49 protein-coding genes, 4 pseudogenes and 1 riboswitch (1 of these 54 only partly in view) are annotated in these 57,671 nt (G+C 54.5%); of the genes and pseudogenes, 31 read left to right on the top strand and 22 right to left on the bottom strand.

Translation table 11 applies throughout. From position 1 onward, the window contains the following. Nucleotides 1-29: 29 nt before the first annotated feature. Nucleotides 30-581, top strand: coding sequence for a TetR/AcrR family transcriptional regulator (locus PLU01S_RS17070; protein WP_074829108.1), 552 nt, complete (start codon nt 30-32; stop codon nt 579-581). A 142-nt stretch (nt 582-723) separates the two neighbouring features. Beyond that, on the top strand, nt 724-2,436 hold the full coding sequence (locus tag PLU01S_RS17065) for a tannase/feruloyl esterase family alpha/beta hydrolase (RefSeq protein WP_074829104.1): 1,713 nt from the start codon (nt 724-726) through the stop codon (nt 2,434-2,436). Nucleotides 2,437-2,480: 44 nt separating this feature from the next. Here PLU01S_RS17065 and PLU01S_RS17060 read toward each other — a convergent pair whose 3' ends face one another. Further along, nucleotides 2,481-3,836, bottom strand: coding sequence for an esterase-like activity of phytase family protein (locus PLU01S_RS17060; RefSeq protein WP_074829101.1), 1,356 nt, complete (start codon nt 3,834-3,836; stop codon nt 2,481-2,483). 293 nt (nt 3,837-4,129) lie between these two features. Next, a riboswitch (yybP-ykoY riboswitch) is annotated at nt 4,130-4,294 on the top strand. 9 nt (nt 4,295-4,303) lie between these two features. Here PLU01S_RS17060 and mntP point away from each other — a divergent pair. Next, complete coding sequence (gene mntP / locus PLU01S_RS17055; protein WP_074829148.1) at nt 4,304-4,876, top strand: manganese efflux pump MntP; 573 nt, start codon at nt 4,304-4,306, stop codon at nt 4,874-4,876. Nucleotides 4,877-5,020: 144 nt separating this feature from the next. Here the strand turns inward: mntP and PLU01S_RS17050 are convergent, their stop codons facing one another. From PLU01S_RS17050 to pdxR, 3 genes are all read right to left on the bottom strand, one after another. After that, on the bottom strand, nt 5,021-5,350 hold the full coding sequence (locus tag PLU01S_RS17050; RefSeq protein ID WP_010798807.1) for a hypothetical protein: 330 nt from the start codon (nt 5,348-5,350) through the stop codon (nt 5,021-5,023). A gap of 431 nt (nt 5,351-5,781) precedes the next feature. Beyond that, complete coding sequence (locus PLU01S_RS17045) at nt 5,782-7,428, bottom strand: acetolactate synthase large subunit (protein ID WP_010798806.1); 1,647 nt, start codon at nt 7,426-7,428, stop codon at nt 5,782-5,784. Between the two features lie 352 nt (nt 7,429-7,780). Continuing rightward, a complete protein-coding gene (gene pdxR, locus PLU01S_RS17040) occupies nt 7,781-9,238 on the bottom strand; it encodes a MocR-like pyridoxine biosynthesis transcription factor PdxR (RefSeq protein ID WP_074829099.1) in 1,458 nt (485 codons plus the stop codon). A gap of 127 nt (nt 9,239-9,365) precedes the next feature. On the opposite strand from pdxR, the gene PLU01S_RS17035 reads away from it, so the two are divergent. Further along, nucleotides 9,366-10,082 (top strand): GNAT family N-acetyltransferase, encoded by a 717-nt coding sequence (locus tag PLU01S_RS17035; protein ID WP_233432229.1) that lies wholly within the window; start codon nt 9,366-9,368, stop codon nt 10,080-10,082. A 59-nt stretch (nt 10,083-10,141) separates the two neighbouring features. Here the strand turns inward: PLU01S_RS17035 and PLU01S_RS17030 are convergent, their stop codons facing one another. Together PLU01S_RS17030 and PLU01S_RS17025 are read right to left on the bottom strand one after the other, a co-directional pair. Further along, nucleotides 10,142-10,873 (bottom strand): SDR family NAD(P)-dependent oxidoreductase, encoded by a 732-nt coding sequence (locus PLU01S_RS17030; protein ID WP_074829093.1) that lies wholly within the window; start codon nt 10,871-10,873, stop codon nt 10,142-10,144. Nucleotides 10,874-11,049: 176 nt separating this feature from the next. After that, nucleotides 11,050-11,307, bottom strand: a complete 258-nt coding sequence (locus tag PLU01S_RS17025; protein ID WP_010798802.1) for a PepSY domain-containing protein — start codon at nt 11,305-11,307, stop codon at nt 11,050-11,052. A 295-nt stretch (nt 11,308-11,602) separates the two neighbouring features. Between PLU01S_RS17025 and PLU01S_RS17020 the strand changes: the two genes are divergently transcribed. From PLU01S_RS17020 to PLU01S_RS26005, 8 genes are all read left to right on the top strand, one after another. After that, nucleotides 11,603-12,259: a YjfI family protein gene (locus PLU01S_RS17020; RefSeq protein WP_074829145.1), complete on the top strand. Its 657-nt coding sequence runs from the start codon at nt 11,603-11,605 to the stop codon at nt 12,257-12,259. A gap of 26 nt (nt 12,260-12,285) precedes the next feature. Beyond that, nucleotides 12,286-12,990: a PspA/IM30 family protein gene (locus tag PLU01S_RS17015; protein WP_010798800.1), complete on the top strand. Its 705-nt coding sequence runs from the start codon at nt 12,286-12,288 to the stop codon at nt 12,988-12,990. Nucleotides 12,991-13,049: 59 nt separating this feature from the next. Further along, entirely contained in the window at nt 13,050-13,607 is a 558-nt protein-coding gene (locus tag PLU01S_RS17010) for a rhomboid family intramembrane serine protease (RefSeq protein ID WP_010798799.1), read from the top strand. Between the two features lie 30 nt (nt 13,608-13,637). Next, entirely contained in the window at nt 13,638-14,303 is a 666-nt protein-coding gene (locus PLU01S_RS17005; RefSeq protein WP_010798798.1) for a DUF2491 family protein, read from the top strand. Between the two features lie 13 nt (nt 14,304-14,316). Next, a complete protein-coding gene (locus tag PLU01S_RS17000) occupies nt 14,317-14,742 on the top strand; it encodes a DUF350 domain-containing protein (protein WP_019364662.1) in 426 nt (141 codons plus the stop codon). Between the two features lie 17 nt (nt 14,743-14,759). Continuing rightward, on the top strand, nt 14,760-15,500 hold the full coding sequence (locus PLU01S_RS16995; RefSeq protein WP_010798796.1) for a DUF1190 domain-containing protein: 741 nt from the start codon (nt 14,760-14,762) through the stop codon (nt 15,498-15,500). A gap of 12 nt (nt 15,501-15,512) precedes the next feature. After that, a complete protein-coding gene (locus PLU01S_RS16990; RefSeq protein WP_074829090.1) occupies nt 15,513-16,670 on the top strand; it encodes a glutathionylspermidine synthase family protein in 1,158 nt (385 codons plus the stop codon). Between the two features lie 465 nt (nt 16,671-17,135). Further along, on the top strand, nt 17,136-20,417 hold the full coding sequence (locus tag PLU01S_RS26005) for a hypothetical protein (RefSeq protein WP_074829088.1): 3,282 nt from the start codon (nt 17,136-17,138) through the stop codon (nt 20,415-20,417). 324 nt (nt 20,418-20,741) lie between these two features. On the opposite strand, the gene PLU01S_RS16980 is transcribed toward PLU01S_RS26005, so the two are convergent. Then, on the bottom strand, nt 20,742-22,577 hold the full coding sequence (locus tag PLU01S_RS16980) for an NAD(P)/FAD-dependent oxidoreductase (RefSeq protein ID WP_074829085.1): 1,836 nt from the start codon (nt 22,575-22,577) through the stop codon (nt 20,742-20,744). Between the two features lie 524 nt (nt 22,578-23,101). On the opposite strand from PLU01S_RS16980, the gene PLU01S_RS16975 reads away from it, so the two are divergent. After that, nucleotides 23,102-24,979 carry a sigma-54-dependent Fis family transcriptional regulator gene (locus PLU01S_RS16975; RefSeq protein ID WP_139208910.1) on the top strand — a complete coding sequence of 626 codons (1,878 nt, stop codon included), beginning with the start codon at nt 23,102-23,104 and terminating at the stop codon, nt 24,977-24,979. A 155-nt stretch (nt 24,980-25,134) separates the two neighbouring features. Here PLU01S_RS16975 and PLU01S_RS16970 read toward each other — a convergent pair whose 3' ends face one another. After that, a complete protein-coding gene (locus tag PLU01S_RS16970) occupies nt 25,135-25,560 on the bottom strand; it encodes a hypothetical protein (RefSeq protein ID WP_139208908.1) in 426 nt (141 codons plus the stop codon). A gap of 287 nt (nt 25,561-25,847) precedes the next feature. Here PLU01S_RS16970 and PLU01S_RS16965 point away from each other — a divergent pair, with 287 nt between their 5' ends. The 5 genes from PLU01S_RS16965 to PLU01S_RS25760 all read left to right on the top strand — a co-directional run bounded on the left by PLU01S_RS16965 (nt 25,848) and on the right by PLU01S_RS25760 (nt 30,075). Next, nucleotides 25,848-27,806 carry a methyl-accepting chemotaxis protein gene (locus PLU01S_RS16965; protein ID WP_074829135.1) on the top strand — a complete coding sequence of 653 codons (1,959 nt, stop codon included), beginning with the start codon at nt 25,848-25,850 and terminating at the stop codon, nt 27,804-27,806. A gap of 555 nt (nt 27,807-28,361) precedes the next feature. Next, on the top strand, nt 28,362-28,730 hold the full coding sequence (locus tag PLU01S_RS16955; protein WP_074829079.1) for a MerR family transcriptional regulator: 369 nt from the start codon (nt 28,362-28,364) through the stop codon (nt 28,728-28,730). A gap of 32 nt (nt 28,731-28,762) precedes the next feature. Next, nucleotides 28,763-29,173, top strand: a complete 411-nt coding sequence (locus PLU01S_RS16950; protein ID WP_074829076.1) for a carboxymuconolactone decarboxylase family protein — start codon at nt 28,763-28,765, stop codon at nt 29,171-29,173. Between the two features lie 119 nt (nt 29,174-29,292). Then, nucleotides 29,293-29,439: a hypothetical protein gene (locus tag PLU01S_RS25765; protein ID WP_010798786.1), complete on the top strand. Its 147-nt coding sequence runs from the start codon at nt 29,293-29,295 to the stop codon at nt 29,437-29,439. Between the two features lie 492 nt (nt 29,440-29,931). Then, nucleotides 29,932-30,075 carry a hypothetical protein gene (locus PLU01S_RS25760; protein WP_010798784.1) on the top strand — a complete coding sequence of 48 codons (144 nt, stop codon included), beginning with the start codon at nt 29,932-29,934 and terminating at the stop codon, nt 30,073-30,075. 44 nt (nt 30,076-30,119) lie between these two features. Here PLU01S_RS25760 and PLU01S_RS16940 read toward each other — a convergent pair whose 3' ends face one another. Further along, the gene (locus PLU01S_RS16940) at nt 30,120-30,389 is read right to left on the bottom strand and encodes a hypothetical protein (protein WP_083397977.1); all 270 of its coding nucleotides are present in this window, start codon (nt 30,387-30,389) and stop codon (nt 30,120-30,122) included. 366 nt (nt 30,390-30,755) lie between these two features. Here PLU01S_RS16940 and PLU01S_RS26670 point away from each other — a divergent pair. The 3 genes and pseudogenes from PLU01S_RS26670 to PLU01S_RS16930 all read left to right on the top strand — a co-directional run. After that, nucleotides 30,756-31,844: pseudogene (locus PLU01S_RS26670) on the top strand (cache domain-containing protein); the annotation flags it as partial. 150 nt (nt 31,845-31,994) lie between these two features. Continuing rightward, complete coding sequence (locus PLU01S_RS26665; protein WP_376738997.1) at nt 31,995-32,699, top strand: methyl-accepting chemotaxis protein; 705 nt, start codon at nt 31,995-31,997, stop codon at nt 32,697-32,699. A 635-nt stretch (nt 32,700-33,334) separates the two neighbouring features. Then, complete coding sequence (locus PLU01S_RS16930; protein WP_074829071.1) at nt 33,335-33,697, top strand: hypothetical protein; 363 nt, start codon at nt 33,335-33,337, stop codon at nt 33,695-33,697. Nucleotides 33,698-33,745: 48 nt separating this feature from the next. On the opposite strand, the gene PLU01S_RS16925 is transcribed toward PLU01S_RS16930, so the two are convergent. Further along, complete coding sequence (locus PLU01S_RS16925; protein ID WP_074829070.1) at nt 33,746-34,570, bottom strand: HDOD domain-containing protein; 825 nt, start codon at nt 34,568-34,570, stop codon at nt 33,746-33,748. A gap of 229 nt (nt 34,571-34,799) precedes the next feature. On the opposite strand from PLU01S_RS16925, the gene PLU01S_RS25755 reads away from it, so the two are divergent. After that, entirely contained in the window at nt 34,800-34,946 is a 147-nt protein-coding gene (locus PLU01S_RS25755) for a hypothetical protein (RefSeq protein ID WP_010798779.1), read from the top strand. A gap of 179 nt (nt 34,947-35,125) precedes the next feature. Here PLU01S_RS25755 and PLU01S_RS16920 read toward each other — a convergent pair whose 3' ends face one another. After that, the gene (locus PLU01S_RS16920; RefSeq protein WP_074829067.1) at nt 35,126-36,271 is read right to left on the bottom strand and encodes a hypothetical protein; all 1,146 of its coding nucleotides are present in this window, start codon (nt 36,269-36,271) and stop codon (nt 35,126-35,128) included. Nucleotides 36,272-36,665: 394 nt separating this feature from the next. On the opposite strand from PLU01S_RS16920, the gene PLU01S_RS16915 reads away from it, so the two are divergent. Next, nucleotides 36,666-38,000 (top strand): TrkH family potassium uptake protein, encoded by a 1,335-nt coding sequence (locus tag PLU01S_RS16915; protein ID WP_233432228.1) that lies wholly within the window; start codon nt 36,666-36,668, stop codon nt 37,998-38,000. Then, on the top strand, nt 37,990-38,667 hold the full coding sequence (locus tag PLU01S_RS16910) for a potassium channel family protein (protein ID WP_074829063.1): 678 nt from the start codon (nt 37,990-37,992) through the stop codon (nt 38,665-38,667). The genes PLU01S_RS16915 and PLU01S_RS16910 overlap by 11 nt, the downstream gene beginning before the upstream one ends. A gap of 89 nt (nt 38,668-38,756) precedes the next feature. Here the strand turns inward: PLU01S_RS16910 and PLU01S_RS26660 are convergent. From PLU01S_RS26660 to PLU01S_RS26000, 5 genes and pseudogenes are all read right to left on the bottom strand, one after another. Next, nucleotides 38,757-39,185: pseudogene (locus PLU01S_RS26660) on the bottom strand (methyl-accepting chemotaxis protein); the annotation flags it as partial. Between the two features lie 117 nt (nt 39,186-39,302). Further along, nucleotides 39,303-40,073, bottom strand: a pseudogene (locus tag PLU01S_RS26655) (PAS domain-containing protein); the annotation flags it as partial. A 338-nt stretch (nt 40,074-40,411) separates the two neighbouring features. Then, nucleotides 40,412-41,581, bottom strand: coding sequence for a hypothetical protein (locus PLU01S_RS16900; protein WP_074829051.1), 1,170 nt, complete (start codon nt 41,579-41,581; stop codon nt 40,412-40,414). A gap of 322 nt (nt 41,582-41,903) precedes the next feature. Then, nucleotides 41,904-42,443, bottom strand: coding sequence for an SDR family NAD(P)-dependent oxidoreductase (locus PLU01S_RS16895; protein WP_233432232.1), 540 nt, complete (start codon nt 42,441-42,443; stop codon nt 41,904-41,906). Between the two features lie 29 nt (nt 42,444-42,472). Beyond that, the gene (locus PLU01S_RS26000) at nt 42,473-42,628 is read right to left on the bottom strand and encodes a hypothetical protein (protein WP_216822623.1); all 156 of its coding nucleotides are present in this window, start codon (nt 42,626-42,628) and stop codon (nt 42,473-42,475) included. Between the two features lie 174 nt (nt 42,629-42,802). Here PLU01S_RS26000 and PLU01S_RS16890 point away from each other — a divergent pair, with 174 nt between their 5' ends. Then, nucleotides 42,803-43,267: a heme-binding protein gene (locus PLU01S_RS16890; RefSeq protein WP_074829047.1), complete on the top strand. Its 465-nt coding sequence runs from the start codon at nt 42,803-42,805 to the stop codon at nt 43,265-43,267. Between the two features lie 12 nt (nt 43,268-43,279). After that, nucleotides 43,280-43,681, top strand: coding sequence for a hydroxyisourate hydrolase (gene uraH / locus PLU01S_RS16885; RefSeq protein ID WP_074829043.1), 402 nt, complete (start codon nt 43,280-43,282; stop codon nt 43,679-43,681). 405 nt (nt 43,682-44,086) lie between these two features. Here the strand turns inward: uraH and PLU01S_RS16880 are convergent, their stop codons facing one another. Continuing rightward, nucleotides 44,087-44,983: a LysR family transcriptional regulator gene (locus tag PLU01S_RS16880; RefSeq protein ID WP_074829040.1), complete on the bottom strand. Its 897-nt coding sequence runs from the start codon at nt 44,981-44,983 to the stop codon at nt 44,087-44,089. Between the two features lie 105 nt (nt 44,984-45,088). Here PLU01S_RS16880 and PLU01S_RS16875 point away from each other — a divergent pair, with 105 nt between their 5' ends. The 3 genes from PLU01S_RS16875 (at nt 45,089) to PLU01S_RS16865 (ending at nt 48,444) form a co-directional block, all read left to right on the top strand. Next, a complete protein-coding gene (locus PLU01S_RS16875; protein ID WP_074829037.1) occupies nt 45,089-46,432 on the top strand; it encodes an MFS transporter in 1,344 nt (447 codons plus the stop codon). A 60-nt stretch (nt 46,433-46,492) separates the two neighbouring features. Further along, complete coding sequence (locus PLU01S_RS16870) at nt 46,493-47,770, top strand: glucarate dehydratase family protein (RefSeq protein WP_074829035.1); 1,278 nt, start codon at nt 46,493-46,495, stop codon at nt 47,768-47,770. A 179-nt stretch (nt 47,771-47,949) separates the two neighbouring features. Then, nucleotides 47,950-48,444 carry a DUF4126 domain-containing protein gene (locus PLU01S_RS16865; RefSeq protein WP_074829032.1) on the top strand — a complete coding sequence of 165 codons (495 nt, stop codon included), beginning with the start codon at nt 47,950-47,952 and terminating at the stop codon, nt 48,442-48,444. Between the two features lie 112 nt (nt 48,445-48,556). On the opposite strand, the gene PLU01S_RS16860 is transcribed toward PLU01S_RS16865, so the two are convergent. Next, nucleotides 48,557-50,266, bottom strand: a complete 1,710-nt coding sequence (locus tag PLU01S_RS16860) for an amidase (protein ID WP_074829029.1) — start codon at nt 50,264-50,266, stop codon at nt 48,557-48,559. 364 nt (nt 50,267-50,630) lie between these two features. Then, nucleotides 50,631-51,481, bottom strand: a pseudogene (locus PLU01S_RS16855) (LysR substrate-binding domain-containing protein). A 155-nt stretch (nt 51,482-51,636) separates the two neighbouring features. Here PLU01S_RS16855 and PLU01S_RS16850 point away from each other — a divergent pair. After that, nucleotides 51,637-52,488: a DMT family transporter gene (locus PLU01S_RS16850; RefSeq protein WP_074829123.1), complete on the top strand. Its 852-nt coding sequence runs from the start codon at nt 51,637-51,639 to the stop codon at nt 52,486-52,488. Nucleotides 52,489-52,493: 5 nt separating this feature from the next. On the opposite strand, the gene PLU01S_RS16845 is transcribed toward PLU01S_RS16850, so the two are convergent. Further along, the gene (locus PLU01S_RS16845) at nt 52,494-54,950 is read right to left on the bottom strand and encodes a hybrid sensor histidine kinase/response regulator (RefSeq protein ID WP_216822622.1); all 2,457 of its coding nucleotides are present in this window, start codon (nt 54,948-54,950) and stop codon (nt 52,494-52,496) included. Nucleotides 54,951-55,315: 365 nt separating this feature from the next. Further along, complete coding sequence (locus PLU01S_RS16840; protein WP_074829023.1) at nt 55,316-55,957, bottom strand: HD domain-containing protein; 642 nt, start codon at nt 55,955-55,957, stop codon at nt 55,316-55,318. A gap of 119 nt (nt 55,958-56,076) precedes the next feature. Here PLU01S_RS16840 and PLU01S_RS16835 point away from each other — a divergent pair, with 119 nt between their 5' ends. Further along, a complete protein-coding gene (locus PLU01S_RS16835; RefSeq protein WP_074829018.1) occupies nt 56,077-57,042 on the top strand; it encodes a GlxA family transcriptional regulator in 966 nt (321 codons plus the stop codon). Between the two features lie 19 nt (nt 57,043-57,061). Here the strand turns inward: PLU01S_RS16835 and pbpC are convergent, their stop codons facing one another. After that, nucleotides 57,062-57,671, bottom strand: the end of a protein-coding gene (gene pbpC / locus PLU01S_RS16830; protein WP_074829016.1) for a peptidoglycan glycosyltransferase PbpC. The gene runs 1,721 nt beyond the window's last position; 610 of the gene's 2,331 nt are visible here — the last part of the coding sequence; the start codon falls outside the window, past its right edge; the stop codon is at nt 57,062-57,064.

Raw genomic sequence — 57,671 nt, 5'->3', positions numbered from 1 at the left:
CGTTGCATTGTTTCGGAGACTGACACGGCATGCCCTCTGAACGACGTCTGGATCCTGAGCGAAGGAGTCGCATCATTGATGCCACTCTGGAGGTCATCGCGCGTGATGGCGTGTCAGGCGCTACCCACCGCCGCATCGCAGCCGTAGCTGATGTGCCACTGGGCTCCATGACCTACCACTTTGACGGCATCGAGCACTTGCTCAAGGAAGCGTTCACCCGTTTTGCCTGGTCCATTTCTGCCCGCTTCGATGCTCTCCTGGGCGCAGCCAAGACACCCGAGCAAGCTCTCGACGCCGTGACCAATGTGATCTGTGGCGATTTCTGGCAGGAAGACAATGGTCGTGTCATGACGCTTTCCTACGAACTCTACGCCTACGCGAGTCGCAACCCCGCAATGAAGTCGATCATGCAAGACTGGATGTTTCGCAGTCAGCGGGCACTGGCGCAGCATTTCGATGCACGCACTGCCAGAACGCTAGATGCTCTGATCGAAGGGCTGACCATCCATCGCTCCGTTGAGCAAGAGCCGACGACCCGTGAAGATGTTCTGCGGGTGATCAGGTTGATCGTCAATGGCTGAATGCATTTGTCTACGCGGATTCGCTTGCGTCTAATAGTTAATTATATTAACTATTAGACAGGGGTAACCGCTGCTGTCATCCGGTGTCGCCTCTGTGATTGCTCTTTGACTGCTCCGACAATAAACACAAGAAGGACGCACCATGAAGCGAACCATTACCCACAAGACGCTGGCCGTTGCCGGCTGCCTGAGTGCTTTAGCTTTTATTATTCCCCTCGCCAGCGCTGACTCCACCCTCTCGTTGCAAGGTAGTTGCACCTCGCTGGCAAGCAAGCTTGCCAGGCTTGATAACACTCTGATTGACACAGCCACGCGGATTGATGTCGGTGAGCTCAAGGTCGGCGGGCATGATATTGCGGCCCACTGCTTGATTCAGGGGCGCATGAATCCTCGAACTGGTATCGATGGCGCCCATTATGCCGTTGGCTTTGAGATGCGCTTGCCCCTGGCCTGGAACGGACGGTTCTTCTATCAGGCCAATGGCGGGCTGGATGGCAGTGTAGTTACCGCTACAGGCGGGCTGGGCGGAGGGCCGGTCACTAATGCCCTCGATAAAGGCTTTGCCGTTCTGAGCTCCGATGCCGGTCATACGGCGCAACAGAACATGACATTTGGCATCGACCCGCAGGCCCGTCTCGACTATGGCTATCAGGCGGCCTTGAGACTGACGCCCATGGCCAAGCAGGCGTTACAGATAGCCTATGGCAGGCGGCCTGAACACTCCTACTTCGGTGGATGCTCCAATGGCGGTCGGCATACCTTTGTAGCCATGAATCAGCTGGCGAACGACTACGATGGCTTCCTGGCCGGCGCACCGGGCTATCGGCTTCCCCTGGCAGCGGTAGCCAGTATCTTTGGGGCGCAGCAGTATGCCAAGGTCGCCACGGATCCCAATGACCTGTCTACTGCATTCACTGCCCAGGAGCGTGCTTTGGTTGCAAAACGCGTCCTGGCACGTTGCGATGCCTTGGATGGTGCTATCGATGGGCTTGTGCAGGATTACCCGCGCTGCCAGCGTACGTTCAGTCTGTGGCGAGATGTCCCTACCTGTCGGGGTGAGCGCAACGGTCAGTGCCTGAGCATTGCGCAGAAGCGTGCCATAGACCCTATTTTCAAGGGAGCTACAACGCGGGTGGGCAAGCGATTCTATTCGAGTTTCCCCTATGACAGCGGTCTTGCGACCAAGGATGTAGCTTCCTGGGAGTTCGAGTCGCCTATCAGCCGTGACTCATTGGCCGTGGGTATTGTATTTGGCGTACCGCCGGTAAGCCCGGCGACGTTCGATGGCAAGTCGCTGGCCCTCAACAGCTCCATTGATGATCTGCTCGCACGAATCACACGTTCCAATGCGATCTACACCGAATCCGCCATGCGATTCATGACACCCCCGAATCCTACCCATCTTGAGTTACTGAGACAGCGGGGAGCCAAGGTCATGGTGTATCACGGTGTCAGCGATCCTATTTTTTCGGTCGACGATACCGTGGCTTGGTATGAAGGGCTCCAGAAAAGCAATCGCGGTCAAGCAGAGCGCTTTGCCCGCTTGTATACCGTACCGGGCATGGGACATTGCCAAGGCGGACCGTCCACCGATCAATTCGACATGTTGACACCTCTGGTCAACTGGGTTGAAAAGGGCAGGGCGCCAGAAGAGATCATTGCCACCGCACGCGGCGCAGGTAATGCAGGCGGAGTGAATGCTGACGTTCCGGCGGACTGGTCACCTGCACGGACACGCCCACTGTGTCCTTATCCGCGTATTGCTCTGTACAACGGCACGGGCGATATCGAATCGGCGGCAAGTTTCAGCTGCCGTGAACGGCCCCGTGGTTCGTCTGGAAACACGGAGCTGTAAGTCTGGTAGAAGCGCTCCGAGGAATGCTTCGGAGCGCTGCTGGCTTACTGGCCGGTTCTGGCCATTTTCAAAGGCAGACCGCACCGTGCATTACTGGTGCGTTGTAACAGGTGTGGCGGCCACATGCCTGGAATAGGCTGGGCCAGACGGATTTTAAGAAACTCGGTCGCGTCTGCTGCCCGCTCGCGACCACCACCGCCCGGAAAGTTGTTATCGTTGACCACCAGCAGGGTGCGCTCGTCCAGCGGCAGCACGTCTTCGATGGTGACATAGGGGAAGGTGAATACATTTGAGCCATCGCCGTTCAGGTCGTCTGGGTCGTCCAGGCGCATCAGATCGACCAGTTCGGTCTTGCGTACCACACCGCCATTAGGTACGGCACGGGTGTCGATCAGGTAGATCCGCTTGAACGGGACGCCATTGGTGGCTGTGCCGCCGTTACGCTCGATGACCAGAAAGCGATTATCGTCGATGGCTGTCATGTCCCCAATAGCATTGCCAGCAGCTTGGGTACGATAAAAATAGGTAACGCCAGTGAAGCGCTCATGATCGATGTCGAATTCGTTGATACGTAGCTGGTTAGCCGGATCACCTGTCACCGGTTTTTCCAGTAGGGCATACAATTTGTCACCACGGGGGTTGATAGCCATACCCTCAAACCCACCCGAGCCGCCCAGGTTGGCCGTGGCCTTTCCTGCCACAACGTCCTTGTTTTCCGGCGCGTAAACGCCTGGGAGTGGGATTTCGCTCCGCAATACGGTTCCTGAGCCGTCTGTCTTGACCAGATAAGGTCCGAACTCATCGCCAAACCACAATGCACAGTTCTTGTCTCGGCGCACGGACTCGACGTCCAGATCAGCACCAGTGATCAGGCGAGAGAACTGAATGGCGGGATCCACTTCGGGATTGGTGCTCTTGTTGTAGTAGTGAGCGTAATCCGCCTGGATAGGCATGGTCAGTTTACGGTTGACATCGTTGAGCGTGATTCGCGACGGCTCGGTAAAGCGAGCCAGAGGCATGCCGGTCAGAGCGTTGCTTGCGGTAATCGTACCAGTACCGCCGCGGCGGGTCTTGAAATCAACCCGTGCGCTATACAGACGCAGCAGGGCATCGGCAGAGTTGGCCTGAGTACCGAAGCCATTGTCTGTCAGGAACAGAAAACTGTTTTCATCAGCGCCTGGCAACACCGCGGAAAACCCCTGTACGGGCTGGAGGCTCTGATAAGGCGGTAGAAAGGTGCCATACGAATTTGGACTGATGAACTGGCCAGAAGTAGGCCCATCGGAAAACGTATCAGGTGGCATGACAGCCCAGCCTACCAGCGTGTTATTGGGAGACGCCAGCGCATGGGTAGACAGCACAGCCGCCAGCGCGACCCAGAGAGGCCGTACTTTTTTCATTGTTATCTTCTCCGTCCAGGAAGTGAGTGCACCGGTCGCAGGCCCATGGCCGCTGCTCCAGTGGTGCTGAGCACAATACGGCGCAAGTGTGTCAGGCATATGGCACCGAGCCGCACGGCTGGCGGTACGTTGACGCCTGTGCCAGAAGGAGAGGTATACGCTGAGGTTATACAGGCTCAAGGTGCGTGAAGCCCTTTCGACCCTATAAGGTGGCGGCAAAACATAGCCATGGCTAAAAAGATTAGCTCTATCTATCTGATAGACTTGATAAATTTCTTTGTGTATTGTGGCGGCTTCTTTGGGGAGTAGCCTGCTTTCGAATGCTTCGAAAGTGTTTATGTCAACATTCTCGGCATGCATGCCGTGGCATAAACGACCACCCGGTTGGCGAGACCATTGATATATCTGCGTTCAGGATCGGGCGCGTGGATATGTCATTGGATGTTAGCCCGATCGGTACGGAAATCGTGAATCCAGCTGCTCTCGTCTTACTTGCCTTAGCCATGTCCACGGATGCGTTCGCCGCTGCGGTGGGCAAAGGTGCCAGCCTGCATAAGCCTTGTCTGCGAGAAGCGCTACGCACCGGTGCGATCTTTGGCACCATTGAGGCCATTACCCCCGTCATTGGCTGGGCTGCCGGCCTTGCAGCTGCTCAGTTTGTACAAGAGTGGGATCACTGGATTGCCTTTACGCTTCTGTTAGGTCTGGGTCTGCGCATGATCTGGTCTGGCGTGAGAGAAGCAGAAGAGGTCGAGGAAAAGCCCACTCAGCACTCGTTCTGGTTGCTCGCCATTACGGCGGTAGCCACCAGTATCGATGCCCTGGCGGTCGGCGTGGGGCTTGCTTTCATCAACGTCAATATCATTGGCGCGGCGCTGGCCATCGGCTTGGCAACCATGATCATGGTGACTATCGGCGTCATGTTGGGGCGCGTGATGGGGGCTGTCATCGGCAAGCGGGCCGAGATCATTGGTGGGGTAGTGCTAATCGGTATCGGCTCGGTCATTCTGCATGAGCATCTGACCGCAGTAGCCGGCTGATCCGGCTGGGTGCCGTCCGTAATCGTTGATCAATTACGTCCTGTTTCATGTTTTAAAACCAGAGCGCCTGCGGTAGATGTCTGCAGGCGCTCTGTTGTTCTGGGAAGCGTTCCTGAGAAGGACTGGCGCTTCCAGGCTGCTTCGTTAACGCTGAACGTTAGGGAAGCGCTGCTTCAGGTAAGTATCCACTTCATTAAAGTCATAGCCCTGCTCTTTGGCCTTCAGGGCAAGGTCTGATACACATTTCGGACTTGGCGCATCTGCTGCCTCATCCTTACAGACGTCCGGCTGGGCCTGGGTAATGTATTCGCTGACTGAAGGTCTGGGTTTGACGGCATCGCCATCAAAGGTCTCGGACTTGGGCAGAATGAACTTGTTGACCACGATGGCAAACAGGATTCCCAGGATCGCAAGCGTTATGACATACGTAGCCGTAATGCGTTTACGCTTCGGGACATTCTCTAACTGGCTCAAATCAGCACTCCTTTCTAGAGGGATCGATAACATTGTCCTTCGGTTACGATTTAGTAACCCGCTTGTGACCAGAAGTTCAGCATTTTGCCGTGCAGGACGTTGATCCGAATCAATAAGGCGTCGATGTTGGAGTGAGCTAACAGGCCGGGCTGCGGATTTTCAGTGTTTCAGCCTGATAGGTTTTCCACTTATAAAGTGAATATGCTTGTGGATAATTACGGCTAGCCCATATACGGCAAGGGCTGGACAGAGTTGATCATTTTTTGATCAGTTTGAGATTGGGCAGCGACCAGCAGTAACCGGATCGCTTTGATTCATGAGGCGCCGGCGCGATAGGGTGAAAAGGTGGGGCCATACCCATCCTTCCAGACTCTCAAACCAAACGCCCCCGTTAGTACGGGGGCGTTTGGTTTCATCGGGTACAGTGCTATTTAGACCTGAGCGCTGCGCTCCTTGATTTCCTGGTGCAGAATGCGGTCGTTTTCGGAGTAATCGACCGGGCAATCGATTACATGTACGCCTGGTGTGTTCACGCAGCGCTCAACCAATGAGGCGAATTCCGCAGCGCTTTCCACCCGATGGCCCTGAGCGCCATAGCTTTCGGCATAACGGACAAAGTCCGGGTTACCGTAGTCCAGACCATAATCTTCAAAGCCCATCTGTGCCTGCTTCCAGCGGATCATGCCGTATCCGTCATCACGCAGGATGATGACCACAAGGTTCATCTTCAGGCGTACAGCGGTTTCCAGCTCTTGACTATTCATCATGAAGCCGCCGTCACCGCATACGGCAACGATAGGCGTCTGTGGATGAACCAGGCGTGCCGCCATGGCAGAAGGCAGACCAGCACCCATGGTTGCCAGTGCGTTATCTAGCAGCACGGTATTGGGCATGTAGGCCTTGTAGTTACGGGCAAACCAGATCTTGTAGATACCGTTATCCAGCGCCACGATACCATCCGACGGCAGTACCTTGCGCAGGTCTGCGACCATACGTTGCGGGTACATCGGGAAGCGGTCATCTGTGGAGCCTTCGGAGACATGAGCCTCATTGGCTTCACGAATGGTCAACAGGCGGTCGAAGTCCCAGGTTGGTTGAACTTCAATGGCTTCCTTGATTTGCCAGATGGCATTGGCGATATCGCCTACCACTTCTACCTGAGGGAAATACACCGGATCGACTTCGGCCGAACGGAAGTTGATGTGGATGACCTCCGTACCTCCACGCACCATGAAGAACGGTGGCTTCTCGATGACGTCGTGGCCAATGTTGACGATCAGATCAGCCGACTCCAGCGCACGGTGCACGAAGTCACCGGCCGACAGCGCCGCGTTACCCAGGAAACGGGGATGACGCTCATCCACCACCCCTTTACCCATCTGGGTGGTAATGAACGGAATACCCGTCTTTTCAATTAACTGACGCAGCACGCGCGCCGTCATCTTGCGATTGGCCCCCGCACCGATGACCAGGACTGGGCTGCGTGCGCCTTCCAGCTTGGATATGGCCGCCTGGATGGACTTGTATTCAGCGATGGGTCGGCGGGTCAGGCTGGGTGGAATCGGGGTGCTTTCAGTCTGCTCAGCCGCGATGTCTTCTGGAAGTTCCAGGTGAACCGAACCGGGCTTTTCTTCTTCAGCCAGACGGATCGCTTCACGGATACGCGAAGGGATATTGTCGGCAGAAGCCAGCTGGTGGGTGTACTTGGTAATCGGATCCATCATGCCGCAGACATCGATAATCTGGAAACGGCCCTGCTTGGACTTCTTGATCGGCTTCTGCCCGGTGATCATCATCATCGGCATGCCGCCCAGGTAAGCATAGGCGCCTGCAGTCACAAGGTTTGTGGCGCCTGGGCCTAACGTCGACAGACACACGCCGGTCTTACCGGTCAGACGACCATAGGTCGCCGCCATGAATCCGGCGGATTGTTCGTGACGTGTCAGGATCAGTTTGATCTGGCTGGAACGGGAGAGCGAGTCCAGCAGGTCCAGGTTTTCTTCCCCAGGAATACCAAAGATGTATTCCACACCTTCGTTTTCCAGACAACGTACGATCAAATCAGAGGCCTTGGCCATCACTTTTTCCTTCAGGTAGGGCGGTTAGAGAAGCTCCGACCCAAGGGTGCAATGCTGATAGTGATTTGTCCATGCCGCATGGGCCGTAGAAGAACAAATTCAGTAAAAAAATTCATTTTTTTGCAAAAAAAGCGAGGCGGAACAGACGAAATGTAGTGGTTTAGCTCAATAGCTACATGCTGACGCCTTAGCCTGACCGGATGCTAGTGAAGTGAGGCAATTTATAGCCCGCCTTAGGTTGTCTTTAAGGGTGCAAGGGGCTCTTTCAAGTTCGTACGGTAGATCTGCATGGATACGGAAGAGATAACGTTAAGCCTGGGCCGTGACTGGAACTCTTCAGCAACATCAGTAATCAAGCGCTTTTAAGAAGTTGCCCAAGTCTGCTGGCCAGCGGAGCAAACAGTTCCGTCGCCGTATTGCCATATCCAATTACCAAGCCGTTGTCCTCGGGCAGCGGTGACAAGGTATAACGTGACAGAGCCGCTGGAGTCATATTGTAGCGACTGGCCGCTTCAACTACCTTCTGATCACAACAATGTGCGGGTAGACGTAACGTCAGATGCATTCCCGCATTTCCACCCATGAGTTCATAGGGCATAGGGATGAACTGCTGGAGCGCGGTGCGCAAGATCTGTTGGCGCTCACGGTACAGACGCCTCATACGGCCTAGATGACGGCTGAAATGTCCCTTCTCGATAAAGGATGCCATCGCCAATTGCTCATGACGATGTCCTCCACGCAGCATTTCTGTCAGGGAGGCGCGGGTCGCTACCATCAGTGAGTGAGGCAGTACCATGAAACCCAGGCGAAGCGCTGGAAACATGGTTTTGCTGAAGCTGCCGATATACACCACCGGCGCATTCAGGACGAGGCCTTGCATGGCTTTTACAGGCTCACCGAAATGGCGAAACTCGCTATCATAATCATCTTCAATGATCCAGGCGCCATGCGCTCGTGCCTGCTCAATCAATGTCAGACGGCGGCTTACGCTAAGCACTGACCCCATGGGATATTGATGAGAGGGAGTGGTGTAGATCAGGCGAGGTGGAGCAGTAACCCAGTCAGCGGCTGCTACTGCCAACCCTTCTGTATCGACCCGTTTGGGAACGATATGTAGATCACCTGCACGCATTGCAGTCTTTATACCCCGGTAGCCGGGATCTTCAATCCAGGCCGTATCGCCTGGATTGGTCAGCAGGCGAACAGATAGCGCCAGGGCTTCCTGGGTTCCTTCGGTAATGATGATCTGTTCTGCCGTGCAGTTAACCCCGCGTGAAAGCGAGAGATAACGTGCTAGCGAGGCGCGTAAACGTGGATCACCCAACGGATCTCCATAGCCCAGACCCGAAGCGCCTGCACGGCTGATCTCCTGATCCAACACCCGTCGCCAGGTAGAGAGCGGAAAATAGGAGAGTGCCGGGATACCAGGCCGGAGTGCACCACTGGATTCGGCGAGCGCTGAGGCATCCCCTATCTGCTCAATGCGTCGGGCCAGTCCGACCGTGCATGGCGTATCATCTACAGCGGATACAGGCCTCTCGGACAATCTCGCGACTCGGGTACCGGTAGGGCTCGCATGAACATACCCTTCGGTGGAAAGTTGCTCATATACGGCAATAACCGTGTTGCGTGAAATTGATAACGCACTGGCCAGTTCACGTGAGCCGGGCAGCCGAGTGGCTGCCGCTAGCTGTCCCTTCAAAATAGCTGATTGAAGTCTTTCATAGAGCTGTGCCTGCAACGACGCCGCTGATGGGGCTCGAGAGAGTGGTGTGTCAAACAGCAACAGGGTTTCACGTATCGTATTCATCAGCTAAGTATGTGGCTCTATAAAAAAGCTCAAATGTGGCTCTTTTGGCAGAGCCATATCCTGAATACCGTTATAGCTCATTCAACTGTCGGTCAGGTAGATGATGAATCGGGAAGAAATACGGAACGTGTACCAACAACCCATAGGGCAGCCTCTGGCAGAGTGGACAGAGCGTTCACGGCCGTCTCGTACGGTAAAGGAGGGTCGCTATTGTCGCCTTGAGCCACTCAATGCTGAGATCCACGCATCCGACCTGTACGAGGCGTATGGTCATGCAGAAGACGGCAGAGACTGGACCTATATGCTGTCCGGCCCTTTTATTCATGAAGCGGACTATCATCGGTTTGCCGAGCAGGCTGCTGCGAGTGAGGACCCGATGCACTTCGCGGTGGTCGATCTACGAAGCGGTCGCGCGGTTGGGACGTTGTCCCTGATGCGGATAGACCCTGCCAATGGCGTTATGGAGGTTGGGCATGTTGCTTTCTCCTCACTCATGAAGCGCTCGATACTTTCAACCGAAGCACATTATCTGCTTATGTATCATGCCTTCGAGGACCTGGGCTATCGGCGTTACGAGTGGAAATGCGATAGCCTGAACGAGCCCTCGCGCCAGGCTGCGCTTCGCTTGGGGTTTCAGTTTGAAGGGGTATTCCGGCAGGCTCTGGTCTACAAGGGACGGAGCCGGGATACGGCCTGGTTTTCAATCATTGACACTGAATGGCCGGTACTGCGTAACGCATTTACGGGATGGTTAGACCCGGCCAACTTTAACGAGGACGGCCAACAGCTCCGTTCCCTTCAGGCATTCCAAAGGAGCGCTCGGGTAAACGATCCACTCGGTTGAGCCGACTTGGTTGATTCAGAGAAAAGCCGTAGCAGCTTTTACTCCGGCCTTCCTGCGCTTCAAACATGCTGGCCGCCATTGACATGGATCTCGGAGCCATTAATGTACGACGCGCCTCCTGTACATAAAAAGTAGATCAAGGAGGCCACTTCCTCGGGCTTACCCAGGCGATGAAGTGGAATATCGCGTTGAACGATTTCTTCCGTTCCGGGTGAAAGAATCGAGGTATCGATTTCACCTGGAGCAATGGCATTTACCCTGATGCCATGCGGGCCGAAGTCGTAGGCCATTTCCCGGGTTAGCGCCGAAAGGGCCGCTTTGGACGTTGCATAGGCTACGCCGGCGAATGGATGAACTCGCGACCCAGCAATGGAGGTAACGTTGATGACGCAGCCCTTGGCGGCCTTGAGCTCATTGAACAACCCTTTTGCCAGCAGGGCGGTAGAAAATAAGTTGACGTTGAATACCTTGATCCAATCGGCGTAGCCCATTTCCAACACACCCAGCCGTGAACCGGTCTCGCTTTTGGGTGAGATGCCAGCATTATTCACTAGCGCGTCAAGACGACCACCCAGTTTGTCGTGAATCAGCGCCAAGTTCTGCTCAACGCTATCGATGTCTTCGAGGTCGAGATGGATATGGTTCATCAATCCTTCGGACCAGGGGCAGTCTGCCGCCCAGTTCTGGCGTGAAGCGGTAAATACGCGCCAGCCTGCTGCATTGAAGTGCTTGACCGTGGCATGGCCGATGCCACGGCTCGCGCCCGTCAATAATAATGTCTTTTGCGTCATGGCCGTCTTCCTGAAAGGGGACACCTATCATAAGCATATCTGCCTATTTGTGGTGTACAGGCGGCCTAGCGGTTAAACCACTGTTCAAGTTCGGAAGAAAGGGCAGAGGCGTACACGTCACAGAAGCACGGTGTGAAGTGTGTGCCTACCGGCGTAGGTAGGCACACGAGTAGGCGTTAATGGTCCATTTCGTCTTTAGTGATCTTGCCACTGTGCGGGTCTACATGAAATTCATACTTCATGCCGTCCTGCTTGGTGCCTTCTCCTTCCCAATGCCCATCGTCCGCTTCGATCTTGGTGATCTCTGTATAGCCGGCAGCCTTGAGCGCAGCCTCCGCCTGATCTTTGCTGATCCAGTCAGCACCCGGCTGATCAGCCCAGGCTACACTGGCAGTCAGTAGTGAGGCTGTTAGAAAAGCAGTTATCTTTCTCATGGCGAGTCCTCATGATGGGTACGAGATAATTGAGTGCTCCTGAAGCGTGGAGTTCGCGTGCCTAACGTGTCGCGATACCCTTCTTGAGAACCGACTCAGTACAATCACCGTGGTTGCCTGTTCTATCGCCGTAATGGCGGTAAAGGCGTTTCCTGAGATTTCCACTATTCTAGGCCTGAAAAGATTCAAGCAAAATAATATTACATGTAATGGTTAAAAATACTTACATGTAAGTATTGCGCTGCCCTGGATTCAGGCGTAAATTTCCTTACATGTAATGAGTCTGGGAGGTCAGATGCCTCGCAAGAAACCACTGGATGATGCTACGGCCAAGGCAGGCTCCGGCAAGGGTAAAACGACTGCTGATTATGTGCGCGAAATGCGGACACGATTACGTGAGGCAGGTCTGGTAAAGCGTGAGTTCTGGATTCTTCCTGAAAACGTTAACGCCCTTCGGGGTATAGAAAAAGCGCTACGGCAGCCCTTTTTGGGCGAGAAAGTCAAACTGGAGGACTTTATGACCGAGAACACCAACTGGAGTATCAGCTCGCTGCACAAGGCCCTGGCCGAGCTGGAGGTGGTTGAAAAGGGCGAGATTGTTCTGACCGTTGCCGAAGGTGCGGTGCCCAGCATCAAACTTATCATGACCGAGTATGGCGACCTGCCGATTTACCTGGCGGTCTCCGGTGATCAGGTGTTAGTCGATGCCACGCTGTTTGAGGCGGGCAAAGTCAAGGATACCGTTGAGTTCAACAGCCTGCTGCTGCGTAGCCGGGACATGTTCCCCCTGTCCTCGGTAGGTATCGAATCGGTAGACGGTACAGAGATTTATTGCATGTTTGGTGCCTTGAGCGCGGCCTCGTCCCTGACGGTCATCGTTCAGGAGATCTACACCCTGGCGGAAAACGTGATTCGTGCTGCTGAAGCATTCGAAGACCATATCAAGGCCTGACCCTTTATTCGCATTGGAGTACACAGATGAGCATTTGGAAAAAAGTAGTAACCGCGCTTCGCGGTGGCGCCTCTGAAGTGGGCGAAGCAATTGTCGATCAGCAGGCAATCCGTATTCTTGACCAGGAAATCCGTGATGCCGAAGCCGCCTTGCTGCGGGCTCGTAACGGCCTGGTCGATATCAAGGCCAAGCACAAGCTCTCGCTGCAACGTCTGGATGCCTTCAAGGGGGACATTCAGAACTGGGAAGGCAAGGCGATGGCTGCGCTGGAGAAAGGCGAGGAAGGTCTGGCGACTGAGTGTGCAAACAAGGTAGCCGAGATCGAGGCCCAGCGTGATCAGGAGCAGGTGCTGGCGGATCAGTTCGGCAAGCAGACAGAAGCCCTGCATGCTCAGGTCATCAAGGCCGAAGCGCAGATCAAGGGGCTCAAGCAGCAAGTCGAGATGGCCAAGGCGCGGGAAACCGTTCAGAAGGCACGAGTGGCAACAGCTGCCGCTACAGGTGGTGCCAATGGTTCCCTGGAAACGGCTGTAGATTCGCTGGCCCGGATCAAGGCCCGTCAGGACGAGCAGGATGCTCGCCTGCAGGCAGCTGAAGAGCTCGCCAGCGCTTCCAACGGCGGTGATCTGGAGCGCCGTCTACAAGAAGCCGGGATTGGCTCCAAGTCGGGCGGCGGTGCTGATGTCCTGGCTCGCCTGAAGGCCAAGCAGTCCTCGGGCTCTGCACAATAAGCGTTACAGAAGGGCAGCCGAATCCTTCCGGCTGCCATTCTGTGTCATGAGAGATGTCGATGCGTACAGGAAAATGCCTGCCGGTTATCCTCATGTTGGCCGGGATCATGGTGCTGGTTCAACTGGTGAACACCTTGACGGCGAACAGCCTGGTACACCACGGAATCATCCCTCGTACGACCAGCGGTTTGCAGGGGCTCCTGTTTGCCCCTTTTCTACACGGATCCATCCGGCATCTGCTCAGTAACCTTGCGCCCTTTGTAGTGCTCAGCTGGCTTATTTCCAACGAAGGCCTCGAGCGCTATGTTCGGGTGCTCGTGCTGATTGCCATGTTGGGCGGACTGCTGGTCTGGCTGCTGGGTCGGCCTAGTATTCATGTAGGAGCCAGTGGGCTGATCTTCGGTCTGTGGTCCTATGTCCTGGCCCGCGCATGGTTTCAGCGGAGCCTTTTAAGTCTGTTGATTGCCGCAGCCGCCTTGCTGGGTTATGGCGGGCTGGTCTTTGGTTTTCTACCCGTGCCGGGTATTTCGTTCGAGTCCCACATCGCCGGTGCCGTTGCAGGCATAGTGGTCGGGTGGATCATGCATTCGAAGACATTACTGGCTAATGCCAGATAATCTCTACAATAAAGAAACAGGAGGTGCTTTATGAGTTGGATCAAGAGGGCGCTAGGCATGGAGGCGCCGCTCCCTAAGGAAAGGGCAGGTTCTGCACCTATCACCAACGCCAGCCCGCTGGGGCTGACCCGGGAGCGGATGATATGCCTGGACAAATCCCTGAAGCTACTGCTCGACGGGCACTCGCACGTTACCCTGCCAGGGGATGAAAAGGTCTGGGCGGTGGGTAATATCGACCTTGGCCAGTCCATGCGGCTGCTGCGTTTCTATCTGGACGATGAGGACTATTTCCTCCAGATAGTCATGAACGGCCCTAGCAATGATGACATCCAGGACATCATTCTTTTTGGCTATCACAGCGTCACCACGATCAACAGCAAGGCCGAATTGCTAAGCCTTTCGGGGCCGGGCGCAAAGCTGGGTATGCCGCTCTATGAGCTCGACGGCGAGGAGTATGAACGCCAATGGGGGACGGAAGACGGCCAGACGGAGCTGACGCCGCTCCTTGAGTACGTCAAAAGTCCAGAGCAGTCTTATCGAATCCGGCATAATTGCATGCTCTACGCACGCGAAATCGGCTTGGTGAATCGTCGGGAGTTTCTGCTCCTGTCGGTCGAGGAAGATGATGAGGGTGTCATCTCGCTGTCGACGGCCGTTGGCGTAACGCTACAACCTACAGACCTTCAGGTCCTCTGATAAGGAAATCTCCATGCTTGAAGCACTTCGTCTATCCCTGAACGCCGGCGCGGTAATGGGCTTCATCATTTATATTGTTGTTGCCGCTATCCTCTTCGCCTTGTTCCAGCTGATTTATACCCGTCTCACACCACACAAGGAATTTGCGCTCATTCGCGAGGGCAATACCGCGGCTGCCATTGCCTTGGGTGGCTCGCTGATCGGTTTTGCCCTGCCAGCGAGCAATATCATTGCCTACAGCGTAAGCGTTCTGGACTTTGTGGTTTGGGTAGTCATCGCCGCGGTCGTTCAGCTGTTGACCTTCCTTGGCACCAGCCTGGTGGTGAAGGACCTTTCTGCTCGTATCGGGCGAGGTGAAACGGCTGCGGCAGTGTATTCAGCCTCTGTCGCAATCAGTATCGGTTTTATCAATTCCGCCTGCATGACGCCGTCGGTCTGAGCCAGGAGGAATAACCGATGAGAAAACGCAGTTCCGTCAAGCTGGTATTGGCCAGTACCCTGCCGCTGGCGCTGGTCGCCTGTGGCAAGTCACAGAATACCGCCACCTACAGCGCCAGCCAGAACTTCAGCTCCGTGCAGCAGTGCGTCGAGGCCAAGGTTCCGGTCGATATCTGTTCGGATGCCTATATGCAGGCGATGGCTGATCACAAGCGCATCGCGCCGACCTACGACGATCAAGCGTCATGCGATGCCGACTTCGTACCCGGTTATTGCCAGGCGACATCCGATGGCAAGTACATGCCCAAGCTGGGGGGCTTTGAACTGGCCATGTCCGGAGACCTGCCCAAGCAGGCTGTCGAGCAGGCGAACAATCAAAGCGGCGGCGGAGGTGGTGGGGGCAGTCACCTTAACGGCCTGCTCATGGGACTCCTGATCGGCAACATGCTTAGTGGCTCGGGTAACAACCACTATTACTCGCAGCCGATTTACCAGGCGCGTGACAACCGCGGCAACTATTACAACTCGACGCTTTCGCGCCAGATCGAGCAGGGTAAGACATTCAGCCGTTCGACGCAGGCCAGGACCAGTCCTACCAACAGCTATACCTCATCCACTCTGGGCAGAAGCCTGAGTCGAAATTCGGGAACATCCGGGTCAGCCGTATCTTCCACCATCTCTCGCGGAGGCTTTGGCAGTCAGGCCAGCGCTCGTAGCGGCTGGGGTGGCAAGAGCAGCGGTGGATACAGCAGTAGCTAAGGACATTCGAGCATGAAAAAGATCAGCATCGAAGAGCGCCCGGATTGGCGCGAGACCCTAGAGCGTGAAGGCTTCAACTTTCACACGATCGATGGCGAGCGCTACTGGGATGAACGGGGTTACTACCAGTTCACCGAGGCCCAGATCACCCGCGATCTGGAGCAGCCAACCCGGGAACTGCATGAGATGTGCCTGGATGTTGTCGACCGGGTTGTCGACAGCGAAGAGCTGCTCGAAGGTCTCGCCATTCCCTCGGCCTTTTTCGATCTGGTCCGCAGCTCATGGAAGGAAGGCCACCCGCATTTGTATGGGCGATTCGATTTTGCCTACGACGGAAGCGGGCCGGCCAAACTGCTGGAAGCCAACATGGATACGCCTACCTCGTTGCTTGAAGCAGGGTCCGTGCAGCTGTTATGGCTTGAAGATCAGATTGCCCGTGGCGTGTTGCCGCCTGAGGCAAATCAGTTCAATACCATCGCCGAAGACCTGGTACGTGCCTTTGCTGCATTTCCTGTCGGTGGGGCTTTCTATTTTTCGGCCATGTCGGGCTCGGTCGAGGACCGCGGTACGACAGATTTCTTGCGTCGAATGGCGGCACACGCCGGAATCGATGCGCGGCATATCAATGTGGAGGATATCGGGCTGACGGCTGAGGGGCGGTTCGTGGATCTTGAAGGACGTTGGATCGAGCGGCTCTTCAAGCTCCATGCCTGGGAGCATATCTTCAGCGAAGAGTTTGGCAAAGCCGTACCACGATGTGATACGCAGTTCGTGGAGCCCGCCTGGAAGTCTTTGATCAGCAACAAGGGTATTCTGCCGCTGTTGTGGCGATTCAACGAGGGACACCCCAATCTGCTGCCGTGCATGGTCGATGCTGATCCAGCAAAGCCGGTTCCCAAAGGTTGGGTGCGCAAACCCTTCTTTTCGCGGGAGGGTGCCAACATTGAAATCCGCACCGATGAGGATCAGGTTGTCAGGGAAGATGGTCCTTATACGGACGCGCCGTACATACTCCAGGCTTTTTCACCGCTCCCACGCTTTGGTGACAGTTACACCCTGATCGGCTCCTGGGTGATTGCCGATGTAGCTTCGGGTATCGGCATCAGAGAAGATGACAGCCTTATTACCAAGGACTCCAGCCGGTTTTTACCGCACGTGGTATTGGGTTGATAGCGGCTATAACCCACCCGGCGTGGCACTGACTGCGCCGCTTGCTGGTATCGCACTGAACCTTCTTTATGGCTCCATCCAGATGTTACGCAGGATAAGCCTGTTAGTCCCCGGCCATCATTTGCTTGTTACATCTCTGTCTGCGGCGCTCAGCCTACAGGCCTGCTTCTAAAAATCTTCTCTAAGCGACGAAACTTAGCTGTTATCTGCGGTATTGCCTGTGCGTGGCAATCAGCAGTGTCATTGTATTTTCATCGTGAAGGTTTTTGATAGGCGAGGTTTGTCGGAGTCGGCATCTGGCTCGGGTGCTTCGTTATGTATTGACGATAGCATCCTGGTGAGAGGCCGAACCCTATAGCCATACCTCATCCATGCCCAGTCTAACCAGTAGGGAGTTTTGCGGCCTGTTTACGTAAGCTCATGTAGTCACTGACTTGTCTGGTCCACCACAAGAAGGAATAGGCAATGACCGTCAAGGCTGTAAGTAATAACGATAACCCGCCAGCAGGCTCGGAGTCAGACAAAGCCTGGAATCAGGCAGTGGAAGATGCCAAGGAGGTCGGCATCCGCTGGGAGCGCCCTAAGGACGATACGCGTTCGGCTCAGGAAATCATCGACGACAGTCCGCTACTCAAACATCTGGGCAACCAGAGCGGGGTGAAGGACAAACTCAAGGAGCGGGTGGGCGATTTCGAGAAGGACGCTGACGCCGCATATCGGGCTGTTCAGGTGCTTGAGCACGTAGTGAAGATTGATGAAAACGGCAATCGCATCATCGGTGACAGCAATGTCGATAATGATCGAATCGATGGATTCACCAAAGGGGGCGATGCAAAGCACGGTACTGAAGCTGGCCGCCTACAAGACTTTGGCAAGTATGGGTTCTCTTTTTTGAAGGGCGAGCTCCATCAGGTCTCTTTAGCTGGTAATAACGACAAGGCTCGCGAGCAGGCAGAAGCGCTGGGTATCCGCTGGGAGCGGCCGGAAGGTGATGATCGCTCCGCGCAAGACATTATTGATTCCAATCCCTTGCTCAAGAACCTGGGCAACCAGAGCAACGTGAAGGACATGCTCAAGGAGCAGGTAGGTGATTTTGAAAAGGACGCCGATGCAGCCTACCGGGCTGCACAAGTGTTGGAGCATGTAGAAACGTTGGACGCCTCTGGTGAGAAGATTGCCGGAAAAGACGTGGGTAATGGCAGTATCAACGGCTTTACCAAGAGTGGTGAGGCGAAGCACGGCACTGAAGCCGGTCGGCTGCAGGATTTTGGTAAGTACGGTTTTTCTAGCCTGAAAGGTGAGCTCAAGGACCCTGCAGCGGTAGCGGGTGACAAGCAGGCCCGTGAGCAGGCCGAGAAGCTAGGCATCGTATGGGAGCTGCCTCCGAACGATAAGCGCTCGGCCCAGGATATTATCGACAGCGATCCGCTACTCAAGAATCTGGGAAACCAGAGTGGCATCAAGGATATGCTCAAGGAGCGAGTCGGCGATTTTGAAAAAGATGCCGATGCAGCCTACCGGGCTTCACAGGTGCTCGAACACATCGAGCGCTACGACGGTGAAGGCAAGGTTCTTTCTGGTAGCGATATTGGCGATGGCAAGATCAATGGCATCACCAAGGGCGGCGAAGCAGAAAATGGCACTGAAGCCGGCCGACTTCAGGATTTTGGCAAGTACGGTTTCTCCAATCTCAAGGGGCCAGAGCTTACCGAAGAAGGGAAAATCGATTTTGCACGCGAAAGTGCAGGCCTGCCACCAGATACCGAAACGGATGTCGCCAACCTGGAAACCACCACAACTGATCCAGCGGACAAGAACCGCAAACTTACCGTGAGCGAACTGACGTGGCAGAACCTGCTCGCCGATTGGAAAAAGGGAATCGACAACGGCAGCATTGCCAAGGACGATGACCGCGCCAAGCTCTATAACGCCTTGCGTGCTCAGAGCGCCAGCGAGAACGGGTTGGACATGGTCGTGCTGGACATGTCGATGGGACAGGGTACAGCCAAGGTGAGCGGTAAAGACCTGTCTTCCATCATTGATAAGGCCAAGGTGGACGAACAGGTCGGCAAGCTCTTCGGCTCGGAAAGCGTACAGAAGGATTTCCAGGCTCAACAAAGTAAGGCCCTGGACGCACTGCCGAACAAGGACGCTGTGCGCGAAAAACTCGAGACCATGGCCTTCTCCGAGGAGTACTCGCGTTATATCGCCGAACTCAAGAAGAATGGCAAGGATGAACTGGCGGAGGCTGACATCGGCAAGACCTACGCTTCGCTGGCGGCCTTCGACCCAGACAAGGCTGCGCAGTTTTCCCAGCACATGATGATCGACGCCACGACAATTGATCTCGACAAGCTGCTGGCCGATCCCTCGGGAATCAACGACGAAAACACAGTTCTAGCTACCCAGGACACCATCAAGACGCTCCTGACCGCACTGAAAAAAGGCGGTATCGACCTATCGCGGCGCACCGTGGAAACCGAGCGCTTCGTACAGGAGTTCCTGGGTAACAAGCAGACTGCAAAAGCATTTGGCGAAGCACTCAAGGAATTGGGGGCGACCTTTAGCAAGAACGGGGTCGTGACGGCGGATGACATCAACAAGGTTATGAGCAAAGACGTCTACAAGACCTTGGGTGAGGGCGCCCATGGCAGCATGCTCAAGACCATTACCGAGCTCAACAGCAACGGTGCGTTGGGGTCTGCAGGTGGTCTGATTTCCCTGGCTTCCGGGATCTACCAGATTGCAGGCAAGGGCGGCACGCTGGCGGATACTCCAGAGGAGCGCCTGGCGATTGCAAAGGACTTTGTCAGTGTTTTGGGCGCAGGGCAGCACTTCGTGAACCTGGGCAGTAATATCGTCGATAGCATCTGGGGGACCAAGATCAACCAGATGATGGGGTTGGACAAGTCCTTGCCGCAGATCTTTGGTAAGGATGTACCGGAAGGTTCTGGCAGAAACCTGAGCCTTGTGGAGGGTGATCTGAAAAAGATCTATGAAGGCTTCAACGCAGCGATTGATGCGGCCCCTGTTCCCGATCAGCAGAAGCTGGCAGCAAAAATGGATCTGACGCCGGAGCAATGGACAACGCTGAACGAAGGCTTCCGTGACGGCTTTGCCAAAAATCCGGGGCTTAAGGGCAGCACCCCTACCAGCCGTGGCGTTTCGGCATTCCTGCGGGTCATGGATGCAGGCGCTAATACCTTCACCGGGGTCGCTGACATTGTGCTGGGTGGCTTGAAGATCAAGTCAGGTCTTAACAGCAATGACAAGGTCGCCGTGGCGCAGGGTGCTATTACTGTTGCTGCGGGCGCCTTCAACTTTGCCGGTGGCGGCGCACAAATGGCCGCGGTCATGGGAGCCAACGCCGTTCGTGCCCTGGCGGGGCCGCTGCTATGGGTTGGCGCAGCATTGACAGTGGCGCTGACGCCCTTCCTGATCGTCGAGGACATCAAGCACAACAACCGCATGGATGCTCATCGCGAAGATTTGCAAAGCCTGATCAACGATCTGAATGATCAGAACCTGCTCACCGCCGATGGCAAACAGCGCTTCGAGTTTCTGGATGAGTACATGTACAACTACGGCCAGCGTGACGCACCGGAAGATCTCAGTATCTTCGAGTACCGTGAAGAGGAATATGAGTTCTTTGCAGACGGAGGGCATTTGCCGTCGCCCGGTTTTGACGACGTCGAGCATGAAGATTACAAGGGGGATGGTGCCAACCTCGATACACAACTGGCGTAAGCGAATAGCGATGAGTTGAATCAAGGACTGAGCTGCGACTCATAGCAAAACAGCAAGGCGGGCCAGGGAAAGGCCCGTCTTGCTGCCTGTCTTACTTGACGCCCGCCTGTAGCGGCGTTATGCCCTGCGGCCTAATCATCTACCCCCTATATAAGTGGCACCGACCAGTCCGGACAAGCTGCTAGTCAAGAGCATGACAGGGACACCTGCATTGATCTGCATTTTCAAGCGCCCTACGGATATCCGGCGTATCGTGAGACGGTCTTGCACATTGCCTGGAGAAAGCATGCAAGACCGCAATGTTGAACGATTGGCGCAAGCCGATCAGCCCTTGTGGTAGCTTGGCGCAAGTTTGTAGACCGAGGTATTCAGCCCCTCGAAGCGTGCCTTGAGTTGGAGAGCCAAATACAGAGAATAATGTCGGGACTGATGGAGATTGCCCCCATGGAACCAGAGGTTGTCTTGCTGGGTAGGCTTCCACATATTACGCAGCTCTCCCTCGTATGGGCCTGGGTCCTTGGTGGTACCTGACCCAAGCCCCCAGCACCGGCCTACTTTGTCAGCCACTTCCTGTGAGATCAGCTTGGCGGCCCATCCATTCATCGAGCCGTAGCCGGTGGCGTAAACGATAAGATCAGCCGGTAATCGGCTGCCATCGGTCAGGACTACGGCGTCTGGCTCGATATGATCGACGCCCAGTCCTTTCCCGCTCTTGAGCTTGATAGTGCCATTGGCGATGAGCTCCGACGCCCCAACATCAATGTAATAGCCTGAGCCGCGGCGAACATATTTGAGGAAGAGGCCGGATTCATCGTCCCCGAAGTCCAACATGAAACCGGCTGCGCTTAACCGCTCATAGAAGTCCTTGTCTCGTTCCTTAACACGGTCGAAGGCCTTGCGATGGAATTCAGGCAGCACACGGTAGGGCAGGGAAGCGAACAGCATGTCGGCCTTGTCTGCCGTGATCCCCTGCTCAAGGGCATCCTCGGAGTAGAGGGGGCCGAAGACGATTTCCATCAACGAATCGGAGCGTACGATATGGGTGCTGGAGCGCTGCACCATGGTAACGTCCGCACCGTTTTCCACAAGATCGGCGCAAATGTCGTGGGCCGAGTTGTTGGCTCCGATAACGACTGCCCGTTTGCCACGCCAGGCATCGCCTCCTGGATGTTGGCTGGAATGATACTGCTGCCCGGCAAACGTTTCAGCGCCGGGGTAAACGGGAACATTGGGTACACCCGACATACCGGTCGCCAGAATCAGCTGGGTAGGTTTAAGCGTAATCGGTTTGCCGTCACGTACCACCTCTACGGTCCATTGCCGCGCAGTCTCGTCATAAGAGGCTTTGACGCATTCGGTCTTTGCCCAGTAATTGAGCTCCATGACTTTAGAATACATCTCCAGCCAGTCGCCGATCTGATCTTTGGGCGTAAAGACGGGCCAGTGATCAGGGAAGGGCAGATACGGCATGTGGTCGTACCAGACGGGATCATGCAGGCAAAGCGACTTGTAGCGACCACGCCATTGATCGCCCGGTCGTTCAGCCTTGTCGACGATCAAGGTAGGAACGCCAAGGCGCTTGAGCCGTGCGGCAAGCCCCAGACCGCCTTGCCCACCCCCGATGATCAGACAATAGGGTTGTTCGGTGATACCCAGGGCTGCCTCCTCGTCACGGCGTTTTTCCAGCCAGTTGCGCTTGTCGGCATAACCATGTCCATGCGTTGCACCCATGGGGCGACGCCGCCCGGAAGGCTCCTCGAACCCTTTGAGCTCACGCATGGTGGTGAGGAGTGTCCAGCACAGCCCGTCTTTGAGCCGCACATAACCTTTACCACGGGCAACGTCTGTTTCCAGACGGATCCAGCCTTCGAGTACACCGTCGGTTAGAGTCGCCTCGCCCTCCAGTGTCCAGTGATCAGGTTGGGTCTGTTCGAGGCGCTCCTCAAGCATTTCACGAATCGCGGTTTTGCCCTCCAGCGTAATCAGGTTCCAGCTGAACAGCACCAGATCACGCCAGTGGCAGTCATCGGCAAACAGCTCAAGTGTGCCATTGATGTCTCGTGCAGCAAGGCGGCTGCCGAAGCGCTCTATCCAGTTGGAGAGCTGGGCTGTGGGGGATTGCGCTTGCGATACGGCTGTAGGATCAATATGAATATTCATAGGTGTCTCCTCCCGGACTAATTGTTGTTGTGCGCAGTCCGCCCCGGGTCGGCAAGTCCGCGTCGGCTCAAACAGGTCTGTCGTGACGGGGTTAGTTAAACCGTGCAACGGGTAAGAGGGTGAGGGCTTCCCGGTACCAGGCACGCCGGCGTAGGAGGGATTGTTCAGCGGGCGTAGCGTGCTGCTCCCTTGAATCGATAATGGATGGCCTTGGCGTACCGTATGGCAGGGCGAAAACGTTCCTGCTGCAGAAAAAGGCGTAACGCATGAATGGACTCTCCTGATCGTTGTTGTTGTGCAGGGGAATACATAGGAGGGTGGAGCAAAGATAAGGCCAGGTTTGGAAAACGCTTACCTGCTGTGGTGTTGCCGATACGGTTGCGGCTATCCCAGGTCAGCCCGTGTATCGGTCCTGGCCTAAGGGGGTGACATTTTGTACCGCTTCTGGCCTACCGGCCTTGGAGGCTTGAATGACCTACACTGAACGTTGCATCTTGCCGCCTGCATAGGGGAGAACAACAAGAATGTCCCAAAGGCCTCATACTTCAATACCTCCTTTTTCAAAAGCACCAGACAGCTTACCTTCAGGCTCTACAGACCCGGTTGTCGTACGCTCCTGGCAGCGCTGCCTTGAGCACTACCAGCTGGATCCTGCCAGTCCCCAGGCACCTTGCGTCATAGAGCAGCCGCGCTTGGTTGATCACCGAGAGCCGCTGTGTAACCTCCTTGGCTTGGCCCGTGGGCAGATGAACACCCTTTACCAGCAGCTGGGCGGGGCAGGACACACGATCTTGTTGACCGATGCCCAGGGCGTGGTGATTGAAAGCGTCTTCCATGAGGCAGAGCAAGTTCTGCTCGAGCGTGCTGGCCTGTGGCTTGGTGCGGTATGGAACGAAGATATCGAGGGGACCAACGGGGTGGGTACCTGTCTGGTTGAGCGCCAACCCATCACGATTTTTCGGGAGGAACACTTTCGCAGTCGCCACACGGGTTTGACTTGCTCGGCGATGCCCGTCTTTGATCCGGCCGGAAATCTCCAGGCGGTACTCAATGTTTCTACGGTTCGCGAGCAGCAATCGCGGCAGAGCCAGTTTCATACGATGGCACTCACGACACTTTCGGCAAAACTGATCGAAAATGGCTTTTTCCTGCAGCATTGTAAGCAGGACTACCTGCTGCGCTTCCATACCCAGCCCGAGTTTCTCGGTCTGCTTAGCGAGGGGCTCCTGGCATTCGATGGAGGGGGCCGGATTACCGCAGTTAACGAGCCGGCCCTGAACCTACTGGCCTCCCGCCGTGAGGCGTTACTGGGTCAGTCGCTGGAGGGCGTGCTTGACATCAGACTCGATGAACTCCTGGCCTATGCGCAGCCACAACCCAGTACCTATTGGTCGATATGCACCTTGAGCGGCGTGTTGCTTCATGCTCAGGTACGGGGCATACAGCTGCGTACAGTTGTAACGCCTCCGCCGGTTCGCCGCGCAAAGATCGAGGGGCTATGTCTCGCCGATCATGCACTACATGCAGCGTTCGATCGGGCGCTCAAGGTGTTGGAGCATGATGTGCCGGTTCTTCTCTATGGGGAGACCGGGACTGGCAAGGAGGCTTTCGCTACTGCGCTGCACCGTGCCAGTTCACGTGCAGGCAAGCCATTTATCGCAATCAACTGTGCGGCCATTCCCGAGGCGCTGATCGAGAGCGAGCTGTTTGGTTATTGCGGCGGAACATTTACCGGTGCACGCAAGGAAGGCATGGCAGGCAAGCTCCAGCATGCCAATGGCGGCGTCCTGTTCCTTGATGAAATTGGCGATATGCCGCTTGCCCTTCAAACCCGGCTGCTGCGTGTTCTAGAGGAGCGTCATGTCGTTCCGTTGGGAAGTACCGTACCACAGCCGCTTGATATTCGCCTGATCAGTGCCAGCCATCGAGACCTCAAGGCGCTGGTGGCGGCGGGTCAGTTTCGGGAAGATCTCTATTACCGTCTGACCGGTCTGCAGATTACCTTGACGCCTTTGCGAGAACGAAGCGACAAGGCTGAGCTGATCGATCATCTGCTCCGAGAGGAGGCTCGTGGCAAAGAAATTCGAGTGGAATCGGCAGCCAGGCAGGCGCTACTGGCGCAGCCATGGCCCGGCAATATTCGTCAGCTGAGAAACCTGTTGAGAACGCTTGTAGCCTTGAGCGAAGGGTGCTGGATCGGCCTCAGGGATGTGGCAGCCGTTCTGCCGCTGGAGACACCTGCAGAAAATGCATGTAACCCTTTGGGGGCAGCGGAGCGTGATGCCCTGGTTGCAGCCTTGCAGGCTGAGCACTGGCATCGGGGGCATGTGGCTGAGCGGCTCGGTATCAGTCGCAATACGTTGTACCGCAAGCTCCGTAAACACGGGCTGATCAACCGTTAATTAAGGTGGCATCTCTCCCATCAACCGGAAGGCACCAGGCCGATTAACGGCTACATTAAACGGCTCAGCATTCCAGATTCGCCGTGTCCCGATTGTGACAATAGGGGCGCGCTTGAGAGTTGGTTTTCTCGTCTATACGACCTTCACGAGACTATCTACTGACAAGCGGCCTGCCCAAGCTCTACCAGCTTTCCACCTTGCCTCAGTTTTGTTGCATCCACCACTCTGACAAGCTTTGCAGGCGTACCGTACTGTTTGGCACTCAGGCAAACGGATTCGGCCAGCCGGAACTGCAAGGTATGATCATCGACAACACTTACCTGGAGCAGGGACGGTGTAACCCAGCGGGCTTCCTTGATAGGGCTTTTCTTGTTTGAGACCAGTGCATGAATCAGTTGCTGCTGCCGCTGAGCGGCATCAGTATTTCCCGCTTGAGCCTCGCGCGGAGTTGAAGCGGCACGAAGCCCGAGATAACCCAGGACAGCGCTCACAATCATGAGCAGCAACAGTACTTTCCTGGCTTTCGACATCGTCGGTGGTTTACTCCAGGGAAACAGGTCAGTCATCTCGTCGGCGGCCATGCGGAGCATATCGTTTTACCCGATCATCAATGCAAGCTCTTGCAGGACCATCGCGCACGAACCAGACGGGCAAGCTAGCTACCGATACAGATGCCGAAAGTTATAGGGGTTGGACACATATCCTTTCTAAAGATTTTTTCTATCGGTCCGATAGAGAATGTGATGCCTTGCAAGGGCAGCCTTTGGCTGCGCACATCCTGCTTAACGTGCAGCCATAAAAGCACGACGGTAGGTAATCGACTGAGCTTCGTACCATTGATATCGAAGCAGACTCTGAGGTGAACATCGTGCTCCGAAACATCCCGTTGGGTTTCAAGCTTCTGCTGATTCTCATATGCCCACTTCTCGGCTTCCTATGGCTCGCGACGGCGAAGGTGGTTGATAGCTACCAGACCTTGCAGGAGATGAATCGAACGGTGGAAGCGAGCACGGTTGCCCAGAAGGTAAGTCAGTTAATTACTGTGCTGCAGCGTGAGCGCGGCGCAAGCGGTGTTTATCTGGGCAGCAAGGGAAATGCAATGCGGGATATGCTGCCTCGCATGCGTCAGCAGACGGATGAAGCTATGGCGGCCTTGCGCGCGCTTTCTGGAAGCGCCAGTGAGATCCGCGATGCCATGGCTGGATTGGATGGTTTGAAAGCCACCCGTGACCAGATCGATACGTTGGGCATCACCAACCGTGAATCAGGCTCGCGGTTTACCAAAATCATTCAAACGCTGATTGGATTCACTCATTCACTGGAGCACAATGTGAATGAGCCATCGCTTGCCCGAGCGTTATCCTCGCTTAATGAATTCATCGAGATGAAGGAGCGGGCAGGTCGTGAGCGGGCCATGCTAGGTGTCGTGTTCAACCAGGATCGGTTCGATTCTGATCTGCTATCAGCTTTCAGCCGTAACCTGGGTGAGTTTTCCGCCTACTCCGAGGCCTTCAGACGTAACGCGTCTGAGGCGCTTGTGCGCAAGCTTGATGAAAAGATGCAGCAGCCCAGCGCGCTTGAGGTCGCACGTCTGCAGCGTCTGGCATTCGAGACGCCGATCGGTCAGTCACTGGGTGTGTCGGCCGAAGGATGGTTCAAAACCTCGACGAGCCGAATCGATCTGATGGGTGAAGTAGAGGAAGAGTTGGGACAGCAGGTGGGCGCCCTGGCAGCCAAGGCGCAGCATCATGCGTCAGCCGCTCTGTGGACAACGCTGGGTGCCGCAGTGCTTGCGCTGTTGGTCGTCTCGGTGCTGTCCTACCTGATCATTTGCAACATCAGCGTTGCCGTTAAAGCGGTGAACAAGGCGCTGCTGGCACTTTCGCAACGCGATCTTACTGCGCGATCCGATTACAAGGGCAAGGACGAATTTGGCGAGATTACCCATAACCTCAATCGTATGGCTGACGAGTTGGGTCAGGTGATTCAGGAGATTGGTAACGCCACCACGCAAGTTGCGACGGCCGCGGAAGAATCCTCAGCGGTCACGCTTCAGACCAGCAAGAGCATTGAGCGCCAGCGCCAGGGTACTGAGCTTGTTGTCACTGCGATCAACCAGATGAGCGCGACCGTGCGGGAGGTGGCTCAGAGCACCAGCGATGCCGCCAGCATGTCACAAGAGGTCAACCAGAGCACAAGCCAGGGGCGACGTGAAGTGGAAAGCACGATCAGTGTCATACGCGAACTGTCTGCGCAGGCCGATCAGACCGCAGCCATCATCAGCGACCTGAAGCGAGAAAGCGACTCCATTTCCACGGTGCTTGATGTGATCCGCGGCATTGCGGACCAGACCAATTTGCTGGCGCTCAATGCGGCCATCGAAGCGGCACGGGCCGGCGACCACGGTCGGGGCTTTGCGGTGGTGGCTTCCGAAGTACGTATGCTGGCCCAAAAGACACAAGAGTCTACTGGCAATATTCAGCAGATGATTGCAAACCTGCAGACAGGCTCTGATCGCGCTACTCAATCGATGCAGGAGACTGTAGGCAAGGCTCGCGCGGGCGCCTCCAACATCGAGCGGGCCGGTGATATGCTCACCAGGATTGCCGAGGGCGTAGCCAGTATTAACGATAGAAACCTGCAGATTGCTGCGGCTGCGGAAGAGCAAAGCGCCGTAGCGGAGGACATCAACCGCAACATCGTGGAGATCAACGATGTGGCTATCCAAGTCAGCGCAGGTGCCGAGCAGACTGCCGCAACCAGTCTAGAGCTGGCGCGTCTGGCTGAGCACCAGCAAAAGCTGGTAGGTCGGTTCAGGTTGGTGTAAACCGCACGTGTAATCGATTGACTCGTTTTGCTGAGCTACGCTTGGTTATCGTTATCAGCCGATCCGGCTAGTGTCTGAGTCATCTGAACGTTTGTCAAAGACAGACGTTCAGGCTCAACAGGCGGGTATCAAAGACGTTACCTTTAAAAGACAATCAGCTGCCTGTCGATTACTGTACCGGCAGTTCTCTTATGGCGACATTGTTTATTTATCAGCCGGTGCCGCCTGAGAGGAGCCTGACTGCGCGGCACCGGATCTCTTGTTCCGACTGGGTATCTTTGGCCTTGTCCTGCTTATTGTGGCCTCATGATGGCCAACTGCGCATCCTGCCGCCGCACCTGCACTGCCGTGATGTCTGGCAACATGGCCGGCAGCGCCTCCTACGACAGCCTCCGTAATCAGCTCAAGTGGCTGGCCCGCAAGTCCTTCGAGGGATAGGGCAGCCGCGTCTGTAGCAAGCGGTCTCCAGACGATTGCGGCATAACATGAAGAGGTGTCGGCGAGCAGAAAAAAGTGTTTGACTTAGAGCACACTCTAACCTCTAGGATCCTCTCCATGGACTCGAATTTAACGATAGATGAAGTTGCCAAGCGTACTGGTCTGACGGCCCACACGTTGCGCTACTACGAGCGTATCGGGTTGATTGCGCCTGTTGGCCGAGCCCCTGGCGGCCAACGGCGTTACTCAGCATCAGACATGGCCTGGATCAGTTTTCTTCTAAGGCTGCGTACCACCCAGATGCCTATCGGAAAAATGCTGGCCTTCGCAAAGTTGCGTGCTGTTGGAGACTCAACCGTATCCGAGCGCCGTCGCTTGCTGGAGGATCACCTAGCGGAGGTACTTGCCCAGATCGAGGCCATGAAAAAGTCTGCCGATGCCCTGCAAGCCAAGGTCGAGCACTACCAGGCGCTGGAGCATTCCTGACATAACCCTTAGCTACCATGGAGAGACGCCTGATGAACACTGCAACGCGCTATGAACGCGGACTTGGGAAGTTAAAGGAAATCGATGGTGAGATAGGCGAGCGCGTCGTTGCTAGTCTTGCTGACATCGCTCCGGACTTTGCACGCTATCTAATCGAGTTTCCGTTTGGAGACATCTACTCTCGTCCCGGTCTTGACCTTAAAAGTCGAGAAATTGCAGTGGTGGCGGCGCTCACGGCCATGGGGAATGCAGCGCCTCAACTCAAGGTACATATCCAGGGCGCGCTGAATGTAGGTGTTTCGCGTGAAGAAGTCATTGAAACCATTATCCAGATGGCGGTCTATGCAGGCTTCCCAGCGGCGTTGAACGGACTGTTCGCAGCCCGAGAGGTCTTTGCATCGCTAGATACTTTGGATCAACCAGTAGCGGAACCAAAGCAGTAAGGCCGCCAAGGCCTAGATATTCATAAAGATTGTTTGATTCAAGGCGTTTCATGAGTTTGATGAAGCTCCGCACGTGTTGTCCAACGATAGGGTCATTTAGGACCTCACTCGAGGTGTATATGAATACTCAACCAATCGACACATGGCGGATGCAGGGCTCTGATCCATTAGGTCCGGGTGATGAAGTAGGTGCGAACGATGACGAGATGGCACCACTGGACCCTGACCAAGCACCTGACGAGGCCGATGAAGAAGGTGGCATCTGATAGAGGGTTACCTCAAGTCCTGCCAATGCAAGGCTTGAGGTATCAGATTAACGGTCGGATTGTTAATACAGTATTTGATGTGAATCCTGTCACAACATGATATCTCTGCGCAGCAGCAATCGCTGCTCCTGCAGAGGCATCATTATGGTCAGGTCAGGCGGTGGTTTCTTGGTAAGACAAGGAACCGCATTAGCGGTAGGTGCAGCTGTTCTTTTTCTTTTGTTTGGCATTATGGGTTGGCTGCTTGAATACCTGTCCTTTGGGATGATGTGTATGCCTATAGCGCTGGGAATTGGGATTCTGACCTTTTTATGTTTAGCGACGATTACCTATAGTCTGCTGGACTGATCTGCGTAGATGAACGCTCGGTTTTATGCCGAGCTTTTTATTGTTCAGCTAATTAGACGAGCGGAAACGGTGGTGCGAACATTTCTTGATTTGATGTCTCTAAGTTACAAGGCCGCTTTGGCCTTATAAGAAAGGAGATGCACCATGGCTACGTATGAGCACGCTCCACTAACAGCGCAAAGCCCTGATCCGCTTAAACCAGACGATACAGGTATTGGTGGCGATGTGGTTGATCCCGCTATGCCAGACGATACTTTGGATGATGATGATGTAAATCGTCCCTTGTAGTCGAATACTCGGATAAAAGCCCGGTTATATGACCGGGTTTTTTGCTAACAGCGATCAAGATCTTCCCACATCTTTTTCCAGTACGCGTCCGCTTCGCTGTGTCGTGATCTCAAGGCCGTTTCGAGCTGTTTCCGTTCATCCGATTGATGAGGTGCTGCGCATTCGAGATATTGAGTGGCTGCTTCTTGTACCCGTTGCTCAAGTTGATTCCACTCTGTCACAGCTGCCGTCCACGACTTGCCCGTCAGTGCTTCATACTTTTCGTGCCCATCCATACCGTCGTCCTCAAGAAGAAGATGCATGTTGATAGACATGGTTTTCAGGCTTCAATTCCAATCCGTCATGGTTAGAGTGTTCATTTGCGCTGCGTAATTAGCGCTCTGCGGTAACCCTTGGCGCCAAACATTTAAATGTACAGACTAAAACGATTTAGCTGAACTAGTGGGGTACTACTAAAAATATTGCAAAGCTATCTTTCTAATTATCGATACTGTTCTCGAGATAGCTTGGTTTTCTCATTGACCTCAAGGTTGCATTTGCACACGTTTAAAAACGTTGTTAGGCCTACAGCTATCAAGCTTCTAGCAGATAACTTTCATACCAATCGAGTCTTTCATTACTCCTTTGCCCCACCTTGATTGGCAAATACCACCTATTGCTTTCGCTGGAGCAAGGCCGTTATGAATATCAAACAAAAACTTACCTGCGCATTTGCGGCCATTGCCTGTACACCTGTGCTTCTGATAGCGGTCGTTGTGGCTATGAACCTGCGCAGCCAGGCTCAGGACGACTTCATTGATAGCAGTAGTCGTGAAATTCGCCAGATCGACAATGCTATGCAGCAATTTTTTGCCGGCATCAGCCAGAACGTTGAGTATCTCGCCAAGCTGCCCGCTGTGACAAATACAGAGCCACTCAAACGTTATATGCAGCCTAATGCTGATCAACTGCCAACACCCAGCAGCAACGCGGTAATGCTTGATCTTTTTACTCGATTTGCCACTACGCATCCCGCTACGGCCTATTTGTCAGTAGGGCAGACTGATGGCGGCTATGCACTATGGCCGGACGATCCTAAGCTCAGCAATTACGATCCACGGGTACGACCCTGGTATAAGACCGCCATGGATAATCCGGGCAAAACGGTACGGACATCAGCGTATTACTGGGCACCTGACGATGTGGTGCTAATGGGAACCGTACGCACCATAGACGATGCTCAGGGCAGGCCAGTTGGCGTGCTTGGGCTGGATGTCTCGCTCAAGCAGCTGACCGACCTGGTTAAGCAGATCAAGTTGGGTGATAGCGGCTACCTTATGCTGGTCGAAGACAATGGTAACGTACTGGTCGATCCCAGCCATGCAGAGCATAACTTTAAGTCGCTAAAGGATTTAGGTAATGAATACGCTCGCTTGGCGAGCGCTACGAGTGGACTGCAGCAGGTTGAACTTGATGGTGTGCAGTACATGGCAAATGTCTGGTCTTCGCCAGACCTGGGCTGGCGCTTCATCGGGTTGATTCAGCGCGACGAGGTGATGGCTAGAACGTCGAGCCTTACTTGGCAGATCGCTTTGATCGCTACGGTTTTGGTTATTATCTTTGCTCTGGTGGGCGCCAGCTTCGCCGGTTTGATTGCAAAGCCAATCCGCAGCGTAGCCGATGGGCTGGAGGGCATTGCACAGGGTGAGGGTGATTTAAGCCGGAGTTTGACCGTTCGTGGCAAGGACGAAACAGCCCTGCTTGCGCGTTGGTTCAACCAGTTCCTGGACACAATCCGTCAGCTTGTGCAGCGCGTCAGCAGTGCATCGACAGGGTTGCAGCAAGCCTCCCACGACAGTACACGCGTCGCGCATCAGATCAACGATGCTGCAGGCCGGCAACGCGAAGCCGTAGAGCTTGTTTCTACTGCATTCAATGAGATGGTTGCTACAGCCAACGAAGTGGCGCGCTCTTGTAGTCAGGCCGCGGTATCGGCAGATACCGGTTTCCGCGAGGTACATAATGGTCAACTACAGATCGACGAGGCTACAGGAAGTGTTTCGCAACTAAGTGACAACCTCGCGCAGGCTACCCAGGCGATGCTTGTCCTTGAGCAGGACAGCAAGAACATTAATGCCATCCTCGACACAATCCGCTCGATTGCCGATCAGACAAACCTGTTGGCCCTGAACGCTGCCATCGAGGCGGCTCGAGCAGGCGAGCAGGGCAGAGGCTTTGCCGTAGTGGCCGATGAGGTTCGAGCGTTAGCCAAGCGCACGTCTGATTCAACCGGAGAGATTGATGGGCTTTTGGGCGGTCTGGCGCGACGCACTCAGGAAGTCACGAAACAGATGCAAAACAGCTTGTCGATGTCCCATAACAGTGTCGAGCGCATTCAGTTAGCCAGGGTTAGCTTTGAGCAGATCCGCTGCTCGGTCGACAATATCCGCGATCAGAACATACAAATATCTGCGGCTGCCGAAGAGCAGCATCAGGTCGCCGAAGATATCAATAGACATATTTCGCATATTCATGACGACGCCCTGGTGGTAGAGCAGTTGGCTCAAGCGGCTCGTACAGACGCCGCACGTCTGGAGCATCTTTCTGAGGAGCTACATGGATTGATCGGAGGATTTCGGACGTAATCAGCCTTCAGGAGGGGTACGCATAGTTGCAAGCCCCTCCTGACACCGCCAGGTATGGATGTGAGAGCCCGTAGCTGGCGTTGCGGAAATGCTATTAGCAACGAGCTAGAACGCCGGCGTAAGCCATAAAGCGCATAGTTAGCTCATGAAAAGCACAAGCTCAGCCGGTTTGGTTAATGCGCTAGTCTTACAGCTCAACCTTTTGGTCGGATAGAACGCATTGCAGCGCTGATTATCCAATGACTGTACTGCGATCCTGAGCGATCTTTCTCCTGGTACTGAACCAGGCGTTCAGATAGACATGGACATAGCCGATTCGGCCTTTCGTTTATTCAAAAAGAGCGTTCCGCTTTGTTTTCCTGCACGTCACTTTGCCTATCAAACGCATGCAAGGTTTCCTGAAAAAAGTCTTTTTTCCTGTGTCTCCTATAGCTCAATTCAGCGTCTAGTTGATGAGCATAGCCTTTATCCGCAAGGCGGCGTTTGGGTTTCGACCGGTAACACGATTAGTTGAAACATGGGCGTCGTATCGTCAGGACCGTTGGGCCTGCTCTACAAGACTTAGGGGAACCCCTCCGTGATTAGCGGTTCTAGTCTTAAGTGGTAGTGCTTTATAGGTAGAGGAGAGCCAGTCTATGAAGGCAATCCGTATGTTGGTGGCAACCGTGGTCCTTGGTGTAACAAGTGGTCTTGCATGGGCTGATCTGCCTCCTGTGATCACGATGGGCCCCGGCTTCAAGATCGTGGTGAATGGTGCAGAAGTGCCGGTCTTCGGCTTTGACCGTTGCCCGCAGGCCGCTCTGGATCCACAGAACACCTTCCATATCCCTGGCGAGCAGGCCAAGGCCTGTACTGTTATTCCCAGTTACCAGAGTGAAGTCAAAGTCCGCATGATGCTGCGCTCCGGTCCCGTCGTGGAAACCTGGGGTGTCATGCGTTATGGCAACATGCTGGGCTTTCGCCGGCCCGATGGCGATCTTGTCGTTCCGGCGACCTGACCGTTAAGCTGAGGCGATACCCGGCAGCACTTGGTTGCCGGGCGGGGGTCAGCCGATCAGTTCTGCAAACGCCTTGTCGGCTTCAAGCACGTCGGGTAAGGCAGCAAATAGCTTGTCTGTATCTAGTCCGTTGAACAGGGGCCCGGTCAGATGTTGCTGTGCCTCAGGCGTGGCACCATGGGCTTCGTAGACATCGCTGATCGCTACCGCTTGCGCCACAATGCGTGGGTAATCGTCCGCCTCGGCAGGTGCCTGGGTGGGACGACCTTGATAAGCGATCGCTTGTTGAATGACCTTGGGTAATTGCCAACGCTTTGCCAGCTCTGCCCCTACTTCTGGATAGCCAAAGCCCAGTTGCACGGTCTCATCCGCTGCTCGTCCCGTAGCGTCCCTTTTAGGTTGCTTGTTCAGCGTGGCTGCATAGTCAGGCGCACCCGCCTGAATCAGCAGCTCACCAATGTTATGCATCATGCCACAGGTAAAGGCTGTGTCCGGGTCTTTGCCCAGCTGCTTTGCCAGGAGTCGACAGATACTGGCTACCCGAAAACTGTGAGTCCAGAACGCTTTTAGGTTATAGCCTGAGTCCACCTTGAACGCGCCTGTCATGGCGGACGCCAGAACCAACGTACGAAGCGTATTGAAGCCCAGGCGCATGGTGGCATCTTCGATGCTGGTCGAATCACGAGCACCCTTGAACCGGGCCGAATTGGCGAGGCGTAATACCTTGGCGGCAATGACGGGATCCCGCTCTACATTACGCGCAACACTGTCCAGGCTGGAGGAAGGGTTATCGAATTGCTGGATGAGATCCTGGGCGACCTTGGGCACGCTGGGCAGGTTGTGAATCTCATTGAACAGGGTGTCGATATTCATGAAGGCTCCTTGATGCCTGAACGGTATATTCCAAAGCATAGAAAAGGTTTGCCAAGTCGCTAGTGGTCAGACGTCGGCTCGCTGGGGCAGGAGACGTGTAATAGTCCAGAAAAGTGCGGATCCTTATCTTCAATCCCTGCTGCAATAACCCTAAGCGCTCAGCCAGCCTGAACAAAGTGGCCATAGACTTGCCCAACAAAAAGGGCACCCACTGCACAGGAGAAGACTGATGGTTGAATTCCAAAAGGCACCGGACGACCCGGAAATCGATCCAACCCCTTCACCACAGGATGAGCCAATCGGTGATGATCAGCGTGAGCATGCCCCCGATGAGCGTCTTCCTCAAAAGAATCCGACTGACCCGGAGTACAGCTGATGGACAACGATCCTCATCGTCATTTCGATGACGGTGTTCCAGACGAGACTCACCCGGACGAGATGCCTGCGGAGGATGACAATACGCCGCCGGTAGACCCTGTGGGAACCTGTATTTAAGGATAAGAGCCCGGTTCAGAGGCCTTTCGCAAGGCGCCTGAACCTGGCCAGCGTCAGCGGTTAACGCTGTGTCAGTGTCGCAGTGTTACCCGTACCGCTCTGGGTAATGGTCGCCATATCGCCCTGAGAAGATTGGGTTACGTTCATGCTGTTGGCTGAGCCATTCTGAGAGAGAATGGCCGAATAGCCTATGCCGGTTTGCGTAGCCGTAATCGTGTTGGCATCACCCGACTGTGATACATACAGTTCGTTGTCATCGCCTGTCTGAGTAAAGTACAACTCGTTGTCTGTTCCTTCCTGCAGAGCGGACAAGACATTGCGATCACCTTTTTGACCCGGGTCGTAAATAGTTTCACCGTTGCCACGAACTAAATTGCTAGTACCAGTTTGAGTAACACTCAGGACGTTGAGCGAGCCTTCTTGCTGTACGTTTGTTGTATTCAGATCGCCCGATTGATCTACACGAGCGATCATTCCGGTTGCCCTGCTGTTACCCCAAACACTGTCTTGCGTTACATCTGCCGTATTGCTATTTCCTTCCTGATTAATGGTTGCCGTAGCGTTATCAGCCAGCTGAGCGATGTGAGCATCGTTGTTATTGCCGTACTGGTAAATCGAGGCTGTCAGATAATCAGCAGAATATTGAAAAATGTCGCCAGTGTTGCTACTGCCCTCTTGAACAGTAGCCTGGGTGCTGTAATCAGCGCTGTACTGTTCGTTGGTCGAGTTGTTGTTATCGCCACTCTGCCGGGTAAAGGCGTTGCCATAAGAGGACAAGGTTTGAAAGATACCTGCGTTATTTCCAGAACCGGTTTGTTCAATTAAAGCCGTATTCTGATCCGCCTTACCATAGAACCCATAACCACGATGCTCGTAGTCACTCTGAGTGATATAGGCGGCATTATCATTACCAGACTGGTATACCTGGCCAATGTTTAAACTGCCGCCTTCCTGGATAAATTGCGTCCTGTTGCCAACGCCCTCTTGATAGACCGTGCCGCTGTTTTCAGTACCGGACTGCTCAATGAATCCGTAACCGTTTTGTCCTGTCTGCGTTTGCGTAAAGTTATTGGACGTACCGCTCTGTTCGATCGTGGAGGTGTTGTTTTCGCCGTCCTGATTAAGATCTACCGTGTTGTTTTCTGCATGAGCATGCAAGGTGAGGGTAGCCAGTACGGCAAGAGCGAGGGGTTTGAGCGCAGGCATTGAAAAATCTCCCTATATCAAAGTCATGAGACCGCTGAAATCGTTATCAACTGATGACGGCTCACCCACAACTGCATAGGCATCTCGCCTGCGGGTATCTATCAGCAAATGGCTGGGAGCCATGAAAAGCGCATCAGAACAGGCAGGCAAGAATTCTGGTCTTCCCTAACCAACATTCAAATGAGTCAACATGGCACCCAACCGGTGCGTAAAGCAGCTTGAGTATAGGAACGGCTTTGGAAGGATGCCAACAATAGTAAGGCTATTTATTAGGTTGCCAATCATAAGAGTTTTTGAGGACGCCGTTTTTTCACTGTGGTCTCATAGACGCGCATATCGTTGCGTCTTGCCATAATGTAAATGCCCTACAAAACAATGACTCGAGAACAGGCCCTTGCTGCGAAATACCATAAAACATCCCGCCCGGCTGGTGCCGTTGGCCTTCCTGATTACCATACTGATAGGCACGTCATTACTCATGTTGCCAGTGGCGCGAGCCGGTGAAGCGAGCGCTCCCTTTCTGACGGCCTTGTTTACTGCGGTTTCGGCAACCTGTGTGACCGGTCTTGTCACCGTAGACACTGCTACGTATTGGAGCGGCTTCGGTCAGGTCATCATTCTTGTTCTGTTCCAGATCGGCGGAATCGGCATCATGAGTGGTGCAACCTTGTTGGGTCTTCTGGTTAATCGACGCTTGCAACTGAGCAGCCGATTATTGGCCCAGAGTGAAACCCGCCTGCTTGGGTTGGGTGATGTCGTTGAGGTGCTGCGATTGGTGTTGGCCGTTACGCTCACAGTCGAGTTGACGATAGCTGCACTGCTCGCTTTCCATCTGCATTTTGCTTATCAGGAGCCTTGGGAGAGTGCCGCATGGAATGGTATTTTCCACGCGATTTCGGCGTTCAATAACGCCGGGTTTTCTACTTACTCAGATAATCTGATAGGGTTCGTCGCAGACCCTATCGTGATTCTTCCCATCACTGCTGCACTGATCATAGGCGGCATCGGCTCGCCCGTACTGTATGAGCTCAGGCACATGCGCCGGAAAAACCGGCCATGGTCTGTTCATACGCGCATTACCTTGCTGGGCTCGGCGCTCTTGTTGATCATCGGTACAGTAGCCATGCTGGGATATGAATGGAATAACGCCGGCACACTTGGTCCACTCGACACAGGGGCCAAGCTGTTGGCCGCCTTTTTCCATTCTGCTGCCGCGCGTACAGCTGGGTTTAATAGTTTAGACGTCGGGCAATTCACCACAGAGACCTTGGCTATCCACTACATCCTGATGTTTATCGGGGGCGGTAGCGCGGGTACCGCTGGAGGTATAAAGGTTACTACCTTCTTTTTACTGTTCTTTGTGGTTTGGGCAGAGATCCGGGGTAACACGGATACCGCGGTCTTTAACCGACGGATCGCTTCGGAAACGCAACGCCAAGCACTGGTTGTTGTTCTTTTGGGAACTGCTATGGTCGCGAGTGCAACACTCATTCTGATCAGCGTGACCTCGTTTCCTCTTGAAAAAATCGCGTTCGAAACAATTTCTGCCTTTGCCACGGTAGGTCTTTCCACGGGAATCACGGCTGATCTTCCTCCAATAGGGCAGGTCGTTATCATCGTCCTGATGTTCGTAGGCCGCGTCGGGACGATTACCGTGGCAACTGCCCTGGCCTTGCGTAGCCGAAACAAACCTTATCGCTATCCTGAGGAACGCCCCATTGTTGGATAAACTGTTCTCGTCGACCCGCAGTGACAGCGTGGTCGTTATCGGTCTGGGCCGCTTTGGTGCCTCTGTTGCCGAATCGCTAATCGACATGGGGCATGAAGTACTAGGGCTGGACGAGGATGCAAGCCTCGTCCAGAACTGGTCCGACCGGCTGACCCATGTCGCTCAAACCGACAGCACCAATATCGAAGCCTTGCGCCAGTTGGGCGTTGATGAATTCATACATGCTGTTGTTGGCATTGGTAGCGACCTTGAGGCCAGTGTTCTAACCGTCCTAGCGCTTCAGGAGCTGGGTGTGAAAGACATCTGGGCCAAAGCCATGAGTGCAAAGCATGGACAGATTCTTGAGCGAATCGGTGCTCATCATGTTGTCTATCCAGAGGCCGCCATGGGAGAGCGCGTGGCTCATCTGGTGACAGGCAAGATGTTCGAATTCATCGAGTTTGAGGATGGTTTCGCCATTGCCAAAACCGGAGCGCCACAGGAAGCCCATGGAAAAACGCTAGCCGAATCGGCTATTCGTACACGCTATGGCGTGACCGTGATCGGTCTTAAGCGGCTCAAGACAGACTTCGTGTATGCCAAGGCAGATACACGGATACACGAAGGTGACTTCTTGATCGTAGCGGGCACGACCAAACTGGTGGAAAAGTTTTCAGCTCAGGTTTAACGCCGTATCAATAAAGTCTCTTGATGGTCCCGTGTTGGTCGACATCCGCTCAGCTTTACTGAGCGGATGTCATTTCAGCGCTTTATGAATCAACTTCCCAGCTGATTGGCAAACTGCTCTACCGCACTTACTACCTTCTTGGCGCCATCCTGAATTTCCAGAATTACCGAACCTGCTTCGTTAGCCAATCCAAGACCATGTTCGGTCTGACTTTTGCTGGTTGCCATGCTGGCAACTGCGGCTTCGGCCAATGACTGGTTCTGTTGTACCACATCGACAATTTCTTTAGTTGCCAGGCTGGTTCGTCCAGCCAATTGGCGTACCTCGTCAGCGACCACCGCAAACCCCCGACCCGCCTCACCGGCCCGTGCTGCTTCGATGGCTGCGTTCAAGGCTAGCAGGTTTGTCTGTTGGGCGATGCCGCTGATGGTCTGCACAATGGTATTGATTAGCAGCGACTGTTTGCTCAATGCCTCGATTCCGTTGGATGCCACCTGAATCTCATCGGCGATCTGGCGCATCACGCTTACCGTATCCTGAACTACCGAAGCGCCTTTGTTAGCTGTATCGTCGGTATGCAGCGAAGTGCGGTAGGCGATATCGGCAGCTTCGGCAACCGCCATCTGCTGGTTGACCTGCTCGGTGATGACCGTAGCAAATTTCACGATCTTGTAGAGCTCGTTGCGTGTGTTGAACACTGGGTTGTAGCTTGCTTCGAGCCACACCACACGGCCCATGCTGTCTACACGTTTGAAACGGCCGGAGGCATACTCGCCCCGATTCAGCCGCCGCCAGAATTCACGGTACTCTTCGGAATTGTATTCTTCCGGCTCACAAAACATCCGGTGATGCTTGCCCTTGATCTGCTCAAGACGATAGCCGATCCCTTGAAGGAAATTATCGTTCGCATCGAGCACCTCACCGGCTGGGTTGAATTCAATTACGGCTGTGGAGCGGCGCAGTGCCTTGATGAGGCCCGCATTCTCAGTGGCCACATCTACAGATTCGGTCACATTGCTTGCCAGGCAGATGACTCCGGCAGCTTTACCATCCTGGTCTTTTAGCGTCTGCCATACAGCACGCAGCCACACCAGGTTGCCATCCGCTTTGGAAAGTCGATAAAGACCGCTAATGTGTTTGCCCTGTTTGATGGCAGCTTGTAAGCCCTTATAGCATTCCAGTTGTTTAACGTAAGGAGGAATATATTTATCGAGGGGCTGACCTACCATTTCTGATTTTGAATAGCCCATCGCTTGAAGAAATTGTTCATTGGCGGTCTGGATGATGCCGTTGTTGTCCAGCCTCAATGTCATCATTTCTGCTTCAAGTGCTTCTCGGATCTGCCGTAGCGAGGCATTTTCTTCCTTGAGAGAAGCGAGTTCTTGTTTGAGATGTGAATTGAACATGACTGGACCGCAAGTGTGGATGATGATGAATAGCTTTTCGTTCCTATACTTCTTTTCTAAAGACCAGTTAGTCGGTAATGGCGACAGCCGGCTGTATCCTTAGGTCGTATGCAAGGTGCTGAAACGCTTTTGCATGAATAGACAATGCTTTTCTATTAAAAAGGTTCAGACCAATGGTATTAGTGGCCTATGGACATCAAGAATGATTATTAAGCCGTTCTATTTGAACGGTATTATTCAGGATGCTTAAGCCGTATATGGAACGGAAGTTAAAACATGGATCAAAGAAATGATCCATGTTTAACGATCAAGGAACGTTACGACACGGCCTATTATGATCAGCGCTGCATAAGCGTAATTGTGTTACTGTTACCGTTTTGAGAAGCATTGGCGATATTACCAGCGGTGCTTTGGGCGATATTGATAGCGTTCATGATGCCTGTCTGCGAAACTGTAGCCATATTCAGATCGGTGTTTTGGTTGATTTGCGCAGTCTGATCAAAGCCCTCTTGGATAACGGAGATGACGTCTCCATTACCTGAGCTGAAACCTTCAAGCACATTATTATTACCTGTCTGTACCAATGACAGCGCATTTAGCTGACCCGTCTGATCAAAGTACAGATCGTTGCCATTTCCTGTCTGTGTCGCGTCAACCGAGTTGTAGCTACCCTGCTGTTTAAAATTACCTCCATATCCATTGCCGTCTTCGCTAGTAATCAAATTACCGCCGCCCACCTGAGCTGTCCTGAACTGATTGTTGGAACCATTCTGCTCCACACGGGAAGTATTACTTGCACCGCTCTGGTTAGTAGTGACTATGTGGTCATTACCTTTATGTTGGTGGGCAACCACCACATTACCGTAGCCGTTCTGCTGAATAACAATGTCTGACAGAACAGTATCGTACTGATTGGCGCGGGCATTATTGACATCACCCTCTTGGTAAATACTAACCTTTACTTGATCAGACCCATTTTGATAAGTGTGCGCCGCATGTCCATCGCCAAGCTGAGTAACGGCTTGCCGTGAAAACCCAGAGTTCTGCTTTGCTTCTACTACGTTATGGTCTCCACGCTGCACAAAATCCTGATGGGATGTAATGGTGTTTTCTTGGGAGGCGTAAACACTGTTGTAATAGCCTTCCTGAGTAACATTCGTCTGAGAGAAGGTATTGGCATCCTGAAAAATGCGGGAGGTGTTGTTGTTACCGTTCTGTTCAACCACAGAGGTACTCCCCAGGCCACCTGTGCTTGTGTTTTCAGCGCGGTTGGTAACGCCTTCTTGCCTTACAGTGACGTCGTTTTCAAGACCAGTCTGATAAAGGTAGATATTATTGGCTGTACCGTCTTGGGAAAGCGTGACCTTGCCATTTTCGCCAGACTGGGCAGCGCTGGCAACGTTACCTTCTCCGGTCTGGGTAAGGCTGGCCATATTGTTTTCTGCAAAGGCATGGGCAGCAATAGCCAAGGACAGGATGGTAATCGCGAGGGGTTTGATCTTGAACATATATATATCCTTATAGGCCTGTTGTTGATGTAGTCCGGTACAGGTACGTATACAGGAGAGCACACATTTACGTTTGGTTAGTCAACGTGAAATAAAAGAGAAGTAGAAATATTAAATTAAACTCTTCTTGAGTTTATAACGCTTTTAATTAAATAGTAGTAAGAGGTGATTGTTTTTTGAACCTGATAGAGGATTGATCAGTATTAAAGATACTCATGCGAATTGCTAGCTTCCTAAATATCGGTATGCAGCTCCGCCGTTGGCAAACCAATAGAGGTAATTAGTATAGTAATTCGCTGGCGCTACTCGCTTGAGAATACTCTCAGCCAGGCGAAGGCAACAGGCGCAGCAGATGACCAATCAAGCCCCAGCGCCTGGTGACATAGACGTGCTTGGTACGCGTCCTGATGGCGCCATATATACAATCGGCGGCTTTTTCAGGCGTGGCCACCCAGAAGGGTTTATCAGCTTTCAACATGTCGGTGTCGACAAAGCCGGGACACGCCTCGGTTACTGTCACAGGCAGTTTATGGTGACGTGCCAGGTCGCGCAGGCCATCCAGGTATGTCGAGACGAAGGCCTTCGAGGCGCAATAGGCGGTAGCGCCCCCATTGGCACGGAGCTTGGCAATGGATGAAATTCCTACCAGGTGACCCTGTCCCTGCGCTATGAAATGCTTCATGGCTATTTGGGCCATGGCCGCAAAGCCCAGTGCATTGACAGCGATAGTTTCTTCATCGAGCTGCCAAGTCAGGTCCGGATTGACATGGCCTGTCCCCGCACTGATGACTATTAGCTCAACGTGACCTACCTGCTGGATAAAGCCTTTCAGAGCTATCCGGGCTTCGTCTATTTCCATCAGGTCCAGTGGGCAAATGATGGCGTGATCACCTAGTTCCTGGGCGAGTGCCTGAAGGCGTTCAACTCTTCAGCCAAACCGACCCGCCAGCCTTCTGTTACCAAACGGCGCGCCAGTGCCTCACCCATTCCGGAGGAGGCACCGATAACGATGGCGCCAGGGCGATACGCAGGTGGTTTTACTTCCATTGAAGATGGTCCTTGAGCAGTACGTTGGGAAAGCCTAGCACTACACCCGGTGTCTAGTTAAATGGGTATGTCATACATGCATCACGCGGTTTCTGACAAAAATGTCATTGCAATGACCCGTTTCTGACCGTGCGGCCTGGTTAGGGTATATCGATCCAACCAAGGAGCCCTGTCATGGACAGAATCGTTACATTCACATTGCTCATGCTGGCAGTCGTAAACGCAGAAGCCGCCTTACCGAAACAGCCGGAGCTGGATTTGGCCACAGCCCGTCGCTTGCTGGACGCTGCGCCCTGTCATGCTGCAATGGCAGCACTTGATCGCGGTGGGAACCCCATTCTTATTCAGCGCGATACCCGGGTGGGCCCTCATAACGCAGACGCTGCCCGCCGCAAAGCCTATACCGCACTGTCTACCAAGACAGCGACACGCCAGCTGGCCGAGAAGGCCCGCCAGAATCCGGAGGCTGCCAACCTCAATACCTTGTCTGAGCTACTGCTGCTTGGAGGCGGTGTGCCCCTCTATGAAGGCGACGCGCTGGTAGGCGCTTTTGGCGTAGCAGGTGCTGGCGGCGCTGCCCAGGATGAGCAATGTGCGACCGAGGCTGCCTCGGCGATAGGTTTGAAAACTAACCCTTGAAGGAGAACCACCATGAAGACTCTGATACTGGCGCTGGGTATGACGGCAATGTCCGGCATGGCTGTCGCTGCCAATAATCCGCTTAGCGTACATGTGCTCAATCTTGAGACCGGCGTACCCTCATCCGGTGTAAATGTAACGCTTGAGCGTCACATGGGAGAAGCTTGGCAGCCGCTGGCGCAAGGCACCACCAACGAGCAAGGTCGCATCGCTGAGCTGTATCCCAGTGATAAGCCCTTACAGAAAGGTGAGTATCGAGTGGTTTTCAAGACCGGCGAGTATTACAAGAAAACCGGCCACGAAACCTTTTTTCCTGAGATCCCTGTGATCTTTGAAGTCAAACAAACGGATCAGCACTATCACATCCCACTGCTGCTCAGCCCTTATGGTTTCAGCACCTATCGAGGTTCATAGGGCGTCAGTCAACGAGTCTTGAGAAGATGTTGCCATTGTGTCGGTATCCACTGAATGATACCGACCCTTCACGCTAGTGCTGGCGGAGAAGACGATACCGTTTTGCTAAACAACGGTACGCCTACTTCTCCAGGCAACCGGGTTGATCGCGTTTGGATTTACGCTGGGGTCCAGCGTGGCCCTCGTCGTAACGAAGCGGAGAGGGAAGGCTGAGAGATTTGATCAGGGTGCACCAAGGTGTACGTCCAAATCGAAAGCGATTACCGGGGCTTTTTCCTGGCCTGTGACCACTCGGTCCGCTGGCTAGCTCTCTTCCTGCCTCGGCAAAGCGTTGGACTACAGCATCCTCATCAATCTGGCAGAGTGAGCCAATAAGGGTTCCTGATAGAGACCTAGCGGGTTCTGCTAACGCTCCGCCTTGATGGCAGAGCGGATGGCTTCCAGCAGCATCTTGCAGGCGGGATTGTCATTATCTGTACGCCATACCAGATGCAATTCGCTTTGTATGCCGTCGCCCAGATCGATTTCCCTAAATATCACCTCCTTGAAGACGACATTGGTGGCGCAGCGAGGTACAAACGCCAATCCCATCCCCGCGTTGACCAACGCCAGAATGGTGAGCGATGAGCTTAGCCATTGAATGTATTCCGGCTCGACGCTGGCGGAGCGGAACATACCGGTTAGCAGCTCGTTGAAGGGGGGATAAGCTGAGTGCGAATACATGAGAAAGGGCATCCCATGAAGATCCTGCATGGTTATCACAGGTGCATGAGCTAAGGGATGGCTGGCGGGTACAGCAAGCACGAACGGCTCACGCACCAGGCATTCGGTTTCATAGCCCGGCTGCAGGAGTGGTGCACGGACGATACCCAGGTCGATACGGCGTGCCCGTAGCGCTTCGTGTTGCTGAAACGTATTCATCTCGGTCAAGGCAACCTTGACGTTAGGCTGACTAAGACGGGCTTCGGCAATGACCTTGGGAAGAAACTCATAAACGGCGCTGCCAACGAAGCTGATGGTAACCGAGCCGATGTCGCCTTCGGCAAAACGTCGCGCGGCAATTGCAGCCTGTTGTGCTCGCTCCAGAAGTGCCTGGGCTTCGATGAAAAAGGCTCTTCCTGCCGCAGTCAGGGCTACGCTGCGCGTACTTCGAGAAAAGAGTTCTACGCCCAGGCTATGCTCAAGTAACTGAATCTGCCGACTTAACGGCGGCTGCGTCATGTTCAGCCGCTCTGCCGCACGGCGAAAGTTGAGTTCTGTGGCCACCGTGGTGAAGCAGCGGAGCTGAGCGAGTTCAAACATTGATCTAATACCGGTATCAATCAAGACCTAATATAGATTAGACAGTAACAATATCGGCCTCCATTATCGACGCTCTCCTACAAAAACAATGAGCGGGAGTCGCCCATGAGTAATGTCCAGTCTTCCGTGGACTCCACGGTGCTAACCCGTGCGGTCTCCAAGGTGAAGCGGCATGTCTTGCCGCTATTTGTCGTCATGTTCATCGTGAACTACATCGACCGGGTCAATATCGGCTTTGTACGTAGCCATCTCGAGACCGATCTCGGGATTGGTGCCGCTGCCTATGGTTTGGGTGCCGGCCTATTCTTCATTGGCTATGCGCTATTCGAGGTCCCGTCCAACATGCTCTTGCAGCGGTTCGGTGCCAAGGCCTGGCTGACGCGCATCATGTTCACCTGGGGTATTGTCGCAACGGCCATGGCGTTCGTACCCAATGAAACCTGGTTTTATATCCTGCGATTCCTGCTTGGCGTTGCCGAGGCGGGGTTCTTCCCTGGGGTGGTTTACTACTTCACCAAATGGCTGCCTGCTGATGAACGTGGCAAGGCCATGGCAATTTTTCTGAGTGGTTCAGCCATTGCCTCTATCCTCTCTGGTCCGTTGTCTGGCGCCCTGCTGGGAATAACCGGGCTGGGGATGTCCGGCTGGCAATGGATGTTCCTGATTGAAGGCTTGTTCTCGGTCGTACTGTGCGGTTTTGTCTGGTTCTGGCTGGATTCCCTGCCCAAGGATGCCAAATGGCTGAGCACGGAAGAGCGCAATGCACTGACTGACTGTATCGATGAGGAGCAACGCCAGCGCGAATTGGCAGTAGGTGAGAGCAAGGCTCATCCTTCAGCGTTCAAGTTGTTGCGTGATCCGCAAATCGCGCTGTTCTGCTTTCTGTATTTTTCGATCTCGCTGACGATCTACGGCTGCACTTTCTGGCTGCCAAGCATCATTCGCTCCATGGGCGGGCTGGGCGACTTCGAGATTGGTCTTTTCAATTCCATTCCTTGGATCATTTCCGTCGTGGCCATGTACCTGTTCGCCAGTCTGGCGTCCCGCTTCAAATGGCAGCAGGCCTGGGCCTCATCGGCCTTCATCATTGCAGCCATTGGGCTGTTCGCCTCGACGATGGGGGGGACGGTGTTTGCGTTTCTGGCTATCTGCTTCGCCGCTATCGGATTCAAGGCAGCGTCATCACTGTTCTGGCCGATCCCCCAGTCTTATCTGGATGCACGTATCTCGGCGGCAGTCATCGCACTGATCAATTCGGTAGGTAGCCTGGGCGGTTTCGTTGCGCCTGCCACGTTTGGCTTTCTGGAGGAACGGACCGGCTCGATCGAGGGTGGCCTCATTGGCCTTGCCACGGTCTCCTTGATTGCTGGCATTCTGGTCTTCATGACCAAGACGAGAAGAGGGCCTAGCGACGGGATCAAAGCCAAGATGGCCGCTGCGCCTGCTTGAGTAAAGGACGGGCCTGCCGGGCAGTCCCGTAGGCCCTCTCTAGTGTTCAGGAGTTCTATCATGAAGATAAAACACATCCGTGTAACCCCGATTGCCTTCAAGGATGCGCCGCTGCTTAACGCCAGTGGTATCCATGAGCCTTATGCGCTGCGCTCGATCATTGAGGTCGAGAGTGATAACGGTTTTATAGGCTTGGGTGAAAGCTACGGTGATGCACCGGTGCTTAGCGTGCTGCAGGCCATGCAGGAAAGCTTGCTCGGCCTTGATCCTTTCGATCTCAACGGGTTGCGCGCCCAGGTCATCCAGACAGTGGCCCGTCTTCAACCGGGTGCCAATCCCGGAGCAGAGTTGGCGCCGGGTTCACACCCCAGTAAACAAGTGGCAAATGCGTATTCGGCGTTCGAGGTTGCCTTTCTGGACCTACAAGCCCGTTCGATAGGGGTGCCGCTGGTAGATCTTCTTGGCGGCGCCGTACGCCGGGAGGTCCCCTTCAGCGCCTACCTGTTTCTGAAATATGCCGAGCATATTCAGTCACCCTATAAGCCAGACCGGTGGGGCGAGGCGATCAGTCCGGAGCAGGTAGTCGCCCAGGCGCGTACCATGATCGAGGAGAACGGATTCCAAAGCATCAAGCTTAAGGCGGGAACCCTGCTGGGCCCCGAGCATGAGGTTGCCTGTATGAAAGCGCTCAAGCAGGCTTTTCCTGGCATACCTCTGCGCATCGATCCAAACGGCAATTGGTCACTCGAGACTTCGATTCGCATGGCGGAGCTGTTAGGCGATGATCTCCAATACTATGAAGATCCGTGTCCAGGCCTTGAAGGGATGGCTGAGCTGCATCGGCGCACAGGCCTTCCACTGGCGACCAACATGGTCGTGACGGATTTTGATGAGTTCCGCCGCAGCATCGCGCTGAACAGCGTACAGATTGTGCTGGCGGACCATCACTATTGGGGTGGCCTGCGTGATACCCAGATCCTTTCCCGTATGTGTGAAACCTTTGGGTTGGGCGTTTCGATGCATTCCAATTCGCACTTGGGCATCAGTCTTATGGCAATGACGCATGTAGCGGCTGCTGTACCCAATCTCTCCTATGCCTGCGACACACATTACCCCTGGCAGGAGGCCGATGAAGAAGTTATCAAAGGTGGCAAGCTACCTATTCGCAATGGGTGCGTTGCGATTGCAGACGCACCCGGACTAGGCGTTGAGCTGGATTATGACCAGCTGGCCAAACTCAACGACCAATATCTTACCTGCGGTATTCGCCAACGTGATGACGTCCGGCAAATGCAAAAATATGATCCCGAGTGGAAAGCATTAAAGCCTCGGTTCTAAAGCAAAATGTAGTCATAGGCATCCAGAAAGCGGCTTGTCATCTGTTGCCTTTATAAGCAACAAAGGTAAAACATGGCAAGCCGCTCCATCAGGAAGCGATACAGCTTTAATCTTGCAGTTCAGCCTGAACTGCCTCCAGCTACGGCCGGTCGACATGCTTAACGACTGGAGGTATGAGCATGACAAGATCGAATCGTCTTTTATGGGGCGCTTTAGCGCTAGGCGTCGTAACAGGTATGCGTAGCATGTTGGCTCCTGCAATGGTCAGTGAGGCGCTTGCCAGGCGTTCGGCTGCTACCAACGCAGACTCCTTGACCCGTACGCTGGTTAAGCCCAGAGCACGCCATCTCTTGATACCGCTTGCCGCAAGTGAATTGTTGGGCGACAAACTTCCATTTGCCCCCGATCGGACAATCGCACCGTCAATGATGGTACGGGCACTGTCAGGAGGTGTGACCGCTGCAGCCTTGGCTGGGGCGCAGCGGCAGCCTGCTTTGGTCCCCGCTTTGATCGGCGCAACCGCTGCCTGCATCTCGGCAAAAATCGCCATTCGCCTGCGCAAGCGTTACGGCAGCTCCGGTGCAGTCATCAACGCAGCCTTGGGACTCGCCGAAGACAGCTTGGCACTTGCTATTGGTAACGCCGGGTTGAAGCGCGCTTTGGGTAAGGGCTGAGGTTGGTTTAGCAACACAGGGACAAACCTGCACAAAGGCGCAGGCGAGTCCCTGAATATATTGGCAACTGAGCGGGACTGGTTACAGCTCCTCAGTCTCGCCCAGCTCCTGGTCAGCTCGTTTGCAACGGTGGAGTACGCGGGGGAATCATGCGGCGCGATCCGGTTGATTCGAAAGCCGCTGCAAAACGCAGCAGGGAGGAATCATCGTAGGCACGTCCGGCAAAGGTCAGGCCTACCGGCATACCGATATCGGCCATGATGCCCATGGGCACCGTTACGGTAGGTATGCCTAAGTGACGAATCGCAAGGTTACCATTGGCGACCCAGACGCCATTGCTCCAGGCGATATCGGCCGACTCGGGATTCACGTCAGCATCGGCTGGCCCTACGTCTGCAACGGTCGGGAAGATGACGGCATCCAATCCCAACTGGGTCATCCAGTCTTCCAGATCGATCCGGCGCGTCTTTTCAAGCCCTTTCAGCCCCTCAGGTAACGTGGCGATCTTGTCCCATGGCGTGATGCCGCGCTCGGCCATGTTCACATACTCGTCCATACCGGCCGCAAGGTCTCCCTCCCGGTTGGGTAGGGTGCCCGGGTCATGGGGAAAGATTTGCGGGCCATCGACGTCCACCAGACGGTTCAGTTTGGGATCCCCATTGGCCTGAAGAAAATCATCGAATGCCCAGGCCGTCAGCTCCCACAGTTCGTCATGAAGAAACTCTTTCGAGACCAGTCCACGGTTGTATACCGTTGGCGCGCCGGGACGGTCGCCTTCGCAATTGGAAACCATCGGGAAGTCAACCTCGACCACTTCGGCACCCGCGGCCTCAAGGGCTTGTCGAGCCTGCTCCCACAGTGCGATGACCGAAGGTCGGGTATGGATTCGTTGCCCAGTCGGACCGCCGATACCCGGGTTTTCACTGGTCCCTGCCTCGGGGTCTGCATTTATGTACATGCGCGGAACACCAAACCGCTTGCCAGCAAGGGCATCAGGTTTTGCGGCAAGCTCCCTATACGTGGCGGGCCGCACCGAAGAGGCGCTCGGGATTGGTACCCAGGGCTGCATCCGCCATAGATCGCCGCGTGTTTCCGGGTCATCCGCCACGATCACATCCAGCACTTCCAGTAGGTCTTCCATGGTTCTGGCAAAAGGCACAACCACATCCATCGTCGGGGTCAGTGGCCAGTTACCACGTACCGAGATTACCCCCCGTGAAGGGGTATAGGCGCACAAACCATTATTCGAAGCAGGGCCTCGTCCGCTCGACCATGTTTCTTCTGCAAGGCCGAACGCGGCAAAGCTCGCTGCGGTAGCTGTACCTGCACCGTTGGAGGAGCCAGAGGCGAAAGGCGCGGTCAGGTAATCACCGTTGTATGGACTTTCCGCGCGACCATAAACGCCGCGCTGCATGCCACCATTCGCCATGGGGGGCATATTGGTCTTGCCCAGGCAGATCGCACCCGCCGCCCGCAGACGCTCGATCGTGAACGCATCGCGGTACGCCACCAGATCCTTGAAGGCAGGGCTGCCCGAGGCGGCAGTCAGCCCTTTCACCAGATAACTGTCTTTTGCCGTATAGGGGATCCCATCCAATGGACCAAGTGTTTCGCCTCGGGCGCGACGGGCATCGGATGCTTCCGCTTCCTTGAGGGCATCAGAGTTACTGACCACGACAGCATTCAGGGCCGTGGGCGTATCAAGACCATCATAGGCTTCGATCCGGGCAAGGTAGGCATGAACCAGCTCAACTGCTGTGGTACGGCCTGACTCAAGCGCCTCACGTAGCGCGGCAATGGAAACCTCGGTTACTTCAATCATGCTGCCACCACTGGATGCGTAAAGGTGATGTGAGAGTGGTAATCCAGAGGCTTGGTGTTTTTCCTCTGGGTATGAGGCTCAAGAACATCATGTAGGTTGGAGTCAATTCTCATAAGGATCCTGGTCAAATAACAGATACGGCAGACGCTGGAGCCAGAAGCTTCTGCTTGCACACGTGTTTGGTCGCTCTGCGCACACCGAGTGGCTGATAGGTGACAAGTGTATCAAGTCAACCGAGGAGGAGCCTCCTGGTCGATAGGCGCCAGTGCAATGATATGAAACAAGCACACCGCGTCGCCCGTTTCACAGGTAAAAGCCTAATCTCGCGCAGGGCAGTTTTGCAGCGACCCTGTAGCTCTGCCAGCTATAGACGGAAGTATCGCTGGATGGCATCTACCAGCAGCTCTACGGCTTCATTGCTTTCCCTGGCTGGAGGGCGGACCAGTACCACTTCGTGGTCAGGCATGATGGGTAAGTCCTCGCGTATAACCATTCTTTCGGTTACCCGTGCACGATCCATGAGCGTAACGGCAAGCCCGGCCTCGACACAGGCTTTTATCGCCTGGCTGGAGGCGCTGTCCAACACTATCCGCCATGGCCTTCCTGCCACTGTGAGGGTGCTTATCATGGCTTCGCGGTAAGGGCAATCCGCTGCGTAAAGCGCCAGTGGTAAAGGATCGTTCAACGTGGCGGGTAGCACTGCGCTTCCTACCCAGACCGGAGTCGTGGAGGTGAGTACCAGTGCGTCGGAGCCAGCCGCGCGAGGTTGTGTCAGCAATGCCAGATCAAGCTTTCCCTGTTGGAGATGATCGCGTAGCGTAAAACTCGGTGCGGTGGTTACCTCCAGTACTACGTTTGGCCAGGAGGCTGTGAAAATGGGCAGGATGTCACCAATGACATGGGCGGCATATTCATCAGGCATACCTAACTGAACACTTCCAATTACATGTGGACCATGCAGCTCGCCCATAACCCTGTCATGGGTTCGGAGCAGCTCAGCGGCAGACATGAGCAGTCGCTGCCCAAGCGCTGTCAGGGATACCGACTGGTTATCACGCTCAAGCAGGCGCCCCCAGCAATGGTCTCCAGCCGCTGAATATGCACGCTGATAGCCGCAGGGCTTTTATGAAGATGCTCGGCCGCCAGCCTGAATTTTCCCATCCGAGCTACGGTATCAAAGGTTCGAAGCAGCTCGATATCAAGGGTTGCGTTCATCATTTAATATTTGTAAACCATTAAGTGATAAAGTTTTGATTTATTAGATTAGCTGGTTTTCGTAAGGTCGGGTGATGAATCAGACCACTCGAACGACCCGACCCCTTATCAGCGCTCTCTCAGGCGTTCTATCTCTCAGCAGAGCGCCTTTACTCCTGCTTGAAGCAATGATGGTCATTACGTGGAGTTCGGGCTTTGTGGGTGCCCGTTTTTCAATCGATTACGCACCTGCGCTGCTGGTCGTGTTCTGGCGGTGTGTAGTGGTCACGCTTTTCCTGTTGCCGTTCGTGATCAAAACGCTTCGATGTGTTCACCCCGCCGTGCTCTTGCAGCATGCGGGTATCGGTCTACTGGCCATGGCGGGTTATCTGGTCGGTGTTGTCCAGGGCATTGCGCTGGGTGTTCCGACAGGTCTGGCTGCATTGTTTGCCGATCTACTGCCTATCGGTACGGCACTGCTTAGCGTTACCGTTCTGGGGCAACGGCTTTCGGGCAAGGTATGGCTGGGGCTGGCCATTGGTCTTGGCGGAGTGCTATTGGTTACCTATGACGCCCTGGCGTGGGGAGATGCGCCTTTATGGGCGTATGGGCTGCCCATATTAGGCATGCTGTCCCTCGCGGTGGCTACGTTATGGCAGAAGCATTGCAGGCTTTCTCATCCACTTGGATTGCTGCCAACAATGTGGCTGCAGTGTGCGGTATCTGCAGTGGTATTCGCTGTGCTTGCAGGCTGGCAGGGTAGCCTCTGGCCCATTCCAACGGCAGGTTTTGCATTGAGTGTCTTTTGGACCGCGGCAATTTCTACCCTTGGCGGCTATGGTCTGTATTGGGTGTGCCTGCGGCGCTCATCACCCACACGGGTAGCCAGTGTGCTCTACCTGAGCCCAGCGGTTACGCTGGTATGGGCATGGATGATGTTCGGCGAGCCGCTCTCGTGGCTTATGTTGGTAGGTGCCGCTGTTTCTGCAGGAGGAATCCTGTTGGTCGTCCGAGCGGACAAAACGTAACGTCTTCATGACTCGATCATGGTACGAATGCGTGTAGCCATTATGTCCATGGCGAAAGGCTTGGTTAACACCGCCATGCCCGGCTCCATTTGCCCTTCGCTCAGCAGGCTTTTTTCGGCGTAGCCGGTAATGAACAGAACCTTGAGGCCAGGGCGCCAAACCCGTGCTGCATCAGCGACCTGTCGGCCGTTCAGGCCACCTGGCAAGCCTACATCGGTAATTAACAAATCGATGCGCCTATCCGAGTGCAATATCTCCAGGCTAGCTGCACCGTCGCCAGCTTCGAGGGCGATGTATCCAAGGTCTTCAAGAATTTCCATGATCAACGTACGAACCGTAGGCTCATCATCTACTACTAGAACGGTCTCGCCCGGCTCTGAGCGGGGAAACTCTGTAGCTTCGGCAAAGCCGGTCAAGGGGGTGATAGCATTGCCATAGTAACGAGGCAGGTAGACACAGACCGTAGTGCCTTCGCCTAGTCGTGAATTGATTCGGACCTGTCCGCCCGATTGCTGGACAAAGCCATAGACCATGGACAATCCTAGGCCGGTGCCTTTTCCGATTGGCTTTGTTGTAAAGAATGGCTCGAACGCCCGCTCAATGACCGTGGGAGGCATCCCGGTTCCGCTGTCGGTAACACTGAGCGTGAGATAGTCTCCCGGCGGTAGATCGTGCTGTCGCGCCGCGTACTCATCAAGAGAATGGTTGGCCATTTCAACGAGGATACGCCCGCCTTGAGGCATCGCGTCGCGAGCATTGATGCACAGGTTAAGTAGGGAGTTTTCAAGTTGAGGTGCATCGACCAGCGCAGACCACAACTCCTCTGGGGTATTCATTCTTACGGGCGTCGCAGGGCCTACCGTACTTTGAATCAGCTCCTGCATACCCAAAACCAGCTGTCCGATACGGGTCGGCTTGGGATCCAGCGTCTGGCGCCGTGAAAAAGCCAGGAGACGGTGGGTAAGCGACGCCGCACGCTTGAGACCGTTTTGGGCCATGCCCAGATAGCGCTCTAGATCATTCAGTCTTCCCTGCTGTATACGGATCTGCATCATATCCACTGACCCGGAAATGCCAGCCAGCAGGTTATTGAAGTCATGGGCGACACCGCCTGTCAGCTGGCCGACGGCTTCCATCTTTTGTGCATGACGCAAGGCTTCCTGCATCGAAGCCAGCTCGGCTTCTGCTGCCTTTGCTGCCGTGATATCCCGTCCGGTTGCATAGATCTGCCCGGCAGAGGGCGCCGCAACCCAGGAAAACCAACGGGTGGAGCCATCCTTATGGCGATAGCGATTCTCCATTTCAGACAGCTCGCCGCGTGCAGCTCGCTCATAGGCTTCCAGCGGCGAAAGAGCGGTATCGGGTATCACGAGTTCACTGATGTTCTGTCCGAGCAGTTCTTCCGGTTCATAACCCAGGATACGTGTCCAGGCGGGGTTGACCTTACGGAAAATGCCCTCGTAATCGATCACCAGCAAAAGGTCGGGCGAAATCTCCCAGAGGTGATTCAGCTCTATGGTTCGCTCGGTTACCTGATGCTCAAGATTCTTTTTCTGTCCTTGCAGTACCTCGTCTGCATGGCGGCGAACGGTAATGTCGCTTACTGCGCCAAACCACTCGGTAATATCACCCGCCGCATCAAGAAACGGTATGGCTCGTGATTGCACCCAGCCTATACTGCCATCAACGCGCTTGACCTGATGCTCCAGGCTAAACAACTTCCTGGAGGTTATCGCTTCGTTGAGGGTCGCCTTCACGCGGGGCTGCTCGTCAACGGGAATATAATCGGTCAACCAGTTCGGATTGGGCGAGGATGTATCCTTCAAAAAGCCACGCCCCTTCAGCTCGTGCATCTCCTGCCAATCCCCACTCATGGAGTACAGCCCCTCGGACGATGCACTGACAAAGGCACTCAGGCGCGCCTCGCTGGATTTTGCAGCCAGCACTTGCCGCTCCAAATCGGCATTGGCCTGAAGCAGCTTGCGCTCGGCCACGATACGGCCCGTCGTTTCCGTCACAACCAGAAAAATACCTGCGACATGGCCATTGTCATCCCATAACGGGCTATGGCAGTGCGTGAAGAATGCTTCCTGCTGTACCCCGTTGCGATTGGGTGTGTATCGGGCATCCTCTACAAAATAAGCCTTCCCCGAGAGGACATGATCAAAAATCGGAGTCAGCTGATCCCACATCTCAAACCACCATTCCTTGGCGGGTCTTCCAAGATTTCCAGGGTGCTTGTTACCCAGACTTGGAGCGTAGGCATCGTTGTAAAAGGTAATCAGATCCGGACCCCAGTGCACCATCATGGGAAAGTCGGAGCTGAGTACTATTCTGATGGCTGCCTGAAGCAACAGGGGCCAACCTTCGACAGGGCCTAATGAAGTGTTCTGCCAATCAACGGCCCGTAATCGTTCACCTGCCTGACCGCCTCCCACGAGACAAGACTGCTTACCCATCATACGTTAGCGTTTAGCCCTAGAGGAGAAAGAATTGCAGGGGCAAATGCCCGCCGAGTGATCGAAATGGCTGTTTAGACCTGCTATTTAGCCTGTCTTTTATACATCTCAAAATCAAGCGGCGTAACGTAAAGACTTTGCAGTAGAAGGGATTTCATCGTCCCCAAAAGCGATGTGGTACGGATAAGATCCTTCAAAAGCTGAGCGGAAGAAGCCGTGCGGCATTCCTGCCGACGTGCTCATGCGCCTAGTTGGTGGCCGCGTGAACATGAGGGTTATAGGTACGGATTTCAGAAAAGGCTGTTGAGGATTCAGTCGATCAGACCGAGATGAAACCAGCCTGGCTGGTTTCATCTCCAGGCGTCACACTAACTGGCCCATTGAGAATTTCGAATGACGCTGCAGAAATTCAGGGGAGCGAATTGAGGGTCTTTGTCAGCGATAACATCTGCCTTGACATTGCCGAACGTAGTCTGAGGTTTGTGTTTTATTCCCTCGTAAAAGGCCTGAATGATCTCTTCCTTGAAACGATTGCCTCGAGGATGGGCATTGACGATTGCTTGTCGTTGCTCATCGCTGTATTCCGGGTAGGTTAGCCCTAGCACGTCCATCTCTACGCCTGCCGTGACCAGGGCAATCAGCGGATGCATGTGCTGGGGAATGCCCGGCGTGGTATGCAGTGCAATTGAGGCCCAGACGGTATCGATATCCTGTTGGTTTATCCCGTGGCTTGCCAGAAATGTCCTGGCCGCGTTGGCACCGTCTACCTCAAAGCGCTCGCAGGCGCTGCTGTGCTGATGCGTCAGGCCCATGTCATGGAACATGCAGCCGCAATACAAAAGCTCCGCATCGTATGTTAAGCCGCGCTTTTGCCCGGCCAGCGCCGCGAAGTAATAGACCCGGCTGGAATGGTGAAAGAGGAGGGGAGAGGCGGTATCTCGAACAATCTCAGTAATTTCCCGAGTCAATGCAGTATCGGGGATGCTAACGCCATCAATATTAATACTCATGCAAACTCTCCGGCAAAGGGTGGAAAACAAAGTTTCACCTGTTGTCGGTATGTCCTCAATTGCAGTATTGCGTTAAATCCTGCCATTATCCGTCTGAGACAGACGTGTAGAGGACTTCAATGACCAGACTTGTCGCCATCCTGGCACTTCCCGGTGTGCAGCTGCTCGATGTGGCGGGTCCTTTGGATGTTTTCGCACAGGCTAACCTTGAATCAGGAGGCTCCTCCTACCTGTGCAGGGTAATTGGGCTTAAGTCAGGTCCCGTCCAAAGTTCGTCAGGTGCACGTCTGTATGCAGACGGCGTTGTCAATGAACAGCCGGAGCGCTATGACACTGTTCTTGTCGCAGGGGCACCGCATATCTCCAATCTCAAGCCGGACCCGATAACTCTGGCGTGGATACGCGGTGCAGCAAAGCGTGCGCGGCGCTTTGGTTCTGTCTGTACAGGTGCATTTGTTTTGGCTCACAGTGGCTTGCTCGAGGGGCGTCGTGTCACTACTCATTGGGCTTGCGCACCCGCGCTGGCACAGGCATATCCCAGCGTCCAGGTCGAAGAGGATGCTATGTATATTCGAGACGGTAAATTGAGAACATCAGCTGGGGTGACGGCAGGTCTCGATCTTGCCCTGGCACTGGTAGAAGAAGACTTGGGCCGGGACATTGCAAGACAGGTGGCTTCTCAGCTGGTTATGTATTTCAAGCGACCCGGAGGGCAGCTCCAGTTCAGCCGGCATGGACAGTCCAGTGTTGGCGGTCGGTCTGTTCTGCAGGAAACACAACGGTGGGCCATGGCGAACCTGTCGTCACCGTTGTCAGTCGACGCGTTAGCGGCTCATGCAGGTATGAGTCCCCGACATTTTGCGCGATTGTTTTCAGCTGAAATCGGTGAAACGCCTGCGGTATGGGTAGAGCGTGCGCGCATAAGCGCCGCTCGTTTGCTTTTGGAAGAGCAGGGCGATGTGCCCAAGCAAGTCGCTACCAAGGTCGGCTTTGCCAGCACCGATACGTTGCGCCGAGCCTTCATGAAACACGTGGGCATTACTCCAGCCGAATACCGTAAACGCTTTCATGCATCAGAGGCTTAATGCGTAAGACATAAAGCCGCTACCGCACTACAGTTACATTCACATGCTCGGTCTGTCCGGAATCATCTAGTACGCTGATCTCGTAAGCTCCCGGCCTGGGAAACGTGTAACTCAATTGTTCCGATTGCTCTGCCACCGGTTCGCCGTTGACGAACCACCAGCGTGAACCTTCACCACCCTGCGCGGTTACGGTGATGGAAACGGGTTCGGATTGTCCGGCAGGCGCCTGTAATCGTGCACCATCACGTAGCCCGGTAATTTGTAACGGACTGGCTGCAGTGCCAAGGGTAGGCGCACAGCTTGAATCGATTGATGGCAGACGGGACGTGCGTCGCTCGCGCGCGGCCAGCCAAGGTTCGAGGGACGCAGGCCAAGCCAGGAAACGTACCGGACGTGCGCCAGAACATGAGGGTGCCACCTGCTTGCCTGCCTCGTTGACCCAATAGGTCTCATCCAGGCCTTGACCCAAGGGCTGGTCAGGAGCTTGCATTGTGGGAGGCGTCTGTTTGTCCAGCGTGAAAGCCCAACGTCGGACTCGACAGTTTTCATCACTGGTCGGAAGCGGTTGTCCCCCAGGCCAACAGATGGATTCCACCCCGACGCTTGCTGGTCTGGTCTGTATGGGGGAG

Source organism: Pseudomonas luteola NBRC 103146 (assembly GCF_002091675.1).
Taxonomy (GTDB): domain Bacteria; phylum Pseudomonadota; class Gammaproteobacteria; order Pseudomonadales; family Pseudomonadaceae; genus Chryseomonas; species Chryseomonas luteola.
Note: the sequence above shows the minus strand (reverse complement) of the source record. Positions and strands in the feature narration are given on the sequence as shown.

Excerpts from the sequence above, each read along its gene's own strand:
- PLU01S_RS17070 (WP_074829108.1), top strand. The coding sequence starts at position 30 with ATGCCCTCTGAACGACGTCTGGATCCTGAGCGAAGGAGTCGCATCATT.
- PLU01S_RS17065 (WP_074829104.1), top strand. The coding sequence starts at position 724 with ATGAAGCGAACCATTACCCACAAGACGCTGGCCGTTGCCGGCTGCCTG.
- PLU01S_RS17060 (WP_074829101.1), bottom strand. The coding sequence starts at position 3,836 with ATGAAAAAAGTACGGCCTCTCTGGGTCGCGCTGGCGGCTGTGCTGTCT.
- PLU01S_RS17045 (WP_010798806.1), bottom strand. The coding sequence starts at position 7,428 with ATGGCCAAGGCCTCTGATTTGATCGTACGTTGTCTGGAAAACGAAGGT.
- pdxR (WP_074829099.1), bottom strand. The coding sequence starts at position 9,238 with ATGAATACGATACGTGAAACCCTGTTGCTGTTTGACACACCACTCTCT.
- PLU01S_RS17030 (WP_074829093.1), bottom strand. The coding sequence starts at position 10,873 with ATGACGCAAAAGACATTATTATTGACGGGCGCGAGCCGTGGCATCGGC.
- PLU01S_RS17025 (WP_010798802.1), bottom strand. The coding sequence starts at position 11,307 with ATGAGAAAGATAACTGCTTTTCTAACAGCCTCACTACTGACTGCCAGT.
- PLU01S_RS17020 (WP_074829145.1), top strand. The coding sequence starts at position 11,603 with ATGCCTCGCAAGAAACCACTGGATGATGCTACGGCCAAGGCAGGCTCC.
- PLU01S_RS17015 (WP_010798800.1), top strand. The coding sequence starts at position 12,286 with ATGAGCATTTGGAAAAAAGTAGTAACCGCGCTTCGCGGTGGCGCCTCT.
- PLU01S_RS17010 (WP_010798799.1), top strand. The coding sequence starts at position 13,050 with ATGCGTACAGGAAAATGCCTGCCGGTTATCCTCATGTTGGCCGGGATC.
- PLU01S_RS17005 (WP_010798798.1), top strand. The coding sequence starts at position 13,638 with ATGAGTTGGATCAAGAGGGCGCTAGGCATGGAGGCGCCGCTCCCTAAG.
- PLU01S_RS17000 (WP_019364662.1), top strand. The coding sequence starts at position 14,317 with ATGCTTGAAGCACTTCGTCTATCCCTGAACGCCGGCGCGGTAATGGGC.
- PLU01S_RS16995 (WP_010798796.1), top strand. The coding sequence starts at position 14,760 with ATGAGAAAACGCAGTTCCGTCAAGCTGGTATTGGCCAGTACCCTGCCG.
- PLU01S_RS16990 (WP_074829090.1), top strand. The coding sequence starts at position 15,513 with ATGAAAAAGATCAGCATCGAAGAGCGCCCGGATTGGCGCGAGACCCTA.
- PLU01S_RS26005 (WP_074829088.1), top strand. The coding sequence starts at position 17,136 with ATGACCGTCAAGGCTGTAAGTAATAACGATAACCCGCCAGCAGGCTCG.
- PLU01S_RS16980 (WP_074829085.1), bottom strand. The coding sequence starts at position 22,577 with ATGAATATTCATATTGATCCTACAGCCGTATCGCAAGCGCAATCCCCC.
- PLU01S_RS16975 (WP_139208910.1), top strand. The coding sequence starts at position 23,102 with ATGTCCCAAAGGCCTCATACTTCAATACCTCCTTTTTCAAAAGCACCA.
- PLU01S_RS16970 (WP_139208908.1), bottom strand. The coding sequence starts at position 25,560 with ATGGCCGCCGACGAGATGACTGACCTGTTTCCCTGGAGTAAACCACCG.
- PLU01S_RS16955 (WP_074829079.1), top strand. The coding sequence starts at position 28,362 with ATGGACTCGAATTTAACGATAGATGAAGTTGCCAAGCGTACTGGTCTG.
- PLU01S_RS16950 (WP_074829076.1), top strand. The coding sequence starts at position 28,763 with ATGAACACTGCAACGCGCTATGAACGCGGACTTGGGAAGTTAAAGGAA.
- PLU01S_RS25765 (WP_010798786.1), top strand. The coding sequence starts at position 29,293 with ATGAATACTCAACCAATCGACACATGGCGGATGCAGGGCTCTGATCCA.
- PLU01S_RS25760 (WP_010798784.1), top strand. The coding sequence starts at position 29,932 with ATGGCTACGTATGAGCACGCTCCACTAACAGCGCAAAGCCCTGATCCG.
- PLU01S_RS16940 (WP_083397977.1), bottom strand. The coding sequence starts at position 30,389 with ATGTCTATCAACATGCATCTTCTTCTTGAGGACGACGGTATGGATGGG.
- PLU01S_RS26665 (WP_376738997.1), top strand. The coding sequence starts at position 31,995 with ATGGTTGCTACAGCCAACGAAGTGGCGCGCTCTTGTAGTCAGGCCGCG.
- PLU01S_RS16930 (WP_074829071.1), top strand. The coding sequence starts at position 33,335 with ATGAAGGCAATCCGTATGTTGGTGGCAACCGTGGTCCTTGGTGTAACA.
- PLU01S_RS16925 (WP_074829070.1), bottom strand. The coding sequence starts at position 34,570 with ATGAATATCGACACCCTGTTCAATGAGATTCACAACCTGCCCAGCGTG.
- PLU01S_RS25755 (WP_010798779.1), top strand. The coding sequence starts at position 34,800 with ATGGTTGAATTCCAAAAGGCACCGGACGACCCGGAAATCGATCCAACC.
- PLU01S_RS16920 (WP_074829067.1), bottom strand. The coding sequence starts at position 36,271 with ATGCCTGCGCTCAAACCCCTCGCTCTTGCCGTACTGGCTACCCTCACC.
- PLU01S_RS16900 (WP_074829051.1), bottom strand. The coding sequence starts at position 41,581 with ATGTTCAAGATCAAACCCCTCGCGATTACCATCCTGTCCTTGGCTATT.
- PLU01S_RS26000 (WP_216822623.1), bottom strand. The coding sequence starts at position 42,628 with ATGGAAGTAAAACCACCTGCGTATCGCCCTGGCGCCATCGTTATCGGT.
- PLU01S_RS16890 (WP_074829047.1), top strand. The coding sequence starts at position 42,803 with ATGGACAGAATCGTTACATTCACATTGCTCATGCTGGCAGTCGTAAAC.
- uraH (WP_074829043.1), top strand. The coding sequence starts at position 43,280 with ATGAAGACTCTGATACTGGCGCTGGGTATGACGGCAATGTCCGGCATG.
- PLU01S_RS16880 (WP_074829040.1), bottom strand. The coding sequence starts at position 44,983 with ATGTTTGAACTCGCTCAGCTCCGCTGCTTCACCACGGTGGCCACAGAA.
- PLU01S_RS16875 (WP_074829037.1), top strand. The coding sequence starts at position 45,089 with ATGAGTAATGTCCAGTCTTCCGTGGACTCCACGGTGCTAACCCGTGCG.
- PLU01S_RS16870 (WP_074829035.1), top strand. The coding sequence starts at position 46,493 with ATGAAGATAAAACACATCCGTGTAACCCCGATTGCCTTCAAGGATGCG.
- PLU01S_RS16865 (WP_074829032.1), top strand. The coding sequence starts at position 47,950 with ATGACAAGATCGAATCGTCTTTTATGGGGCGCTTTAGCGCTAGGCGTC.
- PLU01S_RS16860 (WP_074829029.1), bottom strand. The coding sequence starts at position 50,266 with ATGATTGAAGTAACCGAGGTTTCCATTGCCGCGCTACGTGAGGCGCTT.
- PLU01S_RS16845 (WP_216822622.1), bottom strand. The coding sequence starts at position 54,950 with ATGATGGGTAAGCAGTCTTGTCTCGTGGGAGGCGGTCAGGCAGGTGAA.
- PLU01S_RS16840 (WP_074829023.1), bottom strand. The coding sequence starts at position 55,957 with ATGAGTATTAATATTGATGGCGTTAGCATCCCCGATACTGCATTGACT.
- PLU01S_RS16835 (WP_074829018.1), top strand. The coding sequence starts at position 56,077 with ATGACCAGACTTGTCGCCATCCTGGCACTTCCCGGTGTGCAGCTGCTC.